General features: G+C 73.5%; 51 protein-coding genes (2 of these 51 cut by a window edge). 24 read left to right on the top strand and 27 right to left on the bottom strand.

Going from position 1 to position 55,923, the window contains the following annotated elements; genetic code table 11:
• Positions 1-403 carry the 3' portion of a hypothetical protein gene (locus tag AB0D29_RS19405; protein WP_362855613.1) on the top strand. The gene continues 767 nt to the left of window position 1, outside the view, so the window shows 403 of its 1,170 coding nt (coding positions 768-1,170); its start codon lies off the left edge, out of view; its stop codon occupies positions 401-403.
• Positions 404-526: 123 nt separating this feature from the next.
• On the opposite strand, the gene hflX is transcribed toward AB0D29_RS19405, so the two are convergent.
• The 6 genes from hflX to miaA all read right to left on the bottom strand — a co-directional run bounded on the left by hflX (position 527) and on the right by miaA (position 8,534).
• Complete coding sequence (hflX, locus tag AB0D29_RS19410) at positions 527-2,032, bottom strand: GTPase HflX (RefSeq protein ID WP_362855615.1); 1,506 nt, start codon at positions 2,030-2,032, stop codon at positions 527-529.
• 139 nt (positions 2,033-2,171) lie between these two features.
• The gene (locus tag AB0D29_RS19415; protein ID WP_362855616.1) at positions 2,172-3,665 is read right to left on the bottom strand and encodes a M1 family metallopeptidase; all 1,494 of its coding nucleotides are present in this window, start codon (positions 3,663-3,665) and stop codon (positions 2,172-2,174) included.
• Between the two features lie 87 nt (positions 3,666-3,752).
• Positions 3,753-5,834 carry an HD domain-containing protein gene (locus tag AB0D29_RS19420; RefSeq protein ID WP_362855617.1) on the bottom strand — a complete coding sequence of 694 codons (2,082 nt, stop codon included), beginning with the start codon at positions 5,832-5,834 and terminating at the stop codon, positions 3,753-3,755.
• 140 nt (positions 5,835-5,974) lie between these two features.
• Positions 5,975-6,850 carry a diaminopimelate epimerase gene (dapF, locus tag AB0D29_RS19425; RefSeq protein ID WP_362855618.1) on the bottom strand — a complete coding sequence of 292 codons (876 nt, stop codon included), beginning with the start codon at positions 6,848-6,850 and terminating at the stop codon, positions 5,975-5,977.
• Positions 6,851-6,950: 100 nt separating this feature from the next.
• Positions 6,951-7,463 carry a hypothetical protein gene (locus AB0D29_RS19430; RefSeq protein WP_351291493.1) on the bottom strand — a complete coding sequence of 171 codons (513 nt, stop codon included), beginning with the start codon at positions 7,461-7,463 and terminating at the stop codon, positions 6,951-6,953.
• A gap of 132 nt (positions 7,464-7,595) precedes the next feature.
• Complete coding sequence (miaA, locus tag AB0D29_RS19435; protein WP_362855619.1) at positions 7,596-8,534, bottom strand: tRNA (adenosine(37)-N6)-dimethylallyltransferase MiaA; 939 nt, start codon at positions 8,532-8,534, stop codon at positions 7,596-7,598.
• 207 nt (positions 8,535-8,741) lie between these two features.
• Here miaA and AB0D29_RS19440 point away from each other — a divergent pair, with 207 nt between their 5' ends.
• Together AB0D29_RS19440 and AB0D29_RS19445 are read left to right on the top strand one after the other, a co-directional pair.
• Positions 8,742-8,957, top strand: a complete 216-nt coding sequence (locus AB0D29_RS19440; protein ID WP_362855620.1) for a gliding motility protein — start codon at positions 8,742-8,744, stop codon at positions 8,955-8,957.
• Positions 8,958-8,980: 23 nt separating this feature from the next.
• Complete coding sequence (locus AB0D29_RS19445; protein ID WP_351291475.1) at positions 8,981-9,226, top strand: antitoxin; 246 nt, start codon at positions 8,981-8,983, stop codon at positions 9,224-9,226.
• A gap of 100 nt (positions 9,227-9,326) precedes the next feature.
• Here AB0D29_RS19445 and AB0D29_RS19450 read toward each other — a convergent pair whose 3' ends face one another.
• The 3 genes from AB0D29_RS19450 to AB0D29_RS19460 all read right to left on the bottom strand — a co-directional run bounded on the left by AB0D29_RS19450 (position 9,327) and on the right by AB0D29_RS19460 (position 12,418).
• Entirely contained in the window at positions 9,327-10,049 is a 723-nt protein-coding gene (locus tag AB0D29_RS19450) for a hypothetical protein (protein WP_362855621.1), read from the bottom strand.
• Between the two features lie 213 nt (positions 10,050-10,262).
• Positions 10,263-11,783: a tRNA (N6-isopentenyl adenosine(37)-C2)-methylthiotransferase MiaB gene (miaB, locus tag AB0D29_RS19455; RefSeq protein ID WP_362855622.1), complete on the bottom strand. Its 1,521-nt coding sequence runs from the start codon at positions 11,781-11,783 to the stop codon at positions 10,263-10,265.
• Entirely contained in the window at positions 11,780-12,418 is a 639-nt protein-coding gene (locus AB0D29_RS19460; RefSeq protein ID WP_362855623.1) for a maleylpyruvate isomerase family mycothiol-dependent enzyme, read from the bottom strand. Before AB0D29_RS19460 ends, miaB begins: the two co-directional genes overlap by 4 nt.
• Positions 12,419-12,572: 154 nt before the next feature.
• Between AB0D29_RS19460 and AB0D29_RS19465 the strand changes: the two genes are divergently transcribed.
• On the top strand, positions 12,573-13,517 hold the full coding sequence (locus AB0D29_RS19465) for a LysR substrate-binding domain-containing protein (RefSeq protein ID WP_362855624.1): 945 nt from the start codon (positions 12,573-12,575) through the stop codon (positions 13,515-13,517).
• A 31-nt stretch (positions 13,518-13,548) separates the two neighbouring features.
• Positions 13,549-14,544 (top strand): TAXI family TRAP transporter solute-binding subunit, encoded by a 996-nt coding sequence (locus AB0D29_RS19470; RefSeq protein ID WP_362855625.1) that lies wholly within the window; start codon positions 13,549-13,551, stop codon positions 14,542-14,544.
• A 55-nt stretch (positions 14,545-14,599) separates the two neighbouring features.
• Here the strand turns inward: AB0D29_RS19470 and AB0D29_RS19475 are convergent, their stop codons facing one another.
• The 3 genes from AB0D29_RS19475 to AB0D29_RS19485 form a co-directional block, all read right to left on the bottom strand.
• On the bottom strand, positions 14,600-15,613 hold the full coding sequence (locus AB0D29_RS19475) for an ROK family protein (protein WP_362855683.1): 1,014 nt from the start codon (positions 15,611-15,613) through the stop codon (positions 14,600-14,602).
• 78 nt (positions 15,614-15,691) lie between these two features.
• On the bottom strand, positions 15,692-16,816 hold the full coding sequence (locus AB0D29_RS19480; protein WP_362855627.1) for a LacI family DNA-binding transcriptional regulator: 1,125 nt from the start codon (positions 16,814-16,816) through the stop codon (positions 15,692-15,694).
• Positions 16,817-16,824: 8 nt separating this feature from the next.
• Positions 16,825-21,039, bottom strand: a complete 4,215-nt coding sequence (locus AB0D29_RS19485) for an NEW3 domain-containing protein (RefSeq protein WP_362855628.1) — start codon at positions 21,037-21,039, stop codon at positions 16,825-16,827.
• A gap of 190 nt (positions 21,040-21,229) precedes the next feature.
• On the opposite strand from AB0D29_RS19485, the gene AB0D29_RS19490 reads away from it, so the two are divergent.
• Both AB0D29_RS19490 and AB0D29_RS19495 read left to right on the top strand, forming a co-directional pair.
• Positions 21,230-22,504, top strand: a complete 1,275-nt coding sequence (locus AB0D29_RS19490) for a glycosyl hydrolase (protein ID WP_362855629.1) — start codon at positions 21,230-21,232, stop codon at positions 22,502-22,504.
• A 10-nt stretch (positions 22,505-22,514) separates the two neighbouring features.
• Positions 22,515-24,752, top strand: a complete 2,238-nt coding sequence (locus AB0D29_RS19495) for an endo-beta-N-acetylglucosaminidase (protein ID WP_362855630.1) — start codon at positions 22,515-22,517, stop codon at positions 24,750-24,752.
• 4 nt (positions 24,753-24,756) lie between these two features.
• Here the strand turns inward: AB0D29_RS19495 and AB0D29_RS19500 are convergent, their stop codons facing one another.
• On the bottom strand, positions 24,757-26,169 hold the full coding sequence (locus AB0D29_RS19500) for a HAMP domain-containing sensor histidine kinase (protein WP_362855631.1): 1,413 nt from the start codon (positions 26,167-26,169) through the stop codon (positions 24,757-24,759).
• A gap of 12 nt (positions 26,170-26,181) precedes the next feature.
• The gene (locus AB0D29_RS19505; protein ID WP_362855632.1) at positions 26,182-26,916 is read right to left on the bottom strand and encodes a response regulator transcription factor; all 735 of its coding nucleotides are present in this window, start codon (positions 26,914-26,916) and stop codon (positions 26,182-26,184) included.
• 302 nt (positions 26,917-27,218) lie between these two features.
• Here AB0D29_RS19505 and AB0D29_RS19510 point away from each other — a divergent pair, with 302 nt between their 5' ends.
• The 8 genes from AB0D29_RS19510 to AB0D29_RS19545 all read left to right on the top strand — a co-directional run bounded on the left by AB0D29_RS19510 (position 27,219) and on the right by AB0D29_RS19545 (position 33,523).
• The gene (locus AB0D29_RS19510) at positions 27,219-28,004 is read left to right on the top strand and encodes an amino acid ABC transporter ATP-binding protein (protein ID WP_362855633.1); all 786 of its coding nucleotides are present in this window, start codon (positions 27,219-27,221) and stop codon (positions 28,002-28,004) included.
• A gap of 118 nt (positions 28,005-28,122) precedes the next feature.
• Positions 28,123-28,974, top strand: a complete 852-nt coding sequence (locus AB0D29_RS19515; protein WP_362855635.1) for a glutamate ABC transporter substrate-binding protein — start codon at positions 28,123-28,125, stop codon at positions 28,972-28,974.
• Between the two features lie 83 nt (positions 28,975-29,057).
• Entirely contained in the window at positions 29,058-29,732 is a 675-nt protein-coding gene (locus tag AB0D29_RS19520) for an amino acid ABC transporter permease (RefSeq protein ID WP_362855637.1), read from the top strand.
• Positions 29,729-30,622 carry an amino acid ABC transporter permease gene (locus AB0D29_RS19525; protein WP_362855638.1) on the top strand — a complete coding sequence of 298 codons (894 nt, stop codon included), beginning with the start codon at positions 29,729-29,731 and terminating at the stop codon, positions 30,620-30,622. Before AB0D29_RS19520 ends, AB0D29_RS19525 begins: the two co-directional genes overlap by 4 nt.
• Before the next feature lie 188 nt (positions 30,623-30,810).
• Positions 30,811-32,385, top strand: coding sequence for an FAD-dependent monooxygenase (locus AB0D29_RS19530; RefSeq protein ID WP_362855639.1), 1,575 nt, complete (start codon positions 30,811-30,813; stop codon positions 32,383-32,385).
• Between the two features lie 32 nt (positions 32,386-32,417).
• Positions 32,418-32,504 (top strand): putative leader peptide, encoded by an 87-nt coding sequence (locus tag AB0D29_RS19535; RefSeq protein ID WP_311318651.1) that lies wholly within the window; start codon positions 32,418-32,420, stop codon positions 32,502-32,504.
• Between the two features lie 78 nt (positions 32,505-32,582).
• Positions 32,583-33,137: a cysteine dioxygenase gene (locus AB0D29_RS19540; protein ID WP_362855641.1), complete on the top strand. Its 555-nt coding sequence runs from the start codon at positions 32,583-32,585 to the stop codon at positions 33,135-33,137.
• The gene (locus AB0D29_RS19545; protein WP_362855685.1) at positions 33,128-33,523 is read left to right on the top strand and encodes a rhodanese-like domain-containing protein; all 396 of its coding nucleotides are present in this window, start codon (positions 33,128-33,130) and stop codon (positions 33,521-33,523) included. The genes AB0D29_RS19540 and AB0D29_RS19545 overlap by 10 nt, the downstream gene beginning before the upstream one ends.
• A 91-nt stretch (positions 33,524-33,614) precedes the next feature.
• Here the strand turns inward: AB0D29_RS19545 and AB0D29_RS19550 are convergent, their stop codons facing one another.
• From AB0D29_RS19550 to AB0D29_RS19565, 4 genes are all read right to left on the bottom strand, one after another.
• Positions 33,615-36,182 carry an FtsX-like permease family protein gene (locus tag AB0D29_RS19550; RefSeq protein WP_362855642.1) on the bottom strand — a complete coding sequence of 856 codons (2,568 nt, stop codon included), beginning with the start codon at positions 36,180-36,182 and terminating at the stop codon, positions 33,615-33,617.
• Between the two features lie 90 nt (positions 36,183-36,272).
• A complete protein-coding gene (gene recX, locus AB0D29_RS19555) occupies positions 36,273-36,839 on the bottom strand; it encodes a recombination regulator RecX (RefSeq protein ID WP_362855644.1) in 567 nt (188 codons plus the stop codon).
• Between the two features lie 3 nt (positions 36,840-36,842).
• Entirely contained in the window at positions 36,843-37,952 is a 1,110-nt protein-coding gene (recA, locus tag AB0D29_RS19560) for a recombinase RecA (RefSeq protein WP_362855645.1), read from the bottom strand.
• Positions 37,953-38,135: 183 nt separating this feature from the next.
• Entirely contained in the window at positions 38,136-39,266 is a 1,131-nt protein-coding gene (locus AB0D29_RS19565; RefSeq protein WP_362855647.1) for an NADH:flavin oxidoreductase, read from the bottom strand.
• 231 nt (positions 39,267-39,497) lie between these two features.
• Between AB0D29_RS19565 and AB0D29_RS19570 the strand changes: the two genes are divergently transcribed.
• On the top strand, positions 39,498-39,947 hold the full coding sequence (locus AB0D29_RS19570; protein WP_362855687.1) for a MarR family transcriptional regulator: 450 nt from the start codon (positions 39,498-39,500) through the stop codon (positions 39,945-39,947).
• 11 nt (positions 39,948-39,958) lie between these two features.
• Positions 39,959-40,279: a hypothetical protein gene (locus AB0D29_RS19575; RefSeq protein ID WP_362855649.1), complete on the top strand. Its 321-nt coding sequence runs from the start codon at positions 39,959-39,961 to the stop codon at positions 40,277-40,279.
• Positions 40,280-40,336: 57 nt separating this feature from the next.
• On the opposite strand, the gene AB0D29_RS19580 is transcribed toward AB0D29_RS19575, so the two are convergent.
• Complete coding sequence (locus AB0D29_RS19580) at positions 40,337-40,789, bottom strand: hypothetical protein (RefSeq protein WP_362855651.1); 453 nt, start codon at positions 40,787-40,789, stop codon at positions 40,337-40,339.
• A 225-nt stretch (positions 40,790-41,014) separates the two neighbouring features.
• Between AB0D29_RS19580 and AB0D29_RS19585 the strand changes: the two genes are divergently transcribed.
• Positions 41,015-41,773, top strand: coding sequence for a Clp protease N-terminal domain-containing protein (locus AB0D29_RS19585; protein ID WP_362855652.1), 759 nt, complete (start codon positions 41,015-41,017; stop codon positions 41,771-41,773).
• Here AB0D29_RS19585 and AB0D29_RS19590 read toward each other — a convergent pair.
• Both AB0D29_RS19590 and AB0D29_RS19595 read right to left on the bottom strand, forming a co-directional pair.
• Entirely contained in the window at positions 41,724-43,046 is a 1,323-nt protein-coding gene (locus tag AB0D29_RS19590; RefSeq protein ID WP_362855653.1) for an AI-2E family transporter, read from the bottom strand. The genes AB0D29_RS19585 and AB0D29_RS19590 overlap by 50 nt on opposite strands.
• Positions 43,047-43,100: 54 nt before the next feature.
• Positions 43,101-43,295: a DUF3046 domain-containing protein gene (locus AB0D29_RS19595; RefSeq protein WP_030154244.1), complete on the bottom strand. Its 195-nt coding sequence runs from the start codon at positions 43,293-43,295 to the stop codon at positions 43,101-43,103.
• An 81-nt stretch (positions 43,296-43,376) separates the two neighbouring features.
• On the opposite strand from AB0D29_RS19595, the gene AB0D29_RS19600 reads away from it, so the two are divergent.
• Positions 43,377-44,423 (top strand): hypothetical protein, encoded by a 1,047-nt coding sequence (locus tag AB0D29_RS19600; RefSeq protein WP_362855655.1) that lies wholly within the window; start codon positions 43,377-43,379, stop codon positions 44,421-44,423.
• Here the strand turns inward: AB0D29_RS19600 and AB0D29_RS19605 are convergent.
• The 3 genes from AB0D29_RS19605 to AB0D29_RS19615 all read right to left on the bottom strand — a co-directional run bounded on the left by AB0D29_RS19605 (position 44,392) and on the right by AB0D29_RS19615 (position 46,349).
• Positions 44,392-44,700 (bottom strand): AzlD domain-containing protein, encoded by a 309-nt coding sequence (locus tag AB0D29_RS19605; protein WP_362855656.1) that lies wholly within the window; start codon positions 44,698-44,700, stop codon positions 44,392-44,394. The genes AB0D29_RS19600 and AB0D29_RS19605 overlap by 32 nt on opposite strands.
• Entirely contained in the window at positions 44,697-45,404 is a 708-nt protein-coding gene (locus AB0D29_RS19610) for an AzlC family ABC transporter permease (RefSeq protein ID WP_362855688.1), read from the bottom strand. The genes AB0D29_RS19605 and AB0D29_RS19610 overlap by 4 nt, the downstream gene beginning before the upstream one ends.
• Before the next feature lie 111 nt (positions 45,405-45,515).
• The gene (locus AB0D29_RS19615; protein WP_362855658.1) at positions 45,516-46,349 is read right to left on the bottom strand and encodes an AraC family transcriptional regulator; all 834 of its coding nucleotides are present in this window, start codon (positions 46,347-46,349) and stop codon (positions 45,516-45,518) included.
• An 80-nt stretch (positions 46,350-46,429) separates the two neighbouring features.
• Here AB0D29_RS19615 and AB0D29_RS19620 point away from each other — a divergent pair, with 80 nt between their 5' ends.
• The 5 genes from AB0D29_RS19620 to AB0D29_RS19640 all read left to right on the top strand — a co-directional run bounded on the left by AB0D29_RS19620 (position 46,430) and on the right by AB0D29_RS19640 (position 54,016).
• A complete protein-coding gene (locus AB0D29_RS19620; protein WP_362855659.1) occupies positions 46,430-51,019 on the top strand; it encodes an ATP-dependent helicase in 4,590 nt (1,529 codons plus the stop codon).
• A gap of 157 nt (positions 51,020-51,176) precedes the next feature.
• Complete coding sequence (locus AB0D29_RS19625; protein WP_362855661.1) at positions 51,177-51,872, top strand: hypothetical protein; 696 nt, start codon at positions 51,177-51,179, stop codon at positions 51,870-51,872.
• A 162-nt stretch (positions 51,873-52,034) separates the two neighbouring features.
• The gene (locus AB0D29_RS19630; protein ID WP_362855663.1) at positions 52,035-52,829 is read left to right on the top strand and encodes a DNA-formamidopyrimidine glycosylase family protein; all 795 of its coding nucleotides are present in this window, start codon (positions 52,035-52,037) and stop codon (positions 52,827-52,829) included.
• A gap of 64 nt (positions 52,830-52,893) precedes the next feature.
• Positions 52,894-53,664: an SDR family NAD(P)-dependent oxidoreductase gene (locus AB0D29_RS19635; protein ID WP_362855664.1), complete on the top strand. Its 771-nt coding sequence runs from the start codon at positions 52,894-52,896 to the stop codon at positions 53,662-53,664.
• A gap of 34 nt (positions 53,665-53,698) precedes the next feature.
• A complete protein-coding gene (locus tag AB0D29_RS19640; RefSeq protein ID WP_362855690.1) occupies positions 53,699-54,016 on the top strand; it encodes a hypothetical protein in 318 nt (105 codons plus the stop codon).
• A gap of 180 nt (positions 54,017-54,196) precedes the next feature.
• Here AB0D29_RS19640 and AB0D29_RS19645 read toward each other — a convergent pair whose 3' ends face one another.
• The 3 genes from AB0D29_RS19645 to pgsA all read right to left on the bottom strand — a co-directional run.
• Positions 54,197-54,577, bottom strand: a complete 381-nt coding sequence (locus tag AB0D29_RS19645) for a helix-turn-helix transcriptional regulator (protein ID WP_030012484.1) — start codon at positions 54,575-54,577, stop codon at positions 54,197-54,199.
• A 109-nt stretch (positions 54,578-54,686) separates the two neighbouring features.
• Entirely contained in the window at positions 54,687-55,196 is a 510-nt protein-coding gene (locus tag AB0D29_RS19650; protein ID WP_362855666.1) for a CinA family protein, read from the bottom strand.
• A gap of 85 nt (positions 55,197-55,281) precedes the next feature.
• Positions 55,282-55,923, bottom strand: the 3' portion of a protein-coding gene (pgsA, locus tag AB0D29_RS19655; RefSeq protein ID WP_362855667.1) for a CDP-diacylglycerol--glycerol-3-phosphate 3-phosphatidyltransferase. Its footprint extends 15 nt past the window's final position; only the last 642 of its 657 coding nucleotides appear in the window; the start codon falls outside the window, past its right edge — the gene reads right to left on this strand; it ends in the stop codon at positions 55,282-55,284.

Raw genomic sequence — 55,923 nt, forward strand, 5'->3', positions numbered from 1 at the left:
GCTGCACGTGACGCCCGAGAAGGGCAGCGGCAAGTCCCTGGAGGAGATCGTCGGTTCGGCGCTCCCGGTGGAGTTCGCCGCGCCGGCCGTGCAGAAGGTCGCGAGCATCACGGCGACCGGTTACCCGGCGGCGGCTCCGTTCGACGGCCAGAAGGCCTTCCAGTGCACGGACAAGCCGGGCCGGCTGTCCCTGAACGCGACCGACCCGGCGATGTACCGCATCGGCTGCACCATGACCGGCGGTGCCTCCGGTGGCGGCTGGGTCGCGGCGGGCGCCGACGGCAAGCCGGCGCTGGTGTCGAACACCTCGATCGGCCCGGCCAAGGCCGGCTGGCTGGCGGGACCCCGGCTGGGTTCGGAGGCGAAGGGCGTCTTCGAGGCCGTCAGCCGCAAGTTCAAGTAGGTCAGCACCGCGAACGACCGAGGGCCCCCCGCACCGTGTGCAGGGGGCCCTCGCCCGTCAAGCCGTCATGCCGTCAGCCGGTCGGCCGTCAAACCCTCCGGCCCATCCGGCCGTCCGGCCTGCTTACTGCTTCGCGAGCGCGTACGGAGCCAGGTCCGCCGCGAGCTCCTGGTGGACCCGCGCCTTGAGCAGGGTGCCGTCCGGGGTGTGCTCCTCGGAGATCACCTCGCCCTCGGCGTGCGCCTTGGCGACCAGCGAGCCGCGCGTGTACGGCACCATGGCCTCCACCTCGACCTCGGGCCGCGGCAGCTCGGAGTCGATGAGCGCGAGGAGTTCCTCGATGCCCATCCCCGTCCGCGCCGATACGGCGATCGAGTGCCGCTCGATCCGCAGCAGCCGCTGCAGGACGAGCGGATCCGCGGCGTCCGCCTTGTTGATCACCACGATCTCGGGCACGTTGACCGCGCCGACCTCGCGGATCACCTCGCGCACCGCCGCGAGCTGCTCCTCCGGCGCCGGGTGCGAGCCGTCGACGATGTGCAGGATCAGGTCGGAGTCACCGACCTCCTCCATCGTGGAGCGGAACGCCTCGACGAGGTGGTGCGGCAGGTGCCGGACGAAGCCGACCGTGTCGGCCAGGGTGTAGATCCGGCCGCTGGGCGTCTCGGCCCGGCGCACGGTCGGGTCGAGGGTGGCGAACAGTGCGTTCTCCACCAGGACGCCCGCGCCCGTGAGGCGGTTGAGCAGCGAGGACTTGCCCGCGTTGGTGTAGCCGGCGATGGCGACCGAGGGCACCTTGTTGCGGCGCCGTTCCTGCCGCTTGATGTCGCGGCCGGTCTTCATCTCCGCGATCTCCCGGCGCATCTTCGCCATCTTCTCGCGGATCCGTCGCCGGTCCGTCTCGATCTTGGTCTCACCGGGGCCTCGGGTGGCCATGCCGCCACCGCCGCCGCCACCCATCTGCCGGGACAGCGAGGCACCCCAGCCGCGCAGTCGCGGCAGCATGTACTGCATCTGCGCGAGGGCGACCTGTGCCTTGCCCTCTCGGGACTTGGCGTGCTGGGCGAAGATGTCGAGGATGAGGGCGGTCCGGTCGACCACCTTCACCTTGACGACGTCTTCGAGGGCGATGAGCTGGCCGGGGCTGAGCTCGCCGTCGCAGACGACGGTGTCGGCGCCGCTCTCCATGACGATGTCACGCAGCTCGCGCGCCTTGCCCGAACCGATGAAGGTGGCCGGGTCCGGCTTGTCGCGGCGCTGGATCACACCGTCGAGTACGAGAGCACCCGCGGTCTCGGCGAGCGCGGCGAGCTCCGCGAGGGAGTTCTCCGCGTCGTTCACCGTGCCGGAGGTCCAGACACCGACGAGAACGACGCGCTCCAGGCGCAGCTGCCGGTACTCGACCTCGGTGACGTCTTCGAGCTCGGTGGAGAGGCCGACCACGCGGCGCAGGGCCGCACGCTCGGAGCGTTCGAACTGCTCGCCGTCCCGGTCTCCGTCGATCTCGTGGCTCCAGGCGACGTCCTCTTCCATCAGGGCATCGGCCCGAAGGCTCTCGGTGAAGCTCTGCGGGTCCCGCACGTCCTGTGCGTCCCGCGCGTCCTGGGAAGGGGAAGAAGAGGAGGTCATTGGATCCTTACGTCGATTCGAATAGCGCTGACACGTTAACGGGCACGCTAACTGTCACGTCCAACGTGTCACACCGCCGGGGGATTCCCCGAACGGCCTCGTCGATGGTGACATGCCCGTTCCTCACGGGTCACACGCTTTATTCGCCGGACGGGCCGCGCGTGCCGGACTTGCCGGGCGTGCCGGACTTGCCGGACGCGGCCGGGGTGCTCCACTCCGGGTGCCCGGGCATCGCCGGGGTGGTCTTGCCGTACAGCCAGGGCTCCAGGAAGGCCCCGAGGTCCCGGCCGGCCTCCTCCGAGGCCATGCGCACGAAGTCCGCCGTGCCCGCGACCCCGTCCCGGTACTGCGAGACCCAGCGGCGCTCCAGCCGGTCGAAGGCCTCGGTGCCGATCTCTTGGCGCAGCGCGTAGAGGATCAGCGCGGCCCCGTCGTAGACCACCGGCCGGAAGAGGCCGATCTTCTCGCCGGGCGGGGCGGGCTTCGGGGCGGCCGGCGGGCCGCCCGCCGCACGCCACTGGTCGGAGCGCTGGTACGCCTCGCGCATGCGCCGCTCCAGGGAGTACTTGCCGAGCCCGTCCGCGTACAGGGCCTCGTACCAGGTGGCGTGTCCCTCGTTCAGCCACAGGTCGGACCAGGTCAGCGGGGTGACGCTGTCGCCGAACCACTGGTGGGCGAGCTCGTGGACCATCACGGACTCGACGTACCACTCGGGGTAGCCCTCGCCGGCGAAGAGGCTGTTCTCGAAGAGCGAGAGGGTCTGCGTCTCCAGCTCGAAGCCGGTCGTCGCCCGCGCGATCAGGACCCCGTAGTTCTCGAAGGGGTAGCGGCCGACGCGCTCCTCCATCCACGCGATGTGCCCCGCGGTCTTCTTCAGCCAGGGGGCGAGCCGCTCCCGGTCCACCTCGGGCACCACATCGCGCAGCGGCAGCCCGTGCGGGCCGGTGCCGTGCACGACGGCGGACTTGCCGACCGACACCTGGGCCAGTTCGGTGGCCATGGGGTGCTTGGTGCGGTACGTCCACGTCGTCGTCGGGCCGAAGCGCAGGGTGGGGATCGCCGGCACCCCGTTGGCGACGGCCGTGAGCCCGGCCGGGGCGGTGATCCGGAAGGTGAAGAACGCCTTGTCGGCGGGGTGGTCGTTGCAGGGGAAGACGCGGTGGGCGGCGTCCGCCTGGTTGGCCATGGCCAGGCCGTCCTCGGTGGGCACCCAGCCGCCGTCCCCGCGTCCGCGCGGGTCGCTGGTGTGCCGGACGGTGATGTGCAGCGGTCCCTTGTCCACCACCGCCCGCGCGGGGGTCAGTACGAGGTCCTCCCCCACGGTCTCGAACCGGGCCGGCTCCCCGTTGACCTCGGCGGACGCCACCTTGCCGTGGGTGAAGTCCAGGTTGATCCGCTCCAGCGGCTCCAGCGCACGGGCTTCGATGACGGTGACCGCGTCGAGCGGGCTCCGGTTGTCCTTGTACGCGAAGGACAGGTCGTACGAGAGCACGTCGTACCCGGGGTTCCCGAGCTCGGGGAACAGCGGGTCGCCGATGCCCAGCGCCTTCGGCGGGGGCAGTACGGCGGCGACGAGGGTCAGGGAGGCCGCGGCGAGCAGGGCGGCGCGCAGGCGGGGGGAGGAGAGCTGCATCCACCACCGCTTACCAGTGACCGCCACACGGCCGCGTACGGCGCGCGACGGAACCACCCGAACGGGACCTTCCGGGGCCGCCCCGGCCTACGCCCGGCTGACGTCGTACACGCCCGGCACGTCCCGCATGGCACGCATCAGTGCGGGCAGCCCGGTCGCGTCCGGCAGCTGGAGGGTGTAGGTGTGCCGGACCCGCTGCTCGACCGGGGGTTCCACGGTCGCGGAGACCACCTCGACCCCCTCGCGGGCGATGGCCTCGGTGAGGTCGGCCAGCAGGTGGGGGCGCCCGAACGATTCAGCGAGCAGGGTGACCCGGCAATCGGCCGTGGCCCGCCAGTGCACGGCGACGGAGGTGCGCCCCACGGCGCGCATCTGCGCCACGGCCGCGCAGTGGATGCGGTGCACGGTGACGGCCCCGCCGCGGACCAGGAAGCCGGCGACGGCGTCGGGCGGCACCGGGGTGCAGCACCCGGCGAGCCGCACGGTGGCGTCCGGCAGGTCGGCGACGGCGTTGCCCCCGCCGCCCCGGGCTCCGACCACGGACAGCGGCGCCCGGGCGGCCGAGGTGGTGGACATCGCCCGGTCGGGATGGGACTCGAGCCAGCTGCTGATGGCGATCCGGGCGGCCGGGGTGCGCGCGTGGTCCAGCCATTCGGCGGCCGGGCCGGAGGAGGCGTCCTGCGCGAGCAGCAGCTGCACGGTGTCCCCGTCGGACAGCGGGGAGGACAGGGAGGCGAGGCGCCCGTTGACGCGGGCGCCGATACAGCCGTGGGCCGCCTCGCCGTGCTGGGCGTAGGCGGCGTCGATGCAGCTGGCCCCGGCCGGCAGGCCCAGCGTTCCCCCGTCGGCCCGGAACACGGTGATCTCCCGGTCCTGGGCGAGCTCCGCGCGCAGCACGCTCCAGAAGGTGTCGGGGTCGGGTGCGGACTGCTGCCAGTCGAGCAGGCGGGACAGCCAGCCGGGCCGCGTGGGGTCCACGCGCTCCTCGTCGGGGTCGGCGGCGGCGTCTGGCGTCGCGGTGGCGTACGGGTTGCCGAGCGCCACCACGCCTGCCTCGGCGACGCGGTGCATCTGCCGGGTCCGCACGATGACCTCGGCCACGTAGCCCTCGGGCGTGGCGACGGCGGTGTGCAGCGACTGGTAGAGGTTGAATTTCGGGGTGGCGATGAAGTCCTTGAACTCCGAGACGACCGGGGTGAAGCAGGTGTGCAGCTCGCCGAGGACCGCGTAGCAGTCGGCGTTCTCGCCGACGAGGACGAGGATGCGGCCGAAGTCGGAGCCGCGCAGCTCGCCGCGCGTCCGGGCGATCCGGTGCACGGAGACGAAGTGCCGTGGCCTGACCTGTACTTCGGCGGCGATGCCGGCGTCGCGCAGGACGGCCCGTACGGAGTCGGCGATGCCGGGGAGCGGGTCGCGTTCCCCGGCGTGGGCCGCGATGAGCGCGCGGGTGCTCTCGTACTCCTCGGGGTGCAGGATCGCGAAGACGAGGTCTTCCAGCTCGGTCTTCAGGGCCTGGACGCCGAGCCGTTCGGCGAGCGGGATGAGGACGTCGCGGGTGACCTTGGCGATGCGGGCCTGTTTCTCGGGGCGCATCACGCCCAGGGTGCGCATGTTGTGCAGCCGGTCGGCGAGTTTGATGGACATGACGCGGACGTCGTTGCCGGTGGCGACGAGCATCTTGCGGAAGGTCTCGGGTTCGGCGGCGGCGCCGTAGTCGATCTTCTCCACCTTGGTGACGCCGTCGACGATGAAGCAGACCTCGTCGCCGAATTCGGCGCGGACCTGATCGAGGGTCACCTCGGTGTCCTCGACGGTGTCGTGGAGCAGAGAGGCCGTCAGGGTGGTGGTCTCGGCGCCGAGTTCGGCGAGGATCAGGGTGACGGCGAGCGGATGTGTGATGTACGGCTCACCACTTTTTCGCATCTGGCCCCGGTGAGAGGTCTCCGCGAGGAGGTAAGCCCTTCGCAGAAGGGACAGATCGGCGTCCGGATGGTGGGCGCGGTGGGCCTCGGCGACGTGGCCGATGGCGTCCGGGAGCCGGTCCCGGGACGTCGGCCCGAGCAGGGCCGCGCGCCCGAGCCGGCGCAGATCGAGCCTGGTCCGGCCCCGTCTGCGGAGCTCAGGGCGCGCTTCGGGGTGTGCTTCGGGGTTCGTGGCCTCTGCACTCATGGGCACCTCCGGCGGCTTCGACCGGCGGTGGCGGGCATGGGGTGAGCCCTCAGGGCCGGTGCCTGATGTTACCGACCCCACCACGTGGCGCAGTCCACCTCTCGCTCAGCGTGAAACGGATCACCCATTAGAGGGAAGCTTCAGGCGAAAGCCGTTTCGGTGAGCCAGGCCTCGTCGAACTCGCCGGTGGCCACGATCACGGCCGGTCCGGTCATGTCGATCTGCCCGTCGGGGTGTTCGGTGATGAGCAGGGTGCCGCCCGGGAGGTCGACGGTGTACGTGACCGGTGCGCCGGTGACGGCCGGGTCGACGCCGTCGCGGCGGATGGCGGCCACGGCGACGGCGCAGGCGCCGGTGCCGCAGGAGCGGGTCTCGCCGGAACCGCGCTCGTGGACGCGCATGGCGACGTGGCGGGGGCCGCGGTCGACGACGAACTCGACGTTGACACCCGTCGGGTAGGCGGACGCCGGGCTGAACGGCGGGGCGGTGTACAGGGTCCCGGCGTCGTCGAGGCTTTCAACGAAGGCCACGGCGTGCGGGTTCCCCATGTTCACGTTGCGCGCGGGCCAGCTCCGGGAGCCGACGCTGACCGTGACCTCGCCCTCGGGGAGTTCGGCGCGGCCCATGGAGACGGTGACGTCGCCGGTCTTGTCGAGGTGGACCCGCTTGATCCCGCCGCGGGTGGCGATGGCCAGGTCCCCGGGCTCGACGTGGCCGGCGTAGTGGAGGTAGCGGGCGAAGACGCGCACGCCGTTGCCGCACATCTCGGCGATGGAGCCGTCGCTGTTGCGGTAGTCCATGAACCACTCCGCCTCGTCGGCGAGGTGGGCCGCCTCCGGGTGCGCGGCGGACCGGACGGCGTGCAGGACGCCGTCCGCGCCGATCCCGGCCCGTCGGTCGCACAGCTTCGCGACCGCGGACGCGGGCAGCTCGATGGCGTTGTCCGGGTCCGGGACGATCACGAAGTCGTTCTCGGTGCCGTGGCCCTTGAGGAAGGAGAGGGTGCGCTGCGTCACCCGCCCATGGTACCGAGCCGCAGCTCAGCGGTGCCGCGCGGTCCAGTACGCGGACCCGTGCGGGAGGGGCCGGTCAGCGGAGCCGTGCGGGAGGGGCCGGTCAGCGGAGTCGGGCGACCCGGTACACGGCGAGGGACACGACGGCCAAGGCGATCACGGCGTACAGCGCGGCCATGCGCCAGTCGGGGCGGCGGCCGCTCCCCCGGGCCGGGAGGCCGGGCCACGTGTAGCCGACTCGTCGGGCGGCCATCATCCCCCAGCCTCCGGCACAGCAGCTGATCAGGAAGCCGAGCATGGCGACCACGGCTCCGCCGTCGCCGAATTCGAACGCGAGCGGGAAGGCGAACATCAGGGAGCCGGCGGCGGCGAGCATCGCGATGGGGGCGATCTGCCACAGGCGCAGGCGGCGCTGCGGACGCAGCTCGACCTCGAACTCGGGGACGGCGGCCGCCTCGGCCTCGGCGGTGTCCGGGGCGTCCGGGCCGTCGGGGGTCAGCCGCGCGGGATCCGCGGGCAGCCCGAGGCCCGCGGGCCCGTCCGTCCCGTCGAGAAGCGTCGGATCCGCTTCCCGCCGGGTGTCGTCCCGCCCGGTGTCGCGAGGGCCGGCCTCCATCGCCACGCGCCCTCCCCACTCGGACTCAGTGCGCCGCCATTCACCGCAGGTGACCGCACCCGCAGGAGTTTGATGATGGCACGCCCCCGGCCCCGCAACCGGCGCCCGGGGCGTCCCGATGCCATCACGTGATCAGGCTGTGACCGCTCGTTCGACCAACGACTGCGCGAGTCCGGGGAGTTCCCCCCGGTCGGCGGCGGCTCCGCTGAGCCAGTGCACGCGCGGGTCGCGGCGGAACCAGGAGTCCTGGCGGCGGGCGAACCGCTTGGTCGCCCGGACGGTCTCCGCCCTGGCCTCGTCCTCGGTGCACTCCCCGGCGAGCGCGGCGAGCACCTGCTGGTAGCCGAGCGCCCTGGAAGCGGTGATTCCGTCGCGCAGCCCGCGGGCCTCCAGCGCGCGGACCTCGTCCACCAGGCCGTCCTCCCACATCCGGTCCACGCGCAGCGCGATCCGCTCGTCGAGCTCCGGCCGGGCGACGTCGACGCCGATCTGGACGGTGTCGTAGACGGACTCGTGGCCGGGCAGATTGGCCGTGAACGGGCGTCCGGTGATCTCGATGACCTCCAGCGCGCGCACGATGCGGCGGCCGTTGCTGGGCAGGATGGCCTGGGCGGCGGCCGGGTCGGCGGCGGCGAGGCGGGCGTGCAGGGCGCCGGAGCCGCGCATCGTGAGCTCGTCCTCCAGCCGGGCGCGAACCTCGGGGTCGGTGCCGGGGAACTCCATGACGTCCAGGGCGCCGCGGACGTACAGGCCGGAGCCTCCGACGAGGACGGGCGTACGGCCCTCGGCAAGCAGTTTGTCGATCTCCACGCGGGCCAGGCGCTGGTATTCGGCCACGTTCGCGGTGTCGGTGACGTCCCAGATGTCGAGGAGGTGGTGCGGGACGCCGCCGCGCTCCTCGGTCGTCAGCTTGGCGGTGCCGATGTCCATCCCCCGGTACAGCTGCATGGAGTCGGCGTTGACGACCTCGCCGTCGAATTGGCGGGCCAGGGCGACGCCCAGGTCGGACTTTCCTGCCGCGGTGGGACCGACGACGGCGATGACCCGCGGGGCGGGGGCTGCATTCCTCACCGCCCCAGTCTCTCAGCCCCTGGTCAAGACGCGGCCATGTACCCGATCGAGTTACGTGACGGGGTGGGGGCGGGGTCGTTGCCCTGGCGAGGTTCCGGCCCGGTGTGCGCCGTGCGTACCCCTTGCGTATGCCCGGCGTACGCCTTGTGGGGGCCGGTTCGGTCACGGCGGAACTTCACTCACACGAGTAACGTTATAGGAGGAGACATGGGCGTTTTTGACTGGTTTTTTCGTCGTAAGGACGAGGCTGCGACCGAAGAGGTCGCGGCCGAGGCCGTGACGACGGAGTCCGGTGCGGCCGAAGGGGCCGAGGCAGAGCCGGCCGTTGCGGAGGCTCCGGCGGCGGAAGCCGTGGAGATCCCGAAGCAGCAGTCGGCCGAGGTGGCCGCGGACAGCGAAGCCGGCGAGGGCGCCCGCACGTAGCGACCGCCAACGGAAGGTGACCCATGGGCCTGCTGGACAATCTGAAGGCCAAGCTCGGTCCGGCGAAGGACAAGGTCGGCGACCTCGCCCAGAAGAACGAGGGCAAGATCGCCGAGGGCCTGGACAAGGTGGCCAAGGCCGTGGACTCCAAGACCCACGGCAAGTACAGCGACCGGATCACGAGCGGTACGGGCAAGGCGAAGGACGCCCTGGGCAAGATCGCACACAAGGACACCCCCGGCGGTACGACGCCGCCGGCCACCTCCTGACGCGGTCCCCGAAGGGGCGCGGGACCAGCAACTGCCGGTCCCGCGCCCCTTCGCCGTTTCCCGGGCCTACGGCCGGTGCGCGCGTACGGCCGGTACGCGCCTACGACCAGGCGGCGACGAAGTACCCGACCCCGTACGGCGCGTCCTCGTACAGCAGCCGGCCTTCGAGGCCGGCGCCCTCGGCGGCGCCGGCGAGCACCTGCCAGGGGGCCCGGCCGGCGGCCTGGAGTTCGGCCGCGAGTTCGGCGTCGATCGCGGCGAGGGCGGCCGCGTCGGCGGCGCCGAGGGCACGGGCGGCGGCCGCGTCGAAGGCGGCGGCCCGCTCGTCGAGGTAGCCGGGGGCCTTGAGGGTCCGGCAGGCGCTGCCGTCGCCGAGGACCAGCATGGCCACGCGTTCGGCGGAACCGCCCAGGTCCGCGCCGAGCAGGCCGCAGCCGCTCGGGGCGAGGTCCGCGGCGACGGCCACACCGGCGACCGGGGCGGCCGCCCAGCGGGCCCGGCCGAGCAGCCAGCCGGCCACCGCGAGGGAAGCCGGCAGGGTGTCCCCGGTGGCGTGGCCGCTGGGCGGTTCGCCCAGGTCGGGGCCCAGGGTGACGGTCAGGTCCACGCCGAATCCGGCGAAGCCGCCGGGGGTGCCCTGGTCGTACGCGCCGCCTTCGGCGGCGGGCCCGACCACGACCAGCAGGTCGGGCCGGGAGGCGGCGAGCACCGCCAGCGTGTCGGAGCAGGCGGTGCGGGCGTCGCCGAGTTCGGCGGCGGCCCCCGCGGCGACCTCCGGCACGAGCAGCGGCGGGGCGGGACAGACGGCGGCGGCTACGAGCATGATCCGCAGCCTATCGCCAAGGGCGGCTCGGGCAGTGGGCGTGCGGTGCCGCTCGCGCGGTGCGGTGCCGTGCCGGTGCCGGTGCCGGTTCAAGATCTGGGGCTCCGCCCCAGACCCCGCGCCTCAAACGCCGGCGGGGCTGGAGTTGGCCCCGGCGGGGCTGGAGTTGGCCCCGGCGGGGCTGGAGTCGGCTCAGGCGGGGCGGGAGTCGGCTCAGGCCTGCGGTGCCGCGCAGCCCGAGGTGGTGGCCGGGAGGGGGGCCGGGATGCCTAGGGTCGGGATGCCGAGCATGACGCCCGCGGGCTGGGCCGGGGCGGCGTTGCGCTTCTCCCAGGCGTCGCCGGCGCGGGTGCGGCGCACGGTCAGCGTCGGGCCCTCGGCCAGCAGGTGGTGCGGGGCCGCGTAGGTGATGTCCACGATGACCACGTCGCCGGGGCGGACCTCCGCCTCCGGCTTCGTGAAGTGGACCAGGCGGTTGTCGGGGGCGCGGCCCGACAGGCGGTGCGTGGCGCCGTCCTTGCGGCCCTCGCCCTCCGCGACCATGACCTCCAGCGTGCGGCCGACCTGCTTCTTGTTCTCCTCCCAGGAGATCTCCTCCTGGAGGGCGACCAGGCGCATGTAGCGGTCCTGCACGACCTCCTTGGGGATCTGCCCGTCCATGCCGGCGGCGGGGGTGCCGGGCCGCTTGGAGTACTGGAAGGTGAAGGCGTTCGCGAAGCGGGCCTCGCGCACGGTGTGCATCGTCTGCTGGAAGTCCTCCTCCGTCTCACCGGGGAAGCCCACGATGATGTCGGTGGAGATCGCGGCGTGCGGGATCGCGGCGCGGACCTTCTCGATGATGCCGAGGAACCGCTCCTGCCGGTACGAGCGGCGCATCGCCTTGAGGATCGGGTCCGAGCCGGACTGCAGCGGCATGTGCAGCTGCGGCATCACGTTCGGGGTCTCGGCCATGGCCGCGATCACGTCGTCCGTGAAGTCGCGCGGGTGCGGGGAGGTGAAGCGGACCCGCTCCAGGCCCTCGATCTGGCCGCAGGCGCGCAGCAGCTTGCTGAAGGCCTCGCGGTCACCCAGGTCGGAACCGTAGGCGTTCACGTTCTGGCCGAGCAGGGTGATCTCCGAGACGCCCTCGGCGACCAGGGCCTCCACCTCGGCGAGGATGTCGCCGGGCCGGCGGTCCTCCTCCTTGCCGCGCAGCGCCGGGACGATGCAGAAGGTGCAGGTGTTGTTGCAGCCGACGGAGATCGAGACCCAGGCGGCGTACGCGGACTCGCGGCGGGTCGGGAGCGTGGAGGGGAAGGCCTCCAGCGACTCGGCGATCTCGACCTGCGCCTCTTCCTGGATGCGGGCGCGCTCCAGCAGCACGGGGAGCTTGCCGATGTTGTGCGTACCGAAGACGACGTCGACCCACGGGGCCTTCTTGACGATCGTGTCGCGGTCCTTCTGCGCGAGGCAGCCGCCGACGGCGATCTGCATGCCGGGGCGCTTGGTCTTCATCGGGGCCAGCCGGCCGAGGTTGCCGTACAGCTTGTTGTCGGCGTTCTCGCGGACCGCGCAGGTGTTGAAGACCACGACGTCGGCGTCGCCGTCGGAGCCCTCGGGTGCCCGGACGTAGCCGGCGTCCTCCAGCAGACCGGAGAGCCGCTCCGAGTCGTGCACGTTCATCTGGCACCCGTAGGTGCGCACCTCGTAGCTTCGCTTCTCGTCCACTGCCTGGCTCCGGTCGCTGCTGGTCATGCAACAAGGGTAGGCGGTACCCGGGAGCCCTCCGGTCCCCCGTGCAGCCGGCCCGCGGGGAGCCGGCGGCCGAAGAGGAGGAGCAGCAGGTCCTGGGCGTTTGCGTAGAGGGGCGTTCCGTTTCCGTGGGACCAGTCGAGGTCGTCGGCGCGCAGCCGGAGGCCGGTCAGGTCCGCGCCGAAGAAGCGCAGGGTGCGCGGGGTGACCGCGTCGAGGAGGAGCCGCAGCCGGTCCTCGGGGACGCGGCGCGGGTGGCCGAGGGCGGTGGTGATGTCGAGGCCGTGGACCACGTCGTGGGCGAGGGCCCCGGTGGGGCCGGCGGCGGGGGGCTTCCAGGGGTGGCCGGCGTTCTCGCGGAGCAGCGCGGCGAGCTCTCGCGGACTGAAGGCGGCGGCGTCGCGGCGGGCGGTCAGGTCGGTCATCCGGTGCAGGTTCCCGCCGGCCCGCAGCAGCTCGGCGGCGAAGCCGGGGAGGGAGGTGCGGAAGCCGAGGGACATGTGGGCGGCGACCTCGCGGACGCGCCAGCCGCCGCAGAGGGACGGGGCATCCCACTGGGCCGGGGTGAGGGCGTCGAGTACGTCGGCCAGCTCGCGGCGTTCGGCGGCGACGGCCGCGGCGATCGTACGGCGGCTCACGGATCGGCTCACGGATCGGCTCGCGGATCGGCTCACGGGGCTGGAAGCGGGTCCGGGCGTGGGTTGCGGCGCTGATCGGCTCATGGCTTCAGGCTCGGCTGGCGCCCCGCATAAGTCCAAGAGCGGGTTCTTCTGCGATCTAGAATCATCGGTTATGGAATTGGCTCAGCTGCGCTATTTCGTGGCGGTGGTGGAGGAGGGCGGCTTCACCCGGGCCGGGGCGCGGCTGCACGTGTCCCAGCCCGGGGTGAGCGCACAGGTACGCCGGCTGGAACGGGAGCTGGGGCAGCGGCTGCTCGACCGGTCCGGGCGGCGGGTCACGCCGACCGAGACGGGCGAGGCCGTCCTCTCGTACGCGCGGGCCGCGCTGGCGGCGGTCGAGGGGATACGGCGGACGGCCGAGGAGTTCTCCGGGCTGCTGCGCGGGCGGGTGGCCCTCGGGCTGGTCCCGGGCGCGGCCGGGGCGGTGGTGGACGGGTTCGACGCGGTGGAGGTGCTCGGGAACTTCCACGACGAGCACCCCCGGGTGGAGATCGCGCTGTCCGAGGACACCTCGGAGCGGATGCTGGCCGCCCTGCTGCGCGGGGAGCTGGATCTGGCGGTGGTCGGCCTCGGCGCGGCGCCGCCTCCGGGGGTCTCCTGCCAGGTGGTGCTCGACGAGCCCCTGGTGGCGGCGGTCCGGGCGGACGACCCCCTCGTGGCCCAGTCCGTGAGCGGCGGGATCCCGCTGGCGGCCCTGCGCGAACGGGCGCTGATCAGCCTGCCGCGCGGGACGGGCCTGCGCGGGGTGCTGGAGCGGGCGTGCGCCGAGGCGGGCTTCGCGCCACGGGTGGAGTTCGAGGCGGCGGCGCCCGCGGTGCTGGTCCGGCTGGCCGCGCGGGGGCTGGGGGTGGCCGTGGTGCCGTCCGGGGCGGAGGACGGGGCGGAGTCCGGCGCGGGCTCACGGACCGGCGGCGGACTGTGCGCGCTGCGGATCACCGAGCCGGCGCTGAACGGGCGGGTGGCGCTGGCCTGGCGCACGGGCGGGCCGGCCGGACCCGCCGCCCGCGGGCTGCTGGGACGGCTGCGCGCGGAGGCCCCCGGACGGCCCGCGCCGTGACAGGACGGCGGTCGGGTGGCAGGATCGCGCCATGCCTCTCGTACCGCCCCGGATCAGCAGGCGCCACGCCCTGCGGGTCCTGGTGGCCGTACTGGCCGTGCTCGGCGTCCTCACCTGGTGGCTGAAGCCCTTCGGGGAACCGGAGCTGCGCGGCGAGCTGACCTTCAGCACGGGCGCCCGCACCGGCGTCTACCACCGGTACGGGCAGCTGCTGCAGCAGGCGCTCGCGCGGGACGCGCCCGGGGTGGACGTCCATCTGGAGACCAGCGAGGGCTCGCAGGAGAACCTGAAGCGGGTGGCATCCGGTGAGGCGGACTTCACGGTGGCGACCGCGGACGCGGTCGCCAAGTACCAGCTCGACGGGAAGCCGCGCGCGGACCTGCTGCGCGGGGTCGCCCGGCTCTACGACGACTACGTGCAGCTGGTGGTGCCGGCCGACTCCCCCGTGCAGTCGGCCCGGGACCTGAAGGGCAAGCGGGTCGCGATCGGCCAGCCCGGTTCCGGGGTGCGGCTCGTCTCGGAACGGCTGCTCAAGGCGGCCGGGCTGGACCCGGTGCTGGACATCACGCCGGTGTCCATAGGCATCGACACCATGCCGGCCGAGCTGGAGGCCGGCCGGATCGACGCCTTCTTCTGGTCCGGCGGCCTGCCGACGAACGCGGTGCGCGAGCTGTCGGAGCGGTACCAGATCCGGCTCGTGCAGCTCGGCGACCTGGTGGAGCAGCTGCAGGGCAGCGGCAGTCCGGCGCGCTACTACCGGACGGCGGTCATGCCGCAGGACGCGTACGCGCGGGCGCGCAACACCAGCGCGGTGACCACCCTGGCCGTGCCGAACCTGCTGGTGACCACGGCGGCGACGGACCCCGCGCTGACGGAGCAGCTGACGCGGACGGTGATCCTCGGCCGCGACCTCGTCGGGCGCGAGGTGCACGCGGCTCAGCTGGTGGACCTGCGGACGGCGATCTACACCGATCCCCTGGAGCTGCACGAGGGGGCGGGCCGGTACTACCGGTCGGTCAAGCCCTGACCTCCCCTGCGAACCCGACGACGAGCTTGGTGAGGTCGGGGCCGAGGCCGAGGCCCTACGAGGACGGCGGCGACGGCAGCAGCATCATCGCCGCGGCGGCCGCGCCGATCAGGCCCGCGTGGGTGCCCAGGGTCGCCGGGACCACTTGGAGCTCCTTGACGAAGGAGAGCGTGGCGTAGGCCGCGAGGTGGGTGCGGATCGGGGCGAAGAGGATGTCGCCGGAGGCGGCGACCCCACCGCCGATGACGGCGATGTCGGTTTCGACGAGGGTCGCGGTGGCGGCGATGGCGGCGGCCAGCGCACGGCCCGCGCGGTCGAAGGCTGCCAGGGCGATCGGGTCGCCCGCGGCGGCGGCCGCGGCCACGCCGGCGGCCGACGCGTCCGGCGCGCTCCCCGAACCGTTCGCGTGGTCCGCCGCGCTCCCGGCGGCCGCTCCGGTCGGGCCGTTCACGGCTCCGGCCGGGGTCCAGCCCTGTTCCCGGGCCCAGCGGGCGATCGCCGTGCCGGAGGCGATCGACTCGACGCAGCCGCGGCTGCCGCAGACGCACGGCTCGCCGTCGAAGGCCACGCTGATGTGGCCGATGTGCCCCGCGTTGCCCGTGGGGCCGGGGTGCAGCTGGTTGTTCAGGATGAGGCCGCCGCCCACGCCCGTGGAGACCACCATGCAGAGCGCGTTCGCGTGGCCCCGGGCCGCGCCCAGCCAGTGCTCGGCGGCGGTCATCGCCACGCCGTCCCCGGCCAGTACGGTCGGCAGCTCGGCCCCGCGCGCCGCCAGCTCCGCCGCGATCCGGGCCTGGACGGGGAACTCCCGCCACGCCCCGATGTTCACCGGGCTGACCGTGCCCCGGGAGGTGTCCACCGGGCCGGCGCTGCCGACACCGCAGCGGACGGCCGAGGCCCACAGCGGGGAGCCGGACAGGTCGGCGACGACCTCGGCCACCGCCGCCATGACCCCCTCCGCGTCCACTCCGCGCGGGGTCGCCCGGCGGGTGGTGGCGGTCATCGTGCCGTCGGGGTGCACCAGCGCGCCGGCGATCTTCGTACCGCCGATGTCGATCGCCACCGTCAGGCCGGCGGCCGCTGCGGCGGCGCGCGGTGCGGGGAAGGGGGCGGTGGGGGTGATCACGGTGGCGGCTCCAGGAAGGGTTCAGGATTCAGTATGCGCCGGGGGCGGCGCCGTGCTCTCGCGAGGCTCCAGTCGCGGCTGCTCGCTGATCCGGACGCCGGGCGGGCCGCCCGCGAGGACCGCGAGGAGTTCCTCGGCGGCGAGCCGGCCGAAGCCGGCGGTGTCGCGCACGAGGGCGGTGAGCCGGGGGTGGGTGACCCGGCAGAGCGCGGAGTCGTCCCAGGCCACGATCGAGAGCCGGCCCGGGACGGGGATGCCCAGCTCGGCGGCGACCGCGCTCCCGGCGACGGCCATCACGTCGTTGTCGTAGACGAGCGCGGTGGGCGGCCCGGGCTCGGCGAGGACCCGGCGGGTGGCGGCGGCGCCCTCGGCGTCGGAGTAGTCGGTGACCACCGAGCGCACCTGGTCCGGGCCGAGCCCGCGGCGCGCGGCCTCCGTCCGCAGGGAGTCCATCCGGCGGACCGTGTGGGCGAGGCCGGGAAGCCCCGCGATGTGGACGATCCGGCGGTGGCCCAGCCCGTGGAGGTGGTCCAGGACCTGGGCCATGGCCCCGGCGTCGTCGGCCCGGACCGAGGAAACCACCGCGGGCCCCGGCTCGGGCCCCGGCCCCGGCCCCGACTCCGGTCCCGGCCCCGGCCCCGGCCCCGACTCCGGTCCCGGCCCCGGCTCCGTCCCTGTCTCCGGCTCGCCGATGGTGACCGCGGGCAGGCCCAGCTGCCCGAGGAGCGCCGGGCGCGGGTCCCGCATGCGCGGGTCGACGACGAGGACCCCGTCGACCCTGCGCTCGGCCCACCAGCGCCGGTAGACCGCGCATTCGGCGTCGATGTCCTCGACGACCTGGAACAGCAGGGCGGTCCGGGCGGCGGAGAGGACCTCCTGGATTCCGGAGACCAGCTGGAGGAAGAAGGACTCGACGCCGAGCGTGTGCGCGGGCCGAGCGAGGACCAGCCCGACGGCACCGGACCGTTCGCCGGAGAGGGCGCGGGCGGCGCTGTTGGGCTGCCAGCCGAGTTCCTCGGCGACGCGGCGGATCCGCGCCCGGGTGTCCTGCGAGACGCCGGGCCGGTCGTTGAGCGCGAACGACACGGCGCTCTCCGACACCCCGGCCTGCCGGGCGATGTCCTTGATCGTGGGTCTGCGGGCCATGGCCTGCCTCATTCGTCCTTCGGGTGCGTCACGCGTGGCGGAATACGGAGGGCAATGGCCGGACCGTACGCGATCCTGCCCTGGCAGGCGGCCTTGACCGCGATCCAGTACTCCCCGGGAGGGGTGTCGAGCGGCGGCCGCAGCGCGAACCGCACCTCGGCCGGCCCGTCCGCCGGTACGTGCAGGGGCAGGGCCGCGGGGGCCGTCAACTGCCAGGTCCCGTACGGGGAGACGGCGTAGGCCAGGCCCGTCAGCGCGCTCCGGACGCCGGTGCTGCCGATCCGGGCCCGTACGATCCCCCGCGCGCCGGGGGCGACGACGAGTTCCCGGTCGGGCGCCTCGACCCACAGCCCGGCGGGGACGGGGCCGCCGGGGACGGTCACGGTCAGCACGTCCTCGAACTCCCCCGCGGGTGTGGCCGCGAGGATCCGGACCAGGTGTTCACCGGGCTCGGCCGCAGCGGCGGGCGCCACGCCCAGCGGGATCCGTTCGTACCCGCCGGGTGGGAGGTCCACGGTCCGCCGGCTCCAGGTGGTGTGCCAGCCGTCGGGAGCGCGGACCTCCAGTGCGACGGGGCCGCCGGCGCCGGCATGGGAGGCGAGCGTCACCGTCGCCGCGGACGCGGGGCCGTCACACGTCACCGTGTACGGCGCGTCCCCCAGCGGAGCCGTGCCCGTGTTGTGCAGCCAGTACCGGCTGAACACCGGCTGGTGCGGTTCCCGTTCGCCCGCCCGCAACGGCATGCCCGAGGGGGTGGGCAGCAGCAGGGTGGTGGTGGCCGCGCCGCCGATGCCCGCCCCGAAGGGGCCGAGCGGGCGGTCCAGCAGGTCCGCTTCGACGGCCGGCCCGGTGGGCCAGCGCACCTCGGGCGCCGCCGGGCGGCCGTGCGTCTCGCGCAGCCGGACCGCCAGCTCGCCCTGCTCACCTCGCTTCACGGCCTCGATCAGCACCCGGTCGGCCGGTTCCACGCCGAGGAGGGAACGGGCCGGCGGGTGCGGGCCGCCCGTCGGCGGTCCCGTCACGGCGGTGAGGGGCTTGTTGAACTCCCGCCCCCGGCGCGCCAGGTCGAGCTGTCGCCAGTCCCCCTCGCCCGCCACCAGCGCGTGCTCGAAGACGTGCGTCCAGTGCTGGAGCTGGAAGGAGCTGCCGTCCGGGGCGGTGCGCCGGGGAGGGTCCATCCACGCGCCGCTGGGACGGCCGGTGCACGAACGCATCAGGCTGCTGTGCAGCCGGCCCGACGTGTCCACGGCGAAGCCGGGCGTGCCCCTGACCAGGATCCCGACGGTCCGGTTCGCGTACGGGACTTCGTGCGCGGCCCCGGCCGACGACTCCCCGGCCGGCTGCCCGGCGCCCTCCAGGCGGCCCGAATCGGCGATGGCGCGGGCGAGTTCGGCCGGTGACGTGTGCACCAGGACCGGCAGGTCCCGGATGCCGGTGAGGTCGCAGCCGGGGCTCCACCGGGTGCGGAGCGGGGCCCGGGCCGGGATCCACGCCCGCGCGTGCTCCCGTACGGCCCGTGCGTGGGCGGGACCGGCCTCTTCCAGCACCGCCGCCGTGAAGGCATTGGCCCCGGGGCCGCCGAGGGCGATCCGGAAGTCCGGGAGGCTGCTGTCCACCGCCAGGTCGCCCCAGCGCGGACCGGCGGGCCGGGTGGGGGTGGCCGTTACCCCGTACCGGCCGAGCGCGGTGACCAACTCCCGCAGGCCGTCGGGAGTTCCGGCGTCCGGCAGCACGATCTCCGCCGCCCCCAGCGCCCGGTCCGGCCCGGCCAGCGGCGCCGAGAGCGCGAACCAGTTCAGGCACGGGCTGTCCAGGGTCCACGGGGCCCGGACGTGGTCGGCTCCCGCGTCCGCCTCGGGGAAGGCGAAGCCGCGCCCCACGGCGGCCGCGGCCGTCTCCGCGACCGGGACCGCACCCGGCACGTCCGCCGGGATCCGCAGCCGGATCAGCTGGTCGGAGCCGTCGAACCCGTCGATCCGCGTGGTCAGTTCCACCCGGTCGAGGCCGTCCCACAGGGTGGTGGTGCGGGTCCAGCGGACCGGGCCGGTGCGCCCGGTGGCCACGATCCGCGCCCCGAGCGGCCCCCGCTCCACCCGGCAGGACGCGGCGGGCGAGGAGCCCGAGCCGGTGCCCGGCCCCTTGGGCAGCAGGTGCCAGGGGCCCTCCTCGAAGTAGGGGTGCCGGGCGTACTCGTCCTGCACGACCAGCTCGTCCACCTCCCCCGGGCGCAGCAGCTCCTGACCGGTGCGCCGGTCCAGCAGCCGGGCGAGGCCGCCGCCGCGCGCCGGATCGGCCTCGGCGCGGAAGGACGCGTTCTGCACGGCGAGGCCGTCCGCCGGCTCCCAGCCGCCCGAGACCGGCGACTGCGGGAGCGGCTGCCGCGCGGCCTCCAGCCACCAGGTCCGGTGTCCGAGCGAGGGCAGCTCCGCGGCGAGGAACACCACCTCGGCCACGGCGCCGGCCGCCGCCTCGATGTGGACGGGTGCGTACCGGCCCGCGGCGTCGCGGACGGTGATCCGGTGCGCCCCGGCAGCCGTCAGCCCCAGCGCGGCCAGGTCGACCGACGTGCGGACCAGGTCGGTCCGCGTCCAGGACACCGGGTTGTGCACGGTCACGGCGAGCGGCGAGGGTCCGCGGGTGTCGGCCGCGCCGGTGAGCGCGGCGAGCGCCTCCTGCCGCACGGCGGCGGCCAGTTCGTGCGCCTCCCGCCATGCCGGGAGCAGGTCCAGGTACACCTGGTCGGAGAAGGTGCCGGTCACCGCGTCGTGGTGGGCGGCGTGCAAAAGGTGTCGCCAGGCCTTGGCCAGCGTCTGCGCCGGGTAGTCGAGCAGCCCCTCGGCGCAGGCCAGGGCCGCGAACGTCTCGGCCTGTTCGAGGAGGTTCTCGGCGGCCCGGTGGGCCTGCTTCACGTCGATGTAGGTGACGTCCTTGCCGGTGTAGACGGGGCCCATCTCCCGGGTCACCGGCAGGGGCCGCTCCCCGCGCGCGGCGAACTCGGCCCGGACCGCGTTGAAGTGGGCGCGCGGGCCGGAGTGCTCCATCCGCGGCCAGCAGTAGCGGCGGTTCCAGGCGTGCTGCACGTCCAGGCCCCAGCGGTGGGGCCAGGAGAAGTCCGTTCCCATGGGGATCAGGACGTTGCGCGTCGCGGCGCGGGTGCGCAGCAGTTCGTACAGGTCCAGCAGCTGCTCGGCGGCGGCCTGCGCGTCCGGTGCGCGGTGGGAGGGCCAGCCGGCGGAGTAGTGCGCGGGCAGGTAGTGGAGCAGCAGACCCCGCGCGCCGTCGTCGCCGGGCGCGATCCACTCGAACTCGGCGGGCAGCTGCATGGCGGTGGGCGCCCGCAGCGGGTCGCCCCAACGGTCCGCCATCGGGCCCCACTGGTGGTGCGGACCGCGGGCGAGGACGGCGGAGTCGAGTCCGCAGCCGGCCATCAGCGCGGGGAAGGACGGGTCGTGGCCGAAGACGTCGAGCTGCCAGGCGGTACGGGGATCGGCGCCGAGGGTGCCGCGGTGCAGGGCGAGGCCGTGGACGGCGCCGCGGACGGTGGTCTCGGCGGAAGTCAGCGTGGTGGACGGCTCGTTGTAGGTGCCGCCGACGATCTCGACGCGGCCCTCGGCGATCAGCGCGCGCAGCTCTGCGCGGTCGGCGGGGTGGGCGTCCCAGTACGGCTTGAGGTAGTCGACCTCGGAGAGCACGAACCGGTACGCGGGGTCCTCGCGCGCCTGCTGGAGGTGGAGCGGGACCAGGGTGAAGGCGGGCACGCCCGCGTACTCCCAGCCCCGCTCCGCCTGGCCGGGCCGCGGCGGGGCGTCCCACAGGGCGGTGTAGGCGGCCTGGGTGTTCCACCACATGGGGTCGTAGTGGAAGTGCGGGACGAGCCGGACGGTCCATCCCGGCTCGGCGACGGTCAGCCCGAACGGCAGCTCGGCGAGGGGGCGCCCGTCGGGGGTGGCGACGCGGACCGTGGCGGCCAGCAGCTCCCCGGGCACGGCGGCCCCGGTGCGGACGGCCACCTCGACGGTCGTCTCGCCCTGCGGGCCGCCCTCGTCCGCGCGCAGGATCCGCGGGTGCGCGGTGGTGACGCCCGCGCCGTGCACGGTGACGTACAGCGGGCCGGCCGGCCGCTCCCTGCGGATCCGCGCGCGCACCACCTGCGCGGGGGATTCCGGTGGCCCGGTGAAGAGGGCCGGAGTGGTGACCGCCGTGACCGAAATACCGCTGTCCATTTCCATATGCCGCCCTGTGGCCGTCGGAACTAAACCGCATTAGTCCTGCCAGGTTCCAGCGAAAAGAACCCGTGTGTCAACTGGGCTGAAGCGCATAAGTAGCCGAGCCGGAGGCCCTGTTGACTTTCCCCATCCACACCGGCAGGTTGTGGCCCATCCGGTGAATTCCCCCAGAACTCCAGGACGCCTTGTGCACGATCACCCGCTCCGCTTCGGCGCCAACTACACACCGGCCCGCGGCTGGTTCCACCACTGGCTGGACTTCGACCTCGACGAGGTCAGGGCCGACCTCGACTCGATCGCCGCACTCGGGCTGGACCACGTCCGCGTCTTCCCGCTGTGGCCGCTCTTCCAGCCGAATCGGACGCTGATCCGGCCGCGCGCCGTCGAGCAGCTCGTCGCGCTCGCCGACGCGGCCGCCGAACGCGGGCTCGACGTCAACGTGGACGGTCTGCAGGGCCACCTGTCGAGCTTCGACTTCCTGCCCGCCTGGACCCGGACCTGGCACCGGCGCAACCTCTTCACCGACCCGGACGTGGTCGCCGGACAGCAGGAGTACCTGCGCACGCTGGCCGCCGCGCTCGCCGACCGGCCGAACTTCCTGGGCATGACCGTGGGCAACGAGATCAACCAGTTCTCCGACGCCCCGCACCCCGACCCCGACCGCATCACCCGGGACCAGGCCGCCCGCTGGCTGGAGCGGATGCTCGCCGCCTGCGAGCAGGGCGCGCCCGGGCGGCCGCACGTGCACGCCGAGTACGACGCCGCCTGGTACCAGGACGGACACCCCTTCACCCCGGCCCAGGCGGCCCGGCTGGGCGCGGCCACCGCCGTGCACTCCTGGGTGTTCAACGGCACCGCGCAGCGCCACGGCGGGCGCGGGACGGCGACCGAGCACCACGCCGCGTACCTCATCGAGCTCTCCAAGGCCTGGGCCCTCGACCCGCACCGCCCGGTGTGGCTCCAGGAGGTGGGCGCCCCGGCGCCGCTGATCCCGCCCGAGGACGCGGCGCGGTTCACCGAGGCCACCGTCACGAACGCGCTGGACTGCCCGGACCTGTGGGGCGTGACCTGGTGGTGCTCGCACGACGTGTCCCGCGAGCTCGCGGACTTCCCGGAGCTGGAGTACGGGCTCGGCCTGCTCACCAACGACCGCCGGAGCAAGCCGGCCGGCGCCGCCGTGGCCCGGATCGCCGGGGAGTGGCGGGGCCGTGCGCACCGCCCGCCGGTGCGCTCCACCGCGCTCGCCGTGGACGTCGGCGGGGAGCACGAGGCTCCCGGCCGGTCCGTGTGCGCCCCGGGCGGCGCGTTCTTCGAAGCGTGGGCCGCGCTGACGGCCCAGGGGGTGCGCCCCGCGGTGGTCCTGGCGGAGCGCGCCGAGGACCCGGCCCACCTGGCTGCGCGCGGCATCACCGAGGTGCTGCGCGTGCACGACGTGAGACCCGACCGATCCGATCCCTCGTGAGGAGCCCCGCATGGCCGAGATCGACGCGCCCGACGAGACCGACGCGACCGGCACGCCCGACGAGAACCGGGAGAACCGCGAGACCCGCGCGGCCCGTGTGACCCGCGGGACCCCCGTGACCGACAGCGGCGCCGCACCTCGTACGCCGCCCGCCCCCTTACGCCCGTCCCGGCGCGCGGTGCTGGCCGCCGGGGCCGGGGCCGCCGCACTGCTGGGCGCGGCGGGCCAGGCCCCGTACGCGTCCGCCGCTCCCGCGCCCGCCGCGCCGACCCCGGCCGACCTGGCCCCGTACGCCTCGTACTGGTTCCCGGACTCCCTCCCGGCGGGGACCCCCGGCCCCGGGATCGTGTGGCGCTCGCTCCTGCGGTGGAGCCCGGAGCGGGACCCCGACCTGGCCCACAACACCGCGACCGTGCCCCTGGCGCCGCGGTTCACCCCGGTCCCGGCGCACCGGGACGCCCGGGCCGGCCAGGCCCGGATCTCCTCCCTCGTCTCCTTCGGGCCCACCGCCGGCAATCCCTCCCAGGGCTCCGCGACCGCGGACTACTACGCGCTCACCCACTGGGCGTACATCGACGAGCTGGTCTTCTGGGGCGGCTCGGCCGGCGAGGGCATCGTGCTCGCCCCGAACGCGCCCGTGGTCGACGCCGCCCACCGCAACGGGGTCCGGGTGCTGGGCAACGTGTTCCTGCCGCCCGTCGCCTACGGCGGCGACCTCCAGTGGACCCGCGACCTGGTGCAGCGGGACGCCCTCGGCCGGTTCCCGCTCGCGGACAAGCTCGTCCAGGTGGCACGGACGTACGGCTTCGACGGCTGGTTCGTGAACGCCGAGACGGACGGCGGCGACAGCGCGCTGGCCGCCCGGATGCGGGAGTTCCTGCGCGCCCTGCGGGCCGCGGGCGAGCCGCACGGGCTGCGCATCACCTGGTACGACGCCATGAACACCACCGGCCGGGTGGGCTGGCAGGGCGCCCTCAACCAGCTCAACCAGGAGTTCTTCGAGGACCGGGCCGGGAAGGTCGCGGACACGATGTTCGTGGACTTCCGCTGGACCGCGCAGACCCTGGCCGCGTCGGGCGCGCTCGCCGAGCGGATCGGCCGCTCCCGCCACGAGCTGTGGGCGGCCGTGGACACGGAGTCCCGCGGCTGGGACTCCGCCGTGCCGTGGGACGCGATCATCCCGCGCGACCGCGAGCACGTCGTCAGCTACGGCTTCTACCGGCCCGAGTGGACCCGCAACCACCTCACCGACCGCTCCCCCGGCGCGTTCCACCTCGCCGACGACCGGTTCTGGACGGGCGAGTCCCTGGACCCCGCCCGGCCCGCACCTGCACCCGGGACCGGGACCGGCTGGCGGGCCCCGGCCACGGCCGTGGCCGACCGGTCCACGGTCACCGGGCTCCCCTTCGCCTGCTCGTTCAACACCGGGCACGGGCTGCGCTGGTACGAGAACGGCACGGTCGTCTCCGACACGCCCTGGAACCACCTCGGGCTCCAGGACCGGCTCCCGGGCCGCCGCTGGGCGGTGGACACCGCAGGTGAACGCCCCTCCGTCACCCTGGACTTCGCGGACGCCTGGCGCGGCGGGTCCAGCCTGCTGGTCACGGGCGCCCTGACCGCTCCGGTGGTCGTCGGGCTGCACTCCACGCGGCTGCCGCTGACCCGGGGGAGCGTACTGGAGCTGGTGCACGCCGGCGGGTCGGGGCCGGTGGCGGTGGAGGTCGGCGTGGCCACCCGCGAGCCCGCCGCCCCCGGCGAACCGGTCCCGTACACGTGGCTGGCGGCCGGGAACACGGAGCGCGGGCAGGGCTGGCGCACGGCGCGGGCCGGGCTCGGACCGCTGGCGGGGCAGACCGCGTACGCCCTGGCCGTACGGATCACCGCGCTCGACACGGCGCCGGTGGTGTGGCGGCTCGGCGCCCTGTCGGTCCACGACGCCCCCCGCACCCGGCGCCCGGCCCCGCCCACCGCGCTCGGCGTCGTCGCCTCGGCCCGGCGGGACGGCAAGGCCTGGCTCCGCCTGTCCTGGCGCGCCTCGGCCGGCGGGGAACGCCGGCCGCGCCACTACGAGGTGTCGCGCGTCCTGCCCGACGGGACCCGTCGCTTCCTCGGCGGCACCTGCGGCACCGCGCTCTACCTGCCGGCCGTCCCGCGGGCCGGGCGGGAGCGGGCGGCCGCCTTCGAGGTCCGGGCCGTGGACGAGCTGTACGCGGCCTCGGCCCCGGCCCGCACCACCCTCGCCTGGTAGCGGCTCAGGAGCCGTCGGGGCCGGTGCGCGGCACGGACACGGTCACCCGCAGCCCGTGCGGCGGGTTCGTCTCGTACGAGAGGGACCCGCCGCCCGCGGTGAGCAGCGCGCGGGAGATCGACAGGCCGAGCCCGGAGCCCTTGATGTTCTGGTGACGGCCGCTGCGCCAGAAGCGGTCGCCCACGCGGAGCAGCTCCTCCTCGGTGAGGCCGGGTCCGCGGTCGGCGACGACCACGCGGGCGACGCGCCCCTCGGCGGCGACCGACACCTCGACCTCCTCACCCTCGGGGGTGAATTTGAGGGCGTTGTCGATGACGGCGTCGAGCGCGCTGGACAGGGCGATGGGGTCGGCCCAGCCGGTGACGGCGGTCCGGCCCGCCTCGGTGAGCCGTACGCCCTTCTCCTCCGCGTACGGGCGCCACGCGGCGACCCGCTCGGCCGTCAGCGCCGCGATGTCGATGAGGCTGATCTCGGCGGAGGCGTGCTCGGCCAGCGCCAGGTCCAGGAGGTCGTCGAGCACCTGGGTCAGGCGTTTGCCCTCGGTGCGTACGGAGGCGATCTCCTCGTTCCCCTCGGGCAGTTCGAGGGCGAGCAGTTCGATCCGCAGGAGCAGCGCCGCGAGCGGGTTGCGCAGCTGGTGGGAGGCGTCGGCGACGAACGCCCGCTGCTGCTCCAGTACCTCTTCGACGTTGTCAGCCATCTCGTTGAACGAACGGGCCAGGCGTTGGAGTTCCGGGGGCCCGCCCGCGGCCGCGACGCGCGAGTTCATCCGTCCGGTGGCGATGCCGTGGGCGGCCGCGTCCAGGGTCTGCACGGGCTTGAGCACCCAGCTGGTGAGCCTCAGGGCGGCGCCGAAGGCGACCAGCATGGCGGCGGCGAGGCCGCCCGCGATGAGCAGCCAGCCCTGCAGGATCCGGCCGCGCATCAGGTCGGTCGGCGAGTCGGTGGCGACGACCGCGACCACGTCGCCGTCGAGGACCACCGGGGAGACGACGAGCAGGCGGCCGTGGGGCTGCCAGGGCCACACTTGCGGCGGATCGTGGCTGCGCCGGCCGGCCAGGGCCTCCTCGAAGGCGCGTCGGCCCTCGCCGGACTTCGGGATCTGCCACCAGCTGGGCGAACGAGCCATGTCGTTGTCGTCGCGGTAGAAGATGCCGACACGGATGCCGTACAGCTCCTGGTAGCGGGCGAGTTCGACCTGGAGGGTCTCGCGGCGGGCGGCCGCGCCGGTGGATCCGGAGCCCTGGGCGTCGATGACGAGCTGGGCGAGGGCGGCGAACCGGGCGCTGTCGTCGATGCGGTCGACGACCACCCGCTGCTGCTGTCCGGCGGCCAGGCTCACCGCGAGCGGGAAGCCCAGCGCGAGCAGCGTGCCCGCCATCAGGATGACGAGCAGCGGGAGCAATCGGGCGCGCACGGCAGAAGACCCCTAGGGGGCGGACGGGGCGGACGGGGCGGTCGGGGTGACGAGCCGGTAGCCCACCCCGCGGACGGTTTCGATGAGGGCGGGCATGCGCAGCTTGGAGCGCAGCGAGGCGACGTGGACCTCCAGGGTGCGCCCGGTCCCCTCCCAGCTGGTGCGCCACACCTCGCTGATGATCTGTTCGCGGCGGAAGACGACGCCGGGCCGCTGCGCGAGCAGGGCCAGCAGGTCGAACTCCTTGCGGGTGAGCGGTACGTCGGCGCCGTCCACGCTGACCCGGCGGTTGGGCAGCTCGATGCTGACGGGGCCGAGCCGGACCGTGGCGGGCGTACCGGTCCCGGTGGCCGCGGCCTCCTCGGAGGCGCCGGTGCGGCGGGCGACGGCGTGGATGCGGGCGAGGAGTTCGCCGGTGTCGTAGGGCTTGACGACGTAGTCGTCGGCGCCCATGTTCAGCCCGTGAATCCGGGAGCGTACGTCGGCGCGCGCGGTCACCATGATGACGGGGGTGGCGGTGCGCTTGCGGATCTTGCCGCACACCTCGTACCCGTCCTGGTCGGGCAGACCGAGGTCGAGCAGGATCACCCCGTAGGGAGAGGCTCCGGGCAGGGCGCCGGCGGGCAGCAGCGCCTGCAGGGCTTCCTCGCCGTTGCGGGCGTGGGTGACCTGGAAGCCGTGCCGGGCGAGGATCGCGGACAGGGCGGCGGCGACGTGATCGTCGTCCTCGACGAGCAGCAGTCTCATGTCGTCCCCCTCTCCTCTTCTCTTCTCGCTCCACGGGCTTCCCCGGCATGGTCACACGGATGGCCGCAAGGTGACCATCATGCATACACGCCGATGCGGAGTCCCACGTCAAGGGGGTTCCGCCGCGGCGCGCCTTCCGTTATGCACCCGGTACGCGCCGCATTCGGCCACGCGGGGGCCGCGCACGGAGCGTATCCGGGGGAAGCCGGATCGTTATCCTCAATTCTCGCTCAGATGTGATGACGTTGTGGACGTCACGTCACTACTGTCCTCCCAACCGAGGAGGACGGAGCAAGAAGCCGATGAGCGGAGTATCAGTGACCAAGGACGTGCAGGACGCGGCCGGTGCCGCGGACGACCTGGTCGTACTGAGCAACGTCAACAAGCACTTCGGCGCGCTGCACGTGCTTCAGGACATCGATCTGAGCATTGCCCGCGGTGAGGTAGTCGTCGTGATCGGTCCCTCGGGATCGGGCAAGTCCACGCTGTGCCGGACGATCAACCGTCTGGAGACCATCGACTCGGGCACCATCACGCTCGACGGCAAGGAACTGCCCTCCGAGGGCAAGGAGCTGGCCCGGCTGCGCGCCGACGTCGGCATGGTCTTCCAGTCGTTCAATCTCTTCGCGCACAAGACGGTGCTGGAGAACGTCATGCTGGGCCAGGTCAAGGTCCGCAAGACCGACAAGGCCGCGGCGCACGAGAAGGCGGTGGCCCTGCTGGACCGGGTGGGCGTCGGCTCGCAGGCCGACAAGTACCCGGCGCAGCTCTCCGGCGGCCAGCAGCAGCGCGTGGCGATCGCCCGGGCGCTGGCCATGGAGCCGAAGGTCATGCTCTTCGACGAGCCCACCTCGGCGCTCGACCCGGAGATGATCAACGAGGTGCTGGAGGTCATGCAGCAGCTCGCCCGTGAGGGGATGACCATGGTGGTCGTCACGCACGAGATGGGCTTCGCCCGCTCCGCCGCCAACCGGGTCGTCTTCATGGCCGACGGCAAGATCGTCGAAGAGGCCACCCCCGAGCAGTTCTTCAGCAACCCGCGCAGTGACCGCGCCAAGGACTTCCTGTCGAAGATCCTGCACCACTGAGGTTCTCGTCTGGTAGTCATCCGTATGCGGATCGCCGCCGGATCGGTTCCTGTCGGCCGCGCGTACGCCGTAAGCGTCGCTCGTCGTTCAACAACGTCTCATCCGAGGGAAGTTCACCATGAAGATCTCCAAGGCCGCTGCGGCCGCGGCCGTCGCCGTCGCCCTTTCCCTGACCGCGACCGCCTGTGGCGGCAGCAAGCAGGACGCCGCCAGTGACGGCGGTGCCTCCGGTGGCGCCAAGGACAAGATCGTCGTCGGCATCAAGTACGACCAGCCCGGTCTCGGCCTGAAGACCCCGGACGGCAAGTACACCGGCTTCGACGTCGACGTCGCCACGTACGTGGCCAAGGAGCTCGGCTACCAGCCGAACCAGATCGAGTTCAAGCAGGCCGTCAGCGCCGAGCGCGAGAACCTGATCAAGAACGGCGACGTGAAGTTCATCGTCGCGACCTACTCGATCAACGACAGGCGCAAGGAGCAGGTCGACTTCGCCGGCCCGTACTTCCTCGCGCACCAGGACCTGCTGGTCCGCGCCGACGACTCGTCCATCACCAAGGCCGAGGACCTGAACAAGAAGAAGCTCTGCTCGGTCACCGGCTCCACGTCGGCTCAGAACGTCAAGACCAAGCTGGCCCCCGAGGCCGACCTGCTGGAGCTGGGTGGCTACTCCGAGTGCCTGACCGGCCTGGAGAACAAGAAGGTCGACGCCCTCACCACGGACAACTCGATCCTGGCGGGCTACGCGGCCCAGGAGAAGAACAAGGGCAAGTTCAAGCTGGCCGGGCTGAGCCTGAGCAACGAGAACTACGGCATCGGTCTGAAGAAGGGCGACAAGGAGCTCCAGACCAAGATCAACGCCGCGCTCAAGAAGATGGTCGAGGACGGCAGCTGGCAGAAGGCCGTGGACGCGAACCTCGGCCCGGCCAACTTCAAGAGCGAGCCTGCCCCGCAGATCACCGAAGGCAGCTGATTCATCGGTGAGGAGCGTCGCCGCCCGCCTGCCGCGGGCGGCGGCGCACCTCACCGGCCATCCTGGGGAGAGCGCAGGGCATCGTGTTCGATTTTCTTGATTCCGGGCAGTACGACGTGCTCGGAGCCTTCTGGGTGACGGTTCAGCTCACCCTCTACTCGGCGGCCGGATCCCTGATCTGGGGCACCGCCCTGGCGGGAATGCGGGTCAGCCCGGTCCCGCTGCTGCGGGGCTTCGGCACCGCGTACGTCAACCTGGTGCGCAACACCCCGCTGACCTTGCTGATCATCGGCTGCTCGCTGGGACTCAACCAGACCCTCGGCATCGCTCTGGGTGGCGACACGTTCAAGGAGACCGGCTTCCGGCTCGCGGTCCTCGGACTGATCGCCTACACCGGAACCTTCGTCTGCGAGGCCCTGCGCTCCGGCATCAACACCGTGCCCGTGGGGCAGGCCGAGGCGGCACGGGCACTGGGGCTGAGCTTCTTCCAGGTGCTCACCCTGATCGTGCTCCCCCAGGCCTTCCGGGCGGTCATCGCACCGCTCGCCAACGTACTGATCGCGCTCACCAAGAACACCACGGTGGCGGCGACCATCGGCGTGGCCGAGGCGGCCCTGCTGATGAAGGAAATGCTCGAGAACGAGGCGCAGGCGGTCTTCGCGGTCTTCGCGGTCTTCGCCCTCGGTTTCGTCCTGCTGACCCTGCCCACCGGTCTCCTGCTGGGCTGGGTCGCCAAGCGAGTGGCGGTGAAGCGATGAGTTCCGTGCTGTACGACACCCCCGGCCCCAAGGCCAAGGCACGCAACTGGATCTACAGCGGGATCTTCGTCGTGCTGTTCGGGCTCGTCCTGTGGTGGGCGCTGTCCCTCATGGGCGAGGCCGGCCAGCTCGACGCCGACAAGTGGTCCCCCTTCGTCACCGACAGCCGGGTCTGGACCACGTACCTGATCCCCGGCCTGATCGAGACCCTCAAGGCCGGCGCGCTCGCCATGGTGATCGCCCTCCCGCTCGGCGCGGTGCTGGGCATCGGCCGACTGTCCGACCACGCCTGGGTGCGGGCGGCGGTCGGTGCGTGGGTGGAGTTCTTCCGCGCCATCCCGGTGCTCATGCTGATGCTGTTCAGCAGCGCGCTGTACGCACCGCAGCTCATGGACGTCCCGTCCGACACCCGGCCGTTCTGGGCCGTGGTCACGGGCCTGGTCCTCTACAACTCGGCCGTCATCGCCGAGATCGTCCGGGCCGGCGTGCTCTCCCTGCCCCGCGGCCAGACCGACGCGGCCAAGGCGATCGGCATGCGCAAGGGTCAGACCATGACCTACGTGCTGATCCCGCAGGCCGTCACGGCGATGCTGCCCGCCCTGGTCAGCCAGCTCGTGGTGATCCTCAAGGACACCGCGCTCGGTGGGGCCCTGCTCGGCTTCGCGGAACTGCTCTCCACGTACCGGCAGATCACGGCCAACTACAGCAACGCCATCGCGACCCTCGTCGTGATCGCCCTGATCTACATCGTGGTGAACTTCGTCCTCACAACCTTCGCCTCCCAGCTGGAGGGCCGGCTGCGGAAGTCGAAGAAGGGCACCGGCGCCGTGCTCGGCGCGGAAGAGATCGACGACGCGGTCCCCGGCGCGAACACGGCGGCCGGAGCCTGACGCCGGAGCCTCCTTCGGACGACCCCCGGGTCTGACATACGGTCAGTCGGAATGCGTAGCCTGTGTGGTGCGGCGGAACTCATCCGCCGCACCACACTGCGTTGCGCCCTCGGGTGTCACTTGACGCAGACACCTCCAATGGGTTGCATACGTTCTGTGATCACATACCGGACACCGGGAGCCACATCATGGACCCGGTGATCGTCGTCGGCGCGGGGCCCGTCGGCCTGTCCCTGTCCCTCGCCCTGGCGGGCGCGGGCGTGCCCTCCGTCGTACTCGACGAGGGGCCCGGCAAGGAGGAACCGCGCCCGGCCCGTACGGTCGTCCTGCACGCCGACACCGCGGCCATGGCGCACCGGCTGGGCTGTACGACGCTGCGCGACGAGGGGGCGTACTTCGCCGCCTGGCGCACCATGCGGCGCGGCCGCGACACCCAGCGGATCACCTTCGAGGACCACCCGGCCCCCCTGCACGTGCCGCAGCACGCGCTGACGCGCGGGCTGCGCGACGCCGCCGCGGCGCACCCGCTGGTCCAGCTGGTCACCGAGAGCCGTCTGAACGCCCTGGAACAGGACGGCCACGGCGTCACCGCCCACACCCGGGGCGCCGAGACCACGTGGTGGCGCGGGAGTTACCTGGTCGGCTGCGACGGCGCCCGCTCCACCGTGCGCAAGCTGCTCGGAATCCGCTTCCCCGGCCGCACCGCCGTGGAGCGGCACGCCGTGGCCGCGCTGCGCACCGAACTCCCCTGGCCGGGCGAGGCCTTGCTGCACCGCAGCGCGCCGCGGGAGGTCACCTCCCGGCCGCTGCCCGACGGGGTGTGGCGGCTGGACTGGCTGCTGCCCGCCCGCGGGGAGCTGGTGACTCCCGACACGCTGGTGACCCTGATCCGGGACACCCTCGCGGTGTGGTGCGGTGGCAGCACTCCCCCGTACGACCTCATCGACACCGGGGTCCACACCCTGCACCACCGCCTCGCCCGGCGCTGGCGCGACGGCCGTGCCTTCCTCGCCGGCGACGCCGCGCACCTGCTGGGCGCGCTCGGCACCCAGGGGGTCGAGGAGGGGCTCCGGGACGCCGAGAACCTCGCGTGGAAGCTGTCGCTGGCCTGGCACCAGGGAGCCTCCGAGGCCCTGCTCGACAGCTACGAGGGCGAGCGGCGCACCGCGGTCGCCTCCCGGCTGCGCGCGGCCGACCAGGCGATGCCGACGCTCCGCGCCGGCGGCGGCCTGCGCACCTACCTGCCCGGAGCCGCACGCTCCGCCGAATCCCTCCTCACCGACGGCCACCTCGGGCGCGGACCGCTGGGCGCGGAGCCGGCGTACGCTCCGCCGGTCGCCGTGCGCGAGGTGCCGACGGCCACGGAACCGGGCGGTCCGGTGGCGAACGTCCCGGTGACGGCGCCCGACGGGTCGACGGTGCCGCTGCGGGACCTGCTGGGGCAGGGGCGGCTGCTGGTGGTCCTGGTCGCCCCGGGCACCGGGGTCTGGGACCGGCGCCACTGGCTCGGCGCCGGGCTGATGCCCCGCCTCGCCGCGGCGGTGAGCGCCCTTCCGGTCCGTACCGACCTGCTCGTCGCGGACTCCTACCCGGGCGCGCCGGCCCACACCGTGCTGCTCGTACGGCCGGACGGGCACCTGGCGGCGACCTTCGCCGGGGTCCGCCCGGCGGAGCTGTACGAGGCGGCGGACACGGTCCGGGCGGGCGCACCCGCGTCCCGGCTGCCCGCCCCCTCGACGACACCGACCGTGGTGATCGATTGACCGTCCTCCCGGACTCGTGGTTCACTCGCCGAATGACCGGCAACGACGTACGCCTGTGGCGGAGGGTCCATATGGACCTGCTCCGCTACGCGGGCTGCGTGTGTCGCCCTTCCTGTTGATTCGCCCTTCCCTTCGCGCGCCCCGTGCCGTCCACCGGCCTGCGCGCACCTCCGCGAACCCAGGAACGGTCCTCCTTCATGTCTGCACCCGTGTCCACCGCACGCCCGTACACCCCTGAGCCCGCACCCGCGCCCGCCGGGGGCCCCACGGCCTCCGAACTCCTCGACTTCGCCCTCCGCACGGCGGCCGACCCCGCCGCCGTGGCCGCACTTCCGCTCGATCCCGAGGGCCGCACCTGGATCCGGCTGGACGGGCCGGGCGGCAGCGAGGCCTGGCTGATCGGCTGGCCGCCGGGCACCGGCACCGGCTGGCACGACCACGCCGAATCGCGGGGCGCGTTCGCCACCGCCCGGGGCCGACTCACCGAACACTCGCTGGCCGTACGGCTGCCCTCGGAGGGCTGGCGCTCGCTGGAACTGGCACCCGACGTCGACCGCAGCCGCACGCTGGACACGGGCACCGGGCGGGCCTTCCTGGAGCACCACGTGCACGAGGTCCTCAACGAGTCCCCGACCGAGCACGCGGTCTCGGTGCACGCGTACTACCCGCCGCTCCCGCTGATCCGCCGCTACAGCCGCAGCGGCCCGGTGCTCCACCTCGAGCACGTCGAGCGCCCGGCGGACTGGCAGTGAGCGCCCCCGTCGGCATCGACGAGCTGCTGGAGCAGGTCCGCGCGGGCTACACCCGCGTCGGCCCGGAGGAGGCGTACGCCGCCTCCCGCGCCGGCGCGCTGCTGGTGGACATCCGCTACCAGGCCCTGCGCGAGCGCGACGGCCTGATCCCGGGGGCGCTGGTGGTCGAACGCAACGAACTGGAATGGCGTCTGGACCCCCGCGGCAGCCACCGCGCCCCCGAAGCCACCGGCCACGACCTCCAGGTGGTGGTGATCTGCAACGAGGGCTACGCCTCCAGCCTCGCCGCGGCCTCCCTCCACACCCTGGGCCTCCACCGCGCGACCGACCTGACCGGCGGCTTCCAGGCCTGGAAGTCCGCCGGCCTCCCGGTCGCACCCGCCTGAAAGATCCAGCCTCACCGGCGTTTGAGGCGCGGCGGCTCGGGGGCGGAGCCCCCGCAACGGCGCCGCACAGGAACGGCTTCGGGGGCCAGGGCTAGCCCTTGGCGGTGGCCACGGCCACCGGAGCCGGCCTCAACGCCACCCTCCCCGGGAGGGAAGTGGCCGCGAGGGCCAACAGCCCCGCCACCCCCACCACCGCCGCGTACGCGACCGGCAGGACCGCCGGCGCCGCCACCCCCGTCATGCCCACGCTGAACGCGGTCAGTACGGCCAGCGCGATCCCCGACCCCAGCACCACCCCGATCAGGACCACCGCCAGCGCCTCCGCCCGGAGCATCCGCAGTACCTGCCGCCGCTTCGCCCCGGCCAGCCGCAGCATCGCGAACTCCCGGAAGCGTTCGGCGGTGGACATCGCGAGCGTGTTCACCACCGCGATCGCGGTGAAGGCCAGGACCAGCCCCATCGCCAGCAGGTTGATCTCCGCTGCTGCGTCCTGCCGCCGCGCCGGCTCCTCGTCGGCTTCCGCCGCGGACAGCACCCGCACCCCCGGGAACTCCCGTACCGCCGCGGCCAGCCGCTCCCGCCCGGCCTCCGGCCCCGGCCCGGGATCCCCAGCCACCAGCACCCTGCTCGCCAGCGGATTGTCCGCGTGCGCGGCCACCAGCCCGTGCGGCAGCGTCAGATCCCCGAAGCCCAGCCCCCGCGCGTACACGGCCGAGACGGTGAGCGTGACGGGGGTCCCGTCCCCCAGCGTCAGGCTCAGCGGACTTCCGGGCTTCAACCCCAGCTGGTCGGCGGCGAGTTCGCTCACCGCCGCAGCGCCCTCCCCGAAGCCGTCCAGGCTGCCGGCCGTGACCTGGGGGTCCCAGGTCCGGGTCAGCCCGGCCGCGGTCACGCCCTGCGCGGCGTACTTCGCCAGTCCCACCCGTACCGACGTGTGCACGATCTCGGTGGCCGCCGTGACGCCCGGCGTCCGCCGGATCCGCTCGGCGGCCTCCCGCGTGACGCCGGGACCTTGCGCGGCCAGCACCCAGTCGGCCCGGATCCCGTCCCGGGCCTGCGCCCGGGCGGCGTTCCCGAGCGTCGGGGTGACGAAGAGGACGGTGCACGTCATGCCGACCAGCAGCGCGAGCGGGGTGACGGCGGAGGCCATCCGGGTGGCGTTCCCGCGCAGGTTGGCGGTGGCCAGGTGGCCGCCCGGGCCGGTCAGCCGCAGCGGTCCGGCGAGCAGCGCGCCGGCGCCCCGTACGAGCAGCGGTCCGAGCAGCGAGACCGCCCCCGCCAGGACCACCACGGCCAGGAAGGTGACGGGGGTCGACGCCGGTTCGGTGCGCAGCGAGCCGAGTACGACGACCAGCGCCGCCCCGCCGGCCAGCAGCAGCATCCCGAGCGCGCTGCGGATCCAGCCGGGCCCGCCCCGCTCGACGGCGGCTTCGGCGAGCGCCTCGGCCGGGCGGATCCGTGCGATCCGCCGCCCGGTGATCCGTGCGGCGGCCCAGGCTCCGAGCAGGCTGGCCCCGACCGCCGCGCACATCGGGAAGATGCCGGCGGTGCGCTCCAGGGTGACGGGGACGACGCCGGCGTCGACGAACCGGCCGTGCAGCCAGGCGGCGAGCGGCAGCCCGGCGAGCGCCCCGGTGATGCCGGCGGCCAGGCCGACGAGCAGCGCCTCCCGCCCGATCATCCGCCGCAGCTGGCCGGGGGTGGCGGCGATGGCCCGCAGCAGGGCGAGTTCGCGGTGGCGCTGCTGGACGGAGAGCGCGAAGGTGCCGACGACCACGAGGATCGCGACGAGCAGGGAGGTGCCGCCCATCGCGCCGCCCATGGAGACCAGCTTGATGCGGGCGCCGGCGGCGTCGAGGAACTCCACCGGTCCGCGCTCGTCCCCCGTGCTGACCTGCGCCGTGGTGCCCTTCAGCGCCTGCGCGACGTGGCCGGCGAGTTCACCGGCGTCGACGCCCGGCGCGGGCAGCACCCCGATGGCGCTGACCTGCCCGTCGCGGGCGGCGAGCCGCCGGGCCTCGTCGTCGCTGAAGAAGAGCGCGCTCTGCCGGGCGAGGTCACCGCGGGGCGTGGTCGCGATCCCGCTGACCTGGTACGTCCTGGGCTCGCCGGTGGACTGGACGGTGAGCTCGGAGCCGGGCTTCAGCCCTGCGCGGGCGGCCAGCGCCCGGTCGACGACGACCTCGCCGCCGCTCCGGGGCGCACTGCCCTCGGCGATCGCGAAGGGGGTCAGCACGGCCGAGGTCCAGGCGTGTCCGTACGAGGGCTTGGGCGCGCCGGGGGCCTTGAGCAGCGGGACGGCCTGGAACGTGAGCTCGGGCACGGCCCGCTCGACGCCGGGCACGGCACGGACCGCGTCCACGGTGGTCTCGGGGAGCCAGGCCCGCTCGGCGACGGGCTTGGCCTTGTGCTTGGTCTTGGTCTTGCCCTTTTTCCCCTCGCCCTTCTTCTTGACCGTGGTCTCGTGGACGTTCTGGTCGGCGGAGACCAGGACCGGCGCGGATGCGTAGCGCTCGGTGCCGATCCTTCCGCGCAGTCCCGTTTCCAGGAGGGTTCCGCAGGCGGTGACGAGGGCGGCCGCGCACAGCAGTGCGACGAATGCGCCGAGGAAGCCAGCCTTGCGGTACCTGAGGGTCTGAAGGGCGTAACGCAGCATCATGCCGTCAACTCTGCTGGCGGGCACGGCTCCTGACACTGGCGTACCCCGGCATCCGCACCCGGGGGCTACCCCCACCCCGGGCCCGGCGGATCACTCCCCCTGGTACCCGAGCTCGTCGGCGTCCTCGCCCTCCGCCTCCAGCGCGCGGCGTACCACCCGCAGGGCCATGCCCTCCGGGTATCCCTTGCGGGCGAGCATCCCGGCGAGGCGCCGGATCCGCTTGTCGCGCTCCAGGCCCCGGGTGGCGCGGAGCTTGCGCTCCACGAGCTCCCGGGCGGTCTCCTCCTCCTGCTCGGAGTCGAGCAGTTCCAGGGCCTCCTCCACGAGGGTGGCGTGCACCCCCTTGGTCCGGAGCTCCTGGGCGAGCGCCCGGCGGGCCAGGCCCCGGCCGCGGTGCCGGGACTCGACCCAGGCTCCGGCGAAGGCGGCGTCGTCGATCAGGCCCACCTCCTCGTACCGGGAGAGGACCTGCTGCGACACCTCCTCGGGGATGCCCCGCTTGTGCAGGGCGTCCGCGAGCTGGCGCCGGGTGCGCGGGCTCCCCGTGAGCAGGCGCAGGCAGATCGCCCGCGCCTGCTCCTCGGGGCTCTGGGGCGGCAGTTCCTGGCGGTCCTCACGACCGCGCCTGCTCCTGCCGCCCCCTTCCTGCTCCCGCACGGGTCAGCTCTTGGCCACGGCGGCCTTGGCCGTCGTCTTGGCCTTCGACGCGGGGGCGGGCACGGCCGTGGCCTCGGCGGGCGCGGCGGCACCGGCGTCGGCGGTGGCGGCGTCCTTGCGGACACCCACGCCCAGCTTCTCCTTGATCTTCCGCTCGATCTCGTTGGCGAGATCCGGGTTGTCCTTCAGGAAGTTGCGGGCGTTCTCCTTGCCCTGGCCGAGCTGGTCGCCCTCGTACGTGTACCAGGCACCGGCCTTGCGCACGAAGCCGTGCTCCACGCCCATGTCGATCAGTCCACCCTCGCGGCTGATGCCCTGGCCGTAGAGGATGTCGAACTCGGCCTGCTTGAACGGGGGCGCGACCTTGTTCTTGACCACCTTGACGCGGGTGCGGTTACCGACCGCGTCCGTGCCGTCCTTCAGGGTCTCGATGCGGCGGATGTCGAGGCGCACGGAGGCGTAGAACTTCAGCGCGCGGCCACCGGTGGTGGTCTCCGGCGAGCCGAACATCACACCGATCTTCTCGCGGAGCTGGTTGATGAAGATCGCGGTGGTCTTGGACTGGTTGAGCGCACCGGTGATCTTCCGGAGCGCCTGGCTCATCAGTCGGGCCTGGAGACCCACGTGCGAGTCGCCCATCTCGCCCTCGATCTCCGCGCGCGGCACCAGGGCCGCCACGGAGTCGATGACGATCAGGTCGAGGGCACCGGAGCGGACGAGCATGTCCACGATCTCCAGTGCCTGCTCGCCGGTGTCCGGCTGCGACAGGATGAGGTTGTCGGTGTCGACGCCGAGGGCCTTCGCGTACTCGGGGTCGAGCGCGTGCTCGGCGTCCACGAAGGCGACGGTGCCGCCGGCCTTCTGCGCATTGGCCACGGCGTGCAGGGTCAGGGTCGTCTTACCGGAGGACTCCGGCCCGTACACCTCGATCACGCGGCCGCGGGGCAGCCCGCCGACGCCGAGCGCGATGTCCAGCGCGGTCGACCCGGTGGGGATGACCTCGATGGGGTCGTTCGGCTTGTCGCCGAGGCGCATGACCGCACCCTTGCCGAATTGCCGTTCAATCTGTGCGAGCGCGGCGTCGAGAGCCTTCTCGCGGTCGGTGCCTGCCATGGGTTCCACCCGGTTTGCTTGAGTCGATCGCTTCACGCCATTGACGCTAATGCCTGCCACTGACAATGCGCCTCCACGACCGGTTCGGCTGTGGATAACTCATCAGAATGGATGTTCGATTTTCCTGTCAAGCGCACCACGCCCACCGGCCCACCGACCCCCCGGACGGCTACCGACCGCCGGCTACCGGCTCAGCGACTTGAGCGCCGCCGCGTGGTACGGCTTCAGCTCGTCGAAGCGGTTGCCGAGGACCTTCGCCGCCCACTGCGGGTCCTGGAGCAGCGCCCGGCCGACGGCGACCATGTCGAACTCGTCGCGTTCCATGCGCTCCAGGAGGTTGTCGATGTCACCGAGCGCCGCGCCCTCGCCGGCGAAGGCGCGGATGAAGTCGCCGTCGAGGCCGACCGAGCCGACGGTGATGGTCGGCCGGCCGGTCAGCTTCTTGGTCCAGCCCGCCAGGTTCAGGTCCGAGCCGTCGAACTCCGGGATCCAGTAGCGCCGGGTGGAGGCGTGGAACGCGTCGACGCCCGCCGCCGCCAGCGGGGCCAGGATCGCCTCCAGCTCCTCCGGGGTCTGCGCGAGCCGTGCGTCGTAGGCCTCCTGCTTCCACTGTGAGTAGCGGAAGATCACCGGGAAGTCGGCCGCGACGCGCTCGCGGACCGCGGCCACGATCTCCGCGGCGAACTTCGTACGGGCCACCGCGTCGCCTCCGTAGGCGTCGGTGCGGCGGTTGGTCCGCTCCCACAGGAACTGGTCGAGGAGGTAGCCGTGGGCGCCGTGCAGTTCGACGCCGTCGAAGCCGATCCGCTCGGCTTCCGCGGCGGCGTCGGCGAACGCGCCGATGACGTCGTCGAGGTCGGCGCGGGTCATCGCCTTGCCGGTCCCCTCGGTGCCGTCGACGCGGATGCCGGAGGGGCCGACGGCGGGGGCGTCGGCGTACGGGGCCTCGCCGTGCTTGCGCACCATGCCTATGTGCCACAGCTGGGGCACGATCGTGCCGCCCGCCTCGTGCACGGCCGCGGCGACCTTCGCCCACCCCGCCAGCTGGTCCTCGCCGTGGAACCGCGGCACCCTGTCGCTCTGCCCGGCGGAGTCGTGGCCGACGTAGGTGCCCTCGGTGACGATCAGGCCCACACCCGCGGCGGCCCGGCTGGCGTAGTACGCCTGCACGTCCTCGCCGGGTACGCCGCCGGGGGAGAACATCCGCGTCATCGGCGCCATCGCGATGCGGTTGGGGACGGTCAGGCCGTTCAGCTTGACGGGCCGGGACAGGATCTCGGCCGCGCGGGAGGCGGTGGGCGAGGTGACGGTCATGCGGGTCCTCCGGAGTGAGGCTGTGGCTCGTCGTAGCGACGACGAGAAATGCATAATACACACGCTATGTATCATGCACATTGCCGCGTCCGGCCGCCGTGCGGCGCCGCCCGCTGCCCGCCGGGCCGGGCCGTGCGGGGGTCCGCCGGGTCCCCGGGTTCACAGGTCCGCGATAATGGAGCGCCGGAAGGAGCGGGAGGCGCAGTGCTGGAGAAACTGGAGCGGGAGCTGATGCTGCTCTCGCGGCACCAGGTGCTCGCCCGGCGCGAGCGCGACCCCGAACGCCTGGAGCGGTCGGCGTACCTGCTGCTCAGCCGGATCGACACGCAAGGCCCCATGTCCATCGGACAGCTGGCGGAGGCCTTCGGGCTCGACACCTCGACCGTGAACCGCCAGACGGCCGCGCTGCTGCGCTGCGGACTGGCCGAGCGCGTCGCGGACCCGGACGGCGGCATGGCCCGCAAGCTGCGCATCACCGTCGAAGGCGGGCGCCGGCTCGCCGAGGACCGCGAGGTCAACCGGTCCTGCCTGGCGCGGGTGGTCGCCGACTGGTCCCCCGAGGAAGTACGGGAGCTGGCAGACGTCCTGGTCCGGCTCAACCGCAGCGCCGAGGCCCTCGAAGGACGGTACTGGCCGCGCGCCGAGGAAGACGGGGGCCCTTGCCCGCCCTCACCGCGGTGAGAGGCCGAGGCATGCCCCATCACCTGCGGTTCTTCTTCGAGTACGGCGTCGACACGCCGTTGTGGCCAGGCCCGTCCGACATGCCCGACCTCGACAGCCCCTACGGGTACCCCTGCACCCCGGAGAAACTGCCCATCGCCGCGGCCACCGGCGGCGAGCTCACGCGACTCGCCGACCTGTACCAGTCCTCACTCGACTGGGACCACCCCTCGGGTCCTTCACCCTGGACCCGTGAGCAGCAGGAATCGTTCCGGCGCGAGGCCGATGCGGCACTGGAGGCGTTGCGCCGCGAGTTGGGCGACGGCTGGACGGTCGAGGACCGGAGGAGCTGAGCCCGGGAAGCCCCGCCCGTCACCGGGCGGGGGTGAGGCCCTGTCCGGGCGCGGGCGTCAGCTCACGGCCCGCTTCACCAGCGCCGCGATCCGCTCCTCCACCTCGGCCGTCACCTCGGTCAGGGCGAAGCCGGCCGCCCACATCGGGCCCTCGTCCAGCTTGGCCAGGTCGCTGAAGCCGAGCGTCGCGTAGCGCGCCTTGAACTTCTCCGCGCTCTGGAAGAAACAGACGACCTTGCCGTCCAGGGCGTAGGACGGCATCCCGTACCAGAGCTTCGGCGCGAGGACCGGGGCACTGGCCGTGACGACGGCGTGCACGCGCTCGGCCATGATGCGGTCCGAGTCCTGCATCTCGGCGATCTTCGCGAGGACGTCCCGCTCCGCCTCCGCCGCCTTGTCCGCGCGCGAGCCGCGGCGCGCGGCCGCCTTCAGCTCCTGGGCGTGGTCCTTCATCGCGGCCCGCTCCTCGGCCGTGAATCCCTCGTGCGTGCTGCCGTTGGTCTTGCTCATGACGGATCTCCCCCTTGAGGTTCTCGCTGCGCGCGCCGTGAGAGGGACCTTAAGCCCGCCCACTGACACGGCCCCTGTCGAGGCGTCACAAGTAGAGGGCGCGCAACAACGTTTTTCCAAGGGTTGGTCGTGAGCAGTCGGGCAGCAATGCGCCGAAAGGCGCGCGCGACAGGACTGACAACCCAGGGTTGACACCCTTCCGACTGTCAACCTACGGTTGCACTCATGACGAACCCTTCCGTGGAACCCGTTCGCATGACCAATCCGGTTCGCCTCGACGACCTGATCGAGGCCATCAACAAGGTCCACGCCGACCCCCTGGAGCAGCTCAGCGGCGCCGTCGTCGCCGCCGAGGCCCTCGGGGACGTCGCGGACCACCTCATCGGCCACTTCGTCGACCAGGCACGCCGCTCCGGCGCCTCCTGGACCGACATCGGCCGCAGCATGGGCGTCACCCGCCAGGCGGCCCAGAAGCGCTTCGTCCCCAAGGCGGACAAGGAGGGTACCGCCGCGCTCGACCCGAACGCGGGCTTCGGCCGCTTCACCCCCCGCGCCCGCAACGTCGTCGTCGCCGCCCAGAACGAGACCCGCGCCGCCGGCGGCGCCGAGATCCGCACCGACCACCTCGTCCTGGGCCTGCTGGCCGAGCCCGAGGGCCTCGCGGGTCTCGCCCTGGGCGCCCAAGGCGTCGCGGCGGACGACGTGCGCGCCGCCGTGGCCGCCGTACTCCCCCCGCCCCAGGCGGAGATCCCCGCCCTCATCCCCTTCGACGCGTCCGCGAAGAAGGCCCTGGAGCTCACCTTCCGCGAAGCCCTGCGCCTGGGGCACGACTACGTCGGCACCGAGCACATCCTGCTCGCGCTGCTGGAGCTGGAGAACGGCGAGGGCACGCTGAGCGGCCTCGGCGTGAGCAAGGACGCCGCCGAGGCGACCGTCACCGCAGCCGTGGAAAGCGCACTCGGCGCCGCCGGGGACGCGCCGTAGAGGAGTCCGCCTCCTCCGTCAGCGCGTAGCGCTTCACGTACGCGCCGAGGAAGGCCTGCAGCGTGGCGACGGCCGGGATCGCGATGAGCGCCCCGACCGCGCCCAGCAGGGCGGTGCCCGCGATGACCGATCCGAAGGCGACCGCCGGATGGATGTCCACGGTCTTCGAGGTCAGCTTGGGCTGCAGGACGTAGTTCTCGAACTGCTGGTAGACCACCACGAAACCGAGGACGTACAGCGCGTACCAGGGGTCGACTGTGAAGGCGATCAGGACCGGCAGCGCGCCCGCGAGATAGGTGCCGATGGTGGGGACGAACTGCGAGACCAACCCGACCCACATCGCGAGGGCGGGCGCGTACGGAATGCCGAGGACCGCCAGCACGATGTAGGTGGCGATGCCGGAGATCAGCGCCATCAGTCCGCGCGAGTACAGGTAGCCGCCCGTCTTGCTGACGGCGATCTCCCAGGCGCGCAGCACCTCGGCCTGCTTGGCGGGCGGCAGTACGGAGCACAGGGCGCGCCGCAGCCGCGGTCCGTCGGCGGCGAAGTAGAAGGAGAACAGTCCGATCGTCAGCAGCTTGAAGAGTCCGCCGAGCACGGTGGCGGACACGTCGAGCACGCCGGACGCGCTGTTCTGCACGTACTTGCGCAGCCAGTCGGAGCGCAGCACGCTCTCCTGGATCTCCAGCCGGGACAGTTCGGTGTGGAAGGTGGTGTTGATCGCTTTGATCACGGAGTCGAGGTAGCCCGGGAAGCCCTCGACCATGGCGACGATCTGCCCGGCGAGCAGCGAGCCGAGCAGCGCGAGGAAGCCGGCGGTCACGATGAGCACCGCGATGAACGTCACGAAGGTGGCGAGCCCGCGGCGCATGCCGCGGGCCGCCATCCCGGACACCGCCGGTTCGATGGCGAGCGCGAGGAAGAACGCGATCAGGATGTTGACGAGCAGCCCGATGAGCTGGTGGAAGGCCCAGCTGCCGAGCTGGAAGCAGGCGACGAGCGCCAGCACGAGGATCACGGCGCGCGGCAGCCAGCGCGGCATCCGCGCCTCCGCCCATCCGGGGGCCCCGGGGGCCGCACCGGCCGGAGGGCTGCCCGCCCCGCCGGAGCCTGCCTGCGGGACGGGGCCGCCGGGGGCTACGGGACGCCGGGAACCGCCGGTGCCCTCTGCGGCGACTCCGGCGCTTTCGGCACGTGCATCGCCCGGATCGGGGACGTCGGCGGGCCTGTCGGCGGGCTGGTCGTCGGTCGTCGTCTCATCACTGGCTGCCACGCCGCCAAGTCTGGCCCACCGACCGCCCGAACCACGTAGCGGTGCGCGGCGGTGTCAGCGCAGCGAGGCCGGCACGTCCATCGCCGAACACACGGCACGCCACACGTCCTTGGCCTCCCAGCCCGCGTCCAGCGCCTGGTGGACGGTCCGCCCGCCCAGCTCGGTCATGACGTGGTCCCGCGCGAAGGAGTCGGCGTAGCCCGCACCGAAGTGCTCGGCCATCCGCTCCCAGAAAATCGTCAACCGCATGCCCCCAGTATCCCGCCCCGGGAGAGTGCACCGGCCTCGTTCGCCCCTCCCGGCCGCACCGCCGCGTCCTACGTTGCACGCATGCCCGGAGACGAAGCTTCCTCGCAGACGTCGCAGACCCCACGGCCCGCGCAGGCCACCCAGGCCGCCCACGCCGCCCAGCCCCCACAGTCCACGCGGAGCCCGGAGAGCCCGCAGGGCCCGCTGGCCCGCGCCGAGCAGTTCATCTGGCTCACGGCCCGTGTGCTGGAGCAGCGGCGGTTCGCGTTCCACTTCCTCGGCGGGGACGCCGACCCGGTGGACACCGCCCTCGGTTCGTACCTCAACGGCGACGGCGGCTACGGTCACGCCCTCGATCCGGATCTGCGCGGTCCGCTCAGCCAGCCCCTGCACACCGCGCACGCGCTGCGCGTGCTGGACAGCCTGGGCCGCTGCGCCGGGCAGCGCATCGAGCGGCTCTGCCGCCACCTGACCGGGGTCTCCACCCCGGACGGCGCGCTTCCGGTGGTCTCCCCGGCCCCGCGGGCCTACCCGGCGGCCCCGTACCACCGGACGTACGACACCCCGCCGGGCGAGCTGCTGACCACGGGCCCGGTCGTCGGCCTGCTGCACCGCAACCGGGTCTGGCACGCCTGGCTCTTCCGGGCCACCGACTTCTGCTGGGACCGGGTCGAGAACCTGCGCCACTCGCATCCGTACGAGGTCCAGAGCGCGGTGGCCTTCCTCGACGGCGTCCCGGACCGGGCGCGCGCCGCGGCGGCCGCGGACCGGCTGGGCCGGCTGGTGCGCGAGCAGCGGCTCGTGGTGCTGGACCCGCGGCGGCGGCCGGAGTACCCGCCGGCCCCGGGCTACGCGCCGGGCGAGCAGCTGTTCCCGCACGACTTCGCGCGGCGGCCCGAGTCGCTGGCCCGCGGCTGGTTCACGGACGAGGAGATGCGGCGCTCGCTGGACTTCCTGACCGCCGCCCAGCAGGGGGACGGCGGCTGGCCGGTCCGCCGCGAGGCCTGGGCGCCGGGGAGCTCGCTGGAGCGGCGGCCGATCGCCACGCTGGAGGCCCTGCTGACCCTGCGGGCGTACGGGCGCCTGTCGGACGGGATCAGCCGCCCAGGGCCCGTACCCCCGCGGTGACGAGGACGGCGGCCGCGACCACGACCAGGAACGGGGCCCGCAGCAGCAGTGCCAGGCCGGCGGCGGCGAGCCCGGCGGCGCGGGCGTCGACGACGAGGGCGGATCCGGTGCTGAAGGTCTGCTGGGCGGTGAGCGCGGCGAGCAGCGCGACGGGCAGCAGGGCGGCCAGCCGGCGCACCGTCGGCCGTTCCAGGGCCCCGGCGGGGACGAGCAGCCCGGCGAGCTTGACGGCGTAGCAGCCGACGACGGTGATGGCGATGGCGATCCAGACGTTCACGGCCGGCGTCCCTTCATCCACAGCACGACGGGGGCGGCCAGGGCCGCGATCAGCACGGGCACCCCGGCGGGCAGCACCGGCAGGAAGCCGAGCCCGAGCACGAGCGCGAGGGCGGCGACGGCCCGCTCGGTGGCGGTCTTCAGCATCGGCGCGAGCAGGGCCAGGAAGACGGCGGGCCCTGCGGCGTCCAGCCCCCACGCCCGGGTGTCCCCGATGGCCTCGGCGCCGAGCGCGCCGAGCAGGGTGGTCAGGTTCCACAGCGCGTACAGGGTGAGCCCGGTGACGGTGAAGCCGAGCCGGGCGGACTTGCGGTCGGGCTGGGCCAGCGCCACGGCGGTGGTCTCGTCGATCACCCAGTGCGCGGCGAAGGGCCGTACGGCACGGGGCAGCGCGAGCAGCTGCGACAGCCGCAGCCCGTAGAAGGCGTTGCGGGTCCCGAGGAAGAAGGCCCCGGCGGCGGCGGTGAACGGGTTCCCGCCCGCGGCGAGCGCTCCGACCAGGGCGAACTGCGAGGCGCCGGTGAAGACGAGCAGGCTCAGCACGCAGGCCTGGAGGGTGCTGATGCCGGCTCCGGCGGCCGTCACCCCGAAGGCGAACCCCGACAGCCCGACGGCCACCCCGACCCCGAGCGCGTCCCGGATGACGGCGGCCCGCGGCCGCTCGTCGGGCACGGCCGTCTCTCGTATCTCTGGCTCTGTGACCAGCTGCTTCTCTCCCACACCCCGAAAAGTACGCGGAGCCCGCCGTGTGGGTCTTGTACGTTCTTGCGCGCACCCGTCTGCCCCGTTCGAACCCGGCTCGGCAGGCGTCGGGGGCTATCCGGCCCGTCCCCGCCGGTACGCGCCCGGCGGGACGCCCACGATGCGGGTGAAGTGCCGGTTCAGGTGCGGCTGGTCGGTGAAGCCGACGGTGACGGCCGCCTCCGCCGGCGGGGTGCCCGTGTCGAGCAGCCGGCGGGCCCGGCGGACCCGGGCGTCGGTCAGCCAGGTGTGCGGCGGCATCCCGTACTGCTCGCGGAAGGCCCGCAGCAGTGCGAAGGGGCTGGTCCCGAGGTCCGCCGCCAGCTGCTCCAGCGACGGCGGGTCGGCCATCCGCTCCGCCAGCACCGCCCGGGCCCGTTGGGCGTCGGCGGCGCCCGCGCGCCGTACCGTACGGGCCGGCAGCGGGCCCGCGTGCCGGGTCAGCATCCGCGCCACGACTCCCCGCAGCAGGGTGTCGGCGGCGAGCGCGTTGCCGGCCTCGGCGGCCCGGTGCACCTCGGTGATGGTCCGCGAGCCGTGCGGGTCGGTGACCACGTCGGCCGTGAAACCGGGGGTGCCGCGCAGGGTGCCGATCTCGTCGGCGACCTCGGTGATCAGCTCGCGGGAGGGGTAGAGGGTGGCGTAGGCCCAGCCCTCGGGCACCCCGGCGCGCGCGGTGTGCGGCACCTCGGGGTTGATCAGGACCACGCTGCCCGGTCCGGCGCGCACGACGTGGCCGGGCAGGCCGACCTCCTCGATGCCGCCGGTGACGGCCGCGATGACGTACCCGTCGTGCGCGTGGCGCGGGAAGGTGTGGCGGACGTAGTGGGCGCGCAGCAGGTCCAGCCCGGGCAGCTCCGCGTACTGCCAGTGCCGCGCCCACTCCCGGCCGCCCTCTTCCGTCCCCATCCCCCCATTCTGCGCTCCGGCGGCGACGCACGTTTCCCCAGGTCCGGGCCGTTGTCAGTGGCCGGGTGCACGATGGGGGCATGGCAGGCGCTGCGCTCGACTCGTTCTCCCCCGCGACCCGCTCGTGGTTCACGGGGGCCTTCCGTACGCCCACCGCCGCACAGGAGGGTGCCTGGCGGGCGATCGGGGAGGGCTCGGACGTGCTGGTCGTGGCTCCGACCGGCTCCGGCAAGACGCTGGCGGCGTTCCTCGCCGCCCTCGACCGGCTCGCCTCGACACCGCCGCCCGCGGAGTCGAAGAAGCGCTGCCGCGTGCTGTACGTGTCGCCCCTGAAGGCCCTGGCCGTCGACGTGGAGCGCAATCTGCGCAGTCCGCTGACCGGGATCCGGCAGGAGTCCGTCCGGCTCGGCCTGCCCGAGCCGGACATCCGGGTGGGGATCCGCTCCGGTGACACCCCGCCCGCGGAGCGGCGGGCGCTGGCCACCCGCCCGCCGGACATCCTGATCACCACCCCCGAGTCGCTGTTCCTGATGCTGACCTCGGCGGCCCGGGACGCCCTCACCGGGATCGAGACGGTGATCCTGGACGAGGTGCACGCGGTCGCCGGGACCAAGCGCGGCGCCCACCTCGCCCTCTCCCTGGAGCGGCTCGACGAGCTGCTGCCGCGTCCGGCGCGCCGGATCGGGCTGTCGGCGACGGTCCGGCCGGTGGACGAGGTGGCCCGCTACCTCGCGCCGCGCGGCAAGGTGGAGATCGTCCAGCCGCCCTCCGCCAAGGAGTTCGACCTGTCGGTGGTCGTCCCGGTGCAGGACATGGGCGAGCTGGGCGGCTCGCCCGCGACGGAGGGAAAGGAGGGCGGGGACAAGCCGTCGATCTGGCCGCATGTGGAGGAGCGGATCGCGGACCTGGTGCAGGCCCACCGCTCGACGATCGTGTTCGCCAACTCCCGCCGCCTCGCCGAGCGGCTGTGCAACCGGCTCAACGAGATCGCGTACGAGCGCGCCATGGGCGAGAAGCTGCCGGACGGCAAACCGCCGGCCGAGATCATGGCCCAGTCGGGCGCCGCCCTGGGCGCCCCGCCCCTGCTGGCGCGCGCGCACCACGGCTCGGTCTCCAAAGAGCAGCGGGCGATCGTGGAGGAGGACCTGAAGGCGGGCCGGCTGCCCGCGGTGGTCGCCACCTCCAGCCTGGAGCTGGGCATCGACATGGGTGCGGTGGACCTGGTGGTGCAGGTGGAGTCACCGCCGTCGGTGGCGTCCGGGCTCCAGCGGGTGGGCCGGGCCGGCCACCAGGTGGGCGCGGTCTCCACCGGGGTGGTCTTCCCCAAGTACCGCGGCGACCTGGTGCAGGCGGCCGTGGTCACCGAGCGGATGCGCACGGGCGCGATCGAGTCCCTCCGCGTCCCTTCCAACCCCCTCGACGTCCTGGCGCAGCAGCTGGTCGCGATGGTCGCGATGGACACCTGGCAGCTGGACGACCTCCTCGCCCTGGTCCGGCGGGCGGCGCCGTTCGCCGCGCTGCCGGAGTCGGCGTTCACGGCGGTGCTGGACATGCTGGCGGGCCGCTATCCGTCGGACGCGTTCGCCGAGCTGAGGCCGCGCGTGGTCTGGGACCGGGTAGCGGGGACGATCACCGGCCGTCCGGGGGCCCAGCGCCTCGCGGTGACCTCCGGCGGCACCATCCCGGACCGCGGTCTCTTCGGCGTCTTCCTGGCCGGCTCGGACCCGAAGAAGGGCGGCGGCCGGGTCGGCGAGCTCGACGAGGAGATGGTCTACGAGTCCCGCGTCGGGGACGTCTTCACCCTGGGCACCACCTCGTGGCGGATCGAGGACATCACCCGCGACCGCGTCCTGGTCACCCCGGCCCCCGGGGTGCCGGGCCGGCTGCCGTTCTGGAAGGGCGACCAGCTCGGCCGCCCGCTGGAGCTGGGCCGCGCGGTCGGCGCGTTCCTGCGCGAGCTCGGCGGCCTCACCGACGAGGACGCCCGGCTGCGGCTGCTGGCGGCCGGCCTGGACGCCTGGGCCGCGGAGAACGTGCTGGCCTACCTCGCCGAACAGCGCGAGGCCTGCGGTCACGTCCCGGACGACCGGACCATCGTGGTGGAGCGCTTCCGCGACGAGCTGGGTGACTGGCGGGTCGTGGTCCACTCCCCCTTCGGCGCCCAGGTGCACGCCCCGTGGGCGCTGGCGCTGGGCGCCCGCCTCGCCGAGAAGTACGGCATGGACGCGCAAGTGATGCACGCCGACGACGGCATCGTGCTGCGCCTCCCGGACGCGGACCTGCTGTCCATGGACCTGCTGGACCACGATCCCGCGGCTCCGCAGCCCTTCGAGTTCGACGACGAACAGGCCCCGTTGGGCGCGGCCGACGTCGCCTTCGACCACGGCGACATCAACCAGATCGTCACCGACCAGGTCGGCGGATCCGCGCTGTTCGCCTCCCGCTTCCGCGAGTGCGCGGCCCGCGCCCTGCTGCTGCCGCGGCGCAGCCCGGGCAAGCGCACCCCGCTGTGGCAGCAGCGCCAGCGCGCCTCCCAGCTGCTCCAGGTGGCCTCGGAGTTCGGTTCCTTCCCGATCGTGCTGGAGGCCGTACGCGAATGCCTCCAGGACGTCTTCGACGTGCCGGGCCTGACCGAGCTGATGGGCGACATCGAGGCGCGCCGCGTGCGCCTGGTGGAGGTCACCACCCCGGAGCCCTCCCCCTTCGCCCGTTCCCTCCTCTTCGGGTACGTCGCCCAGTTCCTCTACGAGGGTGACTCGCCGCTCGCCGAGCGCAGGGCGGCCGCGCTGTCGCTGGACTCCCGGCTGCTGGCCGAGCTGCTCGGCCAGGCGGAGCTGCGCGAGCTCCTCGACGCGCAGGTGCTGGAGGAGCTGGAGCGGGAACTCCAGTGGCTCACCGAGGACCGGCGGGCCAAGGATCCCGAGTCGGTGGCCGATCTACTGCGTCTGCTGGGGCCGCTGACGCAGGACCAGCTGACCGAGCGCGGGGCGGATCCGGCCTGGGCGCAGGAGCTCGCCGCGGCCCGCCGTGCCATCCGGGTCCGGATCGGCGGGGCGGACCACTGGGCGGCGATCGAGGACGCGGGCCGGCTGCGGGACGCGCTGGGCACGGCGCTGCCCGTCGGCGTCCCGGAGGCGTTCACCGAGCCGGTCAAGGATCCCCTGGGTGACCTGCTGGCCCGGTACGCCCGGACCCACGGGCCGTTCACCACGGCCGCCGTCGCCGCCCGCTTCGGTCTGGGCACGGCGGTGACCGAGGGCGCCCTGCACCGGCTCGCCGCGGCCGGCAGGGTGGTCCAGGGCGAGTTCCATCCGGCGGGGATCGGCCAGGAATGGTGCGACGCTACGGTGCTGCGCAGGCTCCGCCGCCGCTCCCTCGCCGCGCTCCGCCAGGAGCTGGAGCCCGTACCGCCGACCTCGCTGGCCACGTTCCTGCCCCAGTGGCAGCACCTCGGCGGAGCCCTGCGCGGCCTCGACGGGCTGGCCAGGGCGGTCGAGCAGCTCCAGGGCGCCCCGGTGCCGGCCTCGGCGCTGGAGCGCCTGATCCTCCCGTCCCGGGTGGCGGGCTACTCCCCCGGCCTCCTGGACGAGCTGACCACTGCGGGGGAGGTGGTCTGGGCGGGCGCCGGAGCCCTCCCGGGCAAGGACGGCTGGATCTCCCTCTACCTGGCGGACGCGGCCCCGATGCTCCTGCCGCCGCCGCACCCGCTGGATCCGAGCCCGCTCCACCAGGCGGTCCTGGCCGCCCTGACCGGCGGGTACGGCCTGTTCTTCCGCCAGATCGCGCAGGCGATCCGCGCCGACTTCCCCGAGGTGTCCGACCTCGCCCTCTCCGAGGCGGTGTGGGACCTGGCCTGGTCGGGCCGGCTCACCAACGACACCCTGGCCCCGCTGCGCTCGCTGCTGGGCTCGGGCCGCACGGCGGGCTCCACGGCGCACCGGGCCCGGCGCACGGTCCCCCGCGGCCGGTACGGCACGCTCAGCGCGACCGTGTCCCGTACCGGCCCGCCCACCGTCTCCGGGCGCTGGTCGCTGCTGCCGTCCCAGGCCCCCGACCCGACCCACCGGGCCCACGCCCTGGCCCGCACCCTCCTGGACCGGCACGGCGTGGTCACCCGGGGCGCGGTGGCCGCGGAGGGCGTCGAAGGGGGCTTCAGCGCGGTCTACCGCATCCTCTCGGCCTTCGAAGACAGCGGTCAGGCCCGTCGGGGCTATGTGGTCGAGGGGCTGGGCGCGGCGCAGTTCGCGATGGACGGCGCGGTGGACCGCCTCCGGGCCGCCGAGCGGACCCCGCCCCCGCTGGCGGCGGTGGTCCTGGCGGCCGCCGACCCGGCGAACGCGTACGGCGCGGCCCTGCCCTGGCCCGAGCCCCCGGCCGGGGCCACCCACAAACCGGGCCGCAAGGCGGGCTCCCTGGTCGTCCTGGTGGACGGGGAGCTCACCCTGTACCTGGAGCGCGGCGGCAAGACCCTGCTGGCCTGGCCCCCGCCGGAGGACCCCCGTCTCTCGGCCGCCACGGCGGCCCTGGCCGCGGCCTCCCGCGCGGGCACCCTCCCGGCCCTGACGGTGGAACGCATCAACGCCGCCGCCGCGCTGACCTCTCCCCTGGGCCGGGACCTGGAGGCGGCCGGCTTCCATGCCACTCCGAGGGGTTTGCGCTTGCGTTCCTGACGAATGCAAATCGGCACCGACTGTTCCACTCACGTCCTGGACATGTCACAGAACCGTTGTGGCCCGCCTCCCGGGCTGGCACAGGCGCTTACTCATCCCTTATCAAGATGATCACAGGCATTGCATTGGCGATGCACAGTCATGGGGGAGTAGAAGAGTGAGCACCATCAGCATGCGTACCACCACCCTCGGCGCGGTCGTTCTGGCGGTCGCCGGCACCCTGGCCCTGACCGGCTGCAAGAACGGCAACGAGGAACTGGCCCCCGTGCAGCCGAGCGGCTCCGCCTCGGCCGGCGCCCCGTCCTCCTCGCCCGGCGGCCCGTCCGAAGCGGTCAGCCCCAGCGCCACCGCCCCCACCACGGGCGGCAGCGAGGCCCCCGCCGGGGCGAACGGCACGGCGAAGTCCGGCCAGACCTTCAAGATCGGCGAGGCCGCGGAGGTCCCGTTCAGCTACGGAAGCAACAAGGGCGGCCAGATCGCCCTCACGGTCACCGCGATCGAGCAGGGCAACCCCGCCGACCTGGACGCGCTCAAGCTCGGCGACAAGGTGAAGGGGATGATCCCGTACTACATCCGCTACTCGGTCAAGAACACCGGCACCACGGACCTGTCGTTCTCGTCCGTGACCCAGGTCAAGGGCCTGCTCGGGGACGGCACCGAGGCGCAGCGCGTGTCGATCATAGGCAAGTTCGAGAAGTGCCCGAACGAGTCGCTGCCGAAGGGCTTCGTCAACGGCCAGACGCAGACCAGCTGCGCGGTGGCCCTCGCCCCGTCGGCGCAGACGAAGGTCTCCGCCGCCGAATACTGGGGCAACCCGTACGGCTACCCGAACAAGGGTCTCGTCTGGAAGTGATGAGCGGCCCCTCCGGCCCCTCGGATCCTTCGGCCCCCGTCCGACCCTCCCGCCCCTCCCGCCCCTCCGCCCCCGCCTGATCCAAAGGGCCCCTGCGGTCGCACCTCGCCGCAGGGGCCCGCAGGGGCTCACCCAGGCCCCTGGGCGGGTGAGAATGGCCCCATGCCCGAAGGCGACAGCATCCGGCGCGCGGCGACCCGTCTCCACGCCGCCCTGGCAGGCCGCGAACTCACCCGCAGCGACCTCCGCGTCCCCCGCTTCGCCACCGCCGACCTCACCGGCCGCGTCACCCTCGACGTCACCCCCCGCGGCAAACACCTCCTCGCCCGCTTCGAGGGCGGCCTCACCCTGCACAGCCACCTCCGCATGGACGGCGCCTGGCACGTCTTCGCCACCGGCGAGAAATGGCGCGGCGGCCCCGTCCACGAGATCCGCGCCGTCCTCGGCACCGCCGGGCACACGGCCGTCGGCTACCGCCTCCCCGTCCTGGAGCTGATCCGCACCGCCGACGAGGACCGGGCCGTGGGCCACCTCGGCCCCGATCTCCTCGGCCCGGACTGGGATCCCGCGCGAGCCGCCGCCAACCTGCTCGCCGCCCCCGAGCGCCCCCTCGGCGAGGCCCTGCTCGACCAGCGCAACCTCGCCGGGATCGGCAACATCTACAAGGCCGAGCTGTGCTTCCTGGCCGGGGTCACCCCGTGGACACCGGTCGGCGCGCTCCCCGAGGCGACCCTGCCCCGCCTGGCCTCCGCCGCCCACCGGCTGCTGTCCGCGAACACCGGCGAGCGGCCGGGCCCGCGCAACACCACCGGCCTGCGCCGCCCGGGCCAGGACCTCTTCGTCTACGGCCGCGCCCACCGCCCGTGCCTGCGCTGCGGCACCCCCGTCCGCGAGGCCCCCCAGGACGACCGCCCCACCTACTGGTGCCCCCGCTGCCAGACGGGGCCCACGCCGTAGCCGGTGTCCAGGTGACAGGACGCACCGGTTGACGGTCCGTCAGATCCAGTCGTACCGTCCCGGCATGCCCACACCCACAGCCTCGTACGACCTCACCGGCCGCACCGCCCTGGTCACCGGCGCCGCCAGCGGCATCGGCCGCGCCACCGCCGCCCTCCTCGCCGAGGCGGGCGCACACGTCCACTGCGCGGACCGAGACGAGCAGGGCCTCGCCGAGACGGCCGCCCTCGTCACCAAGGCGGGCGGCGGCGCCACCGTCCATCCCCTCGACGTCACCGACCGGGCCGCACTCCGGGCAGCCGTGACCGCGGCGGGCCCGCTCGACATCACGGCCGCCATCGCCGGCGTCATGCACACCAGCAGCGTCCTGGAGACGACCGACGAGGACCTCGACCGGGTCCTGGACATCAATTTCAAGGGGGTGCTGCGCACCTGCCAGGAGGCCGCCCGCAGCATGATCGCGGCGGGCCGCCGCGGTTCCATCGTCACCATGGCCTCCGGGGCCGTGGACGCCGCCCAGCCCGGCCTGCTCTGCTACAGCGCCGCCAAGGCCGCCGTGGTCCAGCTGACCAAGACCCTCGCCACCGAGGCCGGCCCGCACGGCATACGCGTCAACGCCGTCGCTCCCGGCTGGATCCGCACCCCGATGACCGGCCGCCACAGCCCCGAGGTCCAGGAGCAGACCGAGGCGGCGATGGTCCGCATGTCCCCCCTGCGCCGGGTCGGCGAGCCCGAGGACATCGCCCAGGCGGTGCTCTACCTGGCCTCGGACGCCTCGTCCTTCATGACGGGTCAGATCCTTCGCCCGAACGGCGGAGTGTCGATGCCCTGGTAGACCCGGCACCGTCCGCACCGTCCGGATGGCCCGCATGGCCCTCATGGCCCTCATGGCCCGCACCGCCCCCATCGGCCGCACCACCCGGACCTCCGGCGCCGCCCGGACCCCCCACACCGTCCGCTCCCCCGGTGACCCCGCCGCGGACACCGCCACCCGCCGACCGCCGGGCCTTGCGCACCGGGCCCGGTACGCAGTGCACCGGCAGCAGACCCAGCCCCCAGCCGCCCACCGCCACCGCGCCCTCCACGGCCCCGGACTCCTCGGGCGCCAGCACCAGCCGCAGCACGGCCCACCACCACAGCACCCCCACCGTCAGCGCGAGCGCCAAGGCCGCAGGTATGCGCAGTAACCGCCGCACGGCTACCTCCCTGGGGGGTCCCCCAGACGGAGTCTGGGAGAGGGCCGGGACCCGGACTGCCCCATCCTCCCGCACCACCCCCGGCACCGCACCCAGAACGGCCGGGAGCCCCGGCCGGTGCTTCACGCACCGACCGGGGCTCCGGCCACGCTCAAACGCTCACGTGCTCGCTCACGCGGCTACGACATTCACCGCTTCCGCAGGCGCCTTGATGGTCACCCGCTCCGGTCCACCCGTGACCGAAGCCATGGAGACCGAATTGAGCATCGGGCGGACCGGCACGCTCACCGGTTCGCTTGCCGCGGCCGACTGTGCCAGCTCGGCCAGCGACAGTTCGTCACTGACTTCGCGCATCAGCTCGGACATCCGTACGTCCAACGCGTCGCAGATCGCGGAGAGCAGCTCGGAGGATGCCTCCTTCTGCCCCCGCTCCACCTCGGAGAGATAGCCGAGCGAAACTCGGGCCGACGAGGAGACTTCGCGCAGAGTACGGCCCTGGCGCTGGCGCTGCCGACGCAGCACGTCACCCAGCAGGCGACGGAGCAGAATCATCGGTGGCTCCCTCCTCTGACCGTGTAGCCGCATCCTTCACGCCCCACCGTACCGCCTCGCGCCGCGGCCGTGCGGGGAGCGATGTCGTGTTCACTCAGGGCTGCAAACATCAAATCCCCCCGTTCTGTTCCGTATCCTGCCTCCGCGCATTCTCACGGAGTTGGCCTGAGAGAAGCTCGAGCACTGTGCGTGCACTCTCCCTACGAATTTCCGCACGGGAGCCGTTCAACCTCAGCCGGACCGTTTTCCTGCCCCCCGGGCCGTCCGCCGCGACGAAAACGGTGCCCACCGGCTGCCCGTCCTGCGGTTCGGGGCCTGCCACCCCGGTGGTCGCAATTCCCCACGAAGCGCCCATCACCCGCCGCACACCGGCCGCCATCTCCGCCGCGACCTGCGCGTTCACCGCACCTTCGGCCGCGAGCAGTTCCGCGTCCACCCCGAGGACCCGGTGCTTGATCTCCGTGGCGTACGCCGTGACCGATCCACGGAAGGACCGCGAGGCGCCGGGGACCGCCGTGATTTCGGCGGCCACCATCCCGCCGGTCAGGGATTCCGCCACGGCGAGCGTCTGGTCACTCTCTGCGAGCAGCCGCAGCGCCTCCGCGGCGAGATCGAACACGTGGTCGATCGCTCCGGCCGTGCCGGCCCCGCCGGACCTCTCCGCTCCGCCTCCGGTCACCGGAAGGAATCCCCCGCCCCGTAGGTCACCGCGCGGCCCGCTCCGCCTCGAGACCCTGGCGGCGCAGTACGACCGCCTGCCGGATGTAGTCCAAACCGGTGACCACGGTCAGCACGACGGCGATCGCCATCACCCAGAAGCGCATCGTCGCCAGCGCCCCGGTCAGCGCGAGCACGTACATGCCCACCGCCGTGCCCTGGGCCAGGGTCTTGAGCTTGCCGCCGCGGCTGGCCGGAATCACCCCGTAGCGGATGACCCAGAAGCGCAGCAGCGTGATCCCGAGCTCCCGCCCGAGGATCACCCCGGTCACCCACCAGGGAAGGTCACCGAGCCAGGAGAGGCAGATCAGCGCCGACCCCATGATCGCCTTGTCGGCGATGGGGTCGGCGATCTTGCCGAAGTCCGTGACCAGGTTGTACGTGCGGGCCAGGTGCCCGTCGAAGATGTCCGTGATCATGGCGACGGCGAACGCCGCCCAGGCCCAGGCGCGCCAGGCCGGGTCGTAGCCGCCCTCGGCGAGCAGCAGGAAGACGAATCCCGGCACCAGGGCGAGCCGGATCATCGTCAGGATGTTGGCGATGTTCCACAGGCTGGCCTGATTGACCGCGGCGGCCCCCAGCTTCGCGCCGGGTACGGGCCGGCGATCGGTCCCGCCCGCCGCAGATGC

Origin of the sequence: Streptomyces sp. NPDC048424, from assembly GCF_040651555.1 — a bacterium.
GTDB lineage: Bacteria > Actinomycetota > Actinomycetes > Streptomycetales > Streptomycetaceae > Streptomyces.

Coding starts and splice junctions, on each gene's coding strand:
- AB0D29_RS19415 (WP_362855616.1), bottom strand. CDS start 3,665: ATGCAGCTCTCCTCCCCCCGCCTGCGCGCCGCCCTGCTCGCCGCGGCC.
- AB0D29_RS19530 (WP_362855639.1), top strand. CDS start 30,811: ATGGACCCGGTGATCGTCGTCGGCGCGGGGCCCGTCGGCCTGTCCCTG.
- AB0D29_RS19585 (WP_362855652.1), top strand. CDS start 41,015: ATGACGAACCCTTCCGTGGAACCCGTTCGCATGACCAATCCGGTTCGC.
- AB0D29_RS19645 (WP_030012484.1), bottom strand. CDS start 54,577: ATGATTCTGCTCCGTCGCCTGCTGGGTGACGTGCTGCGTCGGCAGCGC.
- AB0D29_RS19550 (WP_362855642.1), bottom strand. CDS start 36,182: ATGATGCTGCGTTACGCCCTTCAGACCCTCAGGTACCGCAAGGCTGGC.
- miaB (WP_362855622.1), bottom strand. CDS start 11,783: ATGACCAGCAGCGACCGGAGCCAGGCAGTGGACGAGAAGCGAAGCTAC.
- AB0D29_RS19620 (WP_362855659.1), top strand. CDS start 46,430: ATGGCAGGCGCTGCGCTCGACTCGTTCTCCCCCGCGACCCGCTCGTGG.
- AB0D29_RS19600 (WP_362855655.1), top strand. CDS start 43,377: ATGCCCGGAGACGAAGCTTCCTCGCAGACGTCGCAGACCCCACGGCCC.
- AB0D29_RS19570 (WP_362855687.1), top strand. CDS start 39,498: ATGCTGCTCTCGCGGCACCAGGTGCTCGCCCGGCGCGAGCGCGACCCC.
- AB0D29_RS19575 (WP_362855649.1), top strand. CDS start 39,959: ATGCCCCATCACCTGCGGTTCTTCTTCGAGTACGGCGTCGACACGCCG.
- AB0D29_RS19485 (WP_362855628.1), bottom strand. CDS start 21,039: ATGGACAGCGGTATTTCGGTCACGGCGGTCACCACTCCGGCCCTCTTC.
- AB0D29_RS19510 (WP_362855633.1), top strand. CDS start 27,219: ATGAGCGGAGTATCAGTGACCAAGGACGTGCAGGACGCGGCCGGTGCC.
- AB0D29_RS19525 (WP_362855638.1), top strand. CDS start 29,729: ATGAGTTCCGTGCTGTACGACACCCCCGGCCCCAAGGCCAAGGCACGC.
- hflX (WP_362855615.1), bottom strand. CDS start 2,032: ATGACCTCCTCTTCTTCCCCTTCCCAGGACGCGCGGGACGCACAGGAC.
- AB0D29_RS19430 (WP_351291493.1), bottom strand. CDS start 7,463: ATGGAGGCCGGCCCTCGCGACACCGGGCGGGACGACACCCGGCGGGAA.
- AB0D29_RS19420 (WP_362855617.1), bottom strand. CDS start 5,834: ATGAGTGCAGAGGCCACGAACCCCGAAGCACACCCCGAAGCGCGCCCT.
- AB0D29_RS19515 (WP_362855635.1), top strand. CDS start 28,123: ATGAAGATCTCCAAGGCCGCTGCGGCCGCGGCCGTCGCCGTCGCCCTT.
- AB0D29_RS19445 (WP_351291475.1), top strand. CDS start 8,981: ATGGGCCTGCTGGACAATCTGAAGGCCAAGCTCGGTCCGGCGAAGGAC.
- AB0D29_RS19540 (WP_362855641.1), top strand. CDS start 32,583: ATGTCTGCACCCGTGTCCACCGCACGCCCGTACACCCCTGAGCCCGCA.
- AB0D29_RS19635 (WP_362855664.1), top strand. CDS start 52,894: ATGCCCACACCCACAGCCTCGTACGACCTCACCGGCCGCACCGCCCTG.
- AB0D29_RS19440 (WP_362855620.1), top strand. CDS start 8,742: ATGGGCGTTTTTGACTGGTTTTTTCGTCGTAAGGACGAGGCTGCGACC.
- AB0D29_RS19505 (WP_362855632.1), bottom strand. CDS start 26,916: ATGAGACTGCTGCTCGTCGAGGACGACGATCACGTCGCCGCCGCCCTG.
- AB0D29_RS19630 (WP_362855663.1), top strand. CDS start 52,035: ATGCCCGAAGGCGACAGCATCCGGCGCGCGGCGACCCGTCTCCACGCC.
- AB0D29_RS19450 (WP_362855621.1), bottom strand. CDS start 10,049: ATGCTCGTAGCCGCCGCCGTCTGTCCCGCCCCGCCGCTGCTCGTGCCG.
- AB0D29_RS19480 (WP_362855627.1), bottom strand. CDS start 16,816: ATGGCCCGCAGACCCACGATCAAGGACATCGCCCGGCAGGCCGGGGTG.
- AB0D29_RS19640 (WP_362855690.1), top strand. CDS start 53,699: ATGGCCCTCATGGCCCTCATGGCCCGCACCGCCCCCATCGGCCGCACC.
- AB0D29_RS19565 (WP_362855647.1), bottom strand. CDS start 39,266: ATGACCGTCACCTCGCCCACCGCCTCCCGCGCGGCCGAGATCCTGTCC.
- AB0D29_RS19615 (WP_362855658.1), bottom strand. CDS start 46,349: ATGGGGACGGAAGAGGGCGGCCGGGAGTGGGCGCGGCACTGGCAGTAC.
- AB0D29_RS19495 (WP_362855630.1), top strand. CDS start 22,515: ATGGCCGAGATCGACGCGCCCGACGAGACCGACGCGACCGGCACGCCC.
- AB0D29_RS19595 (WP_030154244.1), bottom strand. CDS start 43,295: ATGCGGTTGACGATTTTCTGGGAGCGGATGGCCGAGCACTTCGGTGCG.
- AB0D29_RS19580 (WP_362855651.1), bottom strand. CDS start 40,789: ATGAGCAAGACCAACGGCAGCACGCACGAGGGATTCACGGCCGAGGAG.
- AB0D29_RS19470 (WP_362855625.1), top strand. CDS start 13,549: ATGCCTCTCGTACCGCCCCGGATCAGCAGGCGCCACGCCCTGCGGGTC.
- recA (WP_362855645.1), bottom strand. CDS start 37,952: ATGGCAGGCACCGACCGCGAGAAGGCTCTCGACGCCGCGCTCGCACAG.
- AB0D29_RS19465 (WP_362855624.1), top strand. CDS start 12,573: ATGGAATTGGCTCAGCTGCGCTATTTCGTGGCGGTGGTGGAGGAGGGC.
- AB0D29_RS19535 (WP_311318651.1), top strand. CDS start 32,418: ATGACCGGCAACGACGTACGCCTGTGGCGGAGGGTCCATATGGACCTG.